The organism is Streptomyces sichuanensis (assembly GCF_020328095.1).
Lineage (GTDB): Bacteria > Actinomycetota > Actinomycetes > Streptomycetales > Streptomycetaceae > Streptomyces > Streptomyces cinnamoneus.
On the sequence record NZ_JAIXMK010000015.1, the window covers coordinates 55,824 to 113,494 of the forward strand.

Below are 57,671 nucleotides of genomic sequence, written 5' to 3' on the forward strand. Positions count from 1 at the left end.
GCAGCAACCGGACGGCGTCGGTCAGGTCGGGCTCGGCCAGTCCGTAGCCGCGCAGCATGCCGTAGGTCAGCTCGATCGCGCGCCGTGGTCCGGGCGCATCTGCGGCCAGCCCGGGGTCGATCCGAATCGGGGTCTGCGTGGCCGTGTAGCGGCCGGGATGCCGGTGGGCGTACTCCCGCCAGGCGTTCGCGTACGCGACCAGCGCGTCCTTGCCCGCCCGTCCGGCGGTCGCCTCCGCGATGCGGAGCGTCTTTTCGTCCGCCGCCAGCAACGCGATCCGCCCGCGCAGGTCCTCCAGGTTGCGGACGTGCGTGTAGAGGCTCGCGTCCTTCACGCCGAGTCGCCGCGCCACCCGCGCCATGGTCACCTGGTCGAGCCCGGCCTCGTCCGCCAACTCGGCGGCCGCGATCGTCACCCGCTCCGCGGTCAGTCCTGCCCGTGCCATGCGTCTGCCCTCCAGCTCTCCTAGGGTCCCTAGGGTAAACCTAGGGACCCTAGGTTCGCAAGGTGATGTACGACGGGTGGTGGATCATGTGGGCGACATGATCCCGACAGAATGGGGGAGCGGAGAGTGGACGCCGCGGAGATAGACCAGGTCCCGTGGGATGCCGCCGAGGTCTGGGGGCGGGCCGGCGACGCGGCCCGGCTCACGGAGTTCGGTGACGCGCTGGTGCGGGAGCGCGCAGTGCTGCACAAGCGGCTCCGCAACCTGGACCACCGCCTGACGCAGGTCTTGCGGGCCCTGGCGCTCACGCCGGGCCGGCAGTTCGTCAAGCAGCTGCTGCACGTGTACCGCGAGGCAGGGGCAACAGACGCCGGCACGCAGTCGGGGCCGCGCTTCCTGGCCTCCCTGCTCGCCGAGGCGCAGACCCTGGAGGACCTGCTGCCCGTCCTGTCCGACGACGGCGGCGCCCTGTGGGACGAGCTGCGTGCCTGCCTGTTCCACGAACTGCTGCTGCGCGGCGTGGACGCGGACGAGATCCGCCGGCGCTCGCACAACATCCACTTCTGTGCCCCGTGGGGTGGCCTGGCCTGGCTGCCCGACAAGCTCGCCGACATGGAACACGGCGCCCCCTTCCCCAGCCGCAGCTACAACGGCGGAGCCGGTATCGGCTGCCCGAGGATGTCCTCGCCCGTTGCACTCGATGCCGCCGCCCGTGGCGCAGGGGCCGCCCACCCGGTGGCCGACGTCACGACCGTGCGCCTGGCCGAGGCGATCACAGGGCCCCCGGAGCAGGGCAACTGGGGTGCTCACGACGTGGGCGTCTTCACCACCGAGCGGCCCGTCACCCCGGAGGAACTGCCGGGTGTCGTGGCGTCACTGCCGATGGAGTGCCTCGAGGGCCTGGGGGCGGAGCACCGTTTCGTCTTCGCACCGTGTTCCCTCGGGGAGGTGTGGCGCGTGCTCTTCGCCACCGCCTCGGGCGCAGGGGTGTACGGACCGGGGGTGTACGGCGCCTACGGCCGGCTGTCCGCGTGGTGGTCCCTCGCGGGGCTCGCCGGCGCGCAGCCCGGCGCAGGCCCCGCCGAGGTCGAGGAACAGGCGTCGGCCTGTACGTGGATGCGCTTCGAGGCGGACTCCGAGTGGTTCCACAACGAGATCAACGACTACGGCATCGTGGCGCTCGCCCCGGACGGCCGCCGCATCGCCGTACTGGCCGCCACCGACACCGACTGAACCGGGCCTTTTCGTCTACCGCGGTGGTTCCTGTGCGACCCCGGCGATGACCGCGGTCACGATCTTGTGGACGGCCCCGGCGTCCGGCCGGGTGCCGTCCCGGTCGGCGAACAGCAGGTGCGTGGCGCCGATCAGGGTGGGGGCGAGCGTGTCGACGTCGGCGTCCGCTGCGATACGGCCCAGCTCGCGTTCCGCGGTGAGGTAGGAGGCGAGCGCGCCCGAAGCCTCCGTCAGCATCGGAACGCCGGTCGGCGTGGTCCGGCGCAGCCGGGTGCGCAGCTCGTCCCGGGAGGTGATGAGCGCGACGATCGCCACGGCGACCGACCCGAACAGCCCGGTCAGCGCGCCGGTGAGGTTGCCGGCGACGGTGCCGGTGCCGGCGGCGTCGCGCAGGGCGGTGGCCCGGGCGTCGATCCCTGCGATGTGCTCCCGCACGAGCTCGGCGAGGAAGGCGTCGAAGTCGGCGAAGTGCCGGTGCAGGACGCCCTTGGCGCAGCCCGCCTCCGTGGTGACGGCCCGGCTGGTGAGCGCGTTCGGCCCGTCCCGGAGCAGGACGCGCTCGGCGGCCTGGAACAACTGCGCGCGTGCGTCGCGGATGGCTACCCCTGTGGGCACCGCGGGTCCTCCCTCGATTCCACCGGCCCGCCCGTTGACGAGTGGGCATGCGCCCACTAATAGTGGGCGCATGCCCACCATACCGCCGGAACCGCCACGGCTCTCCGAGCGCCAGCCCCATCAACACCGCGAGACGGCCCAGTCGTTCGGCACGGACGCCGAACGCTACGACCGCGCCCGGCCCCGGTACCCCGACTCGTTGATCGACCGGATCGTCGCCGGCCGCCCCGGCCTGGACGTCCTCGACGTCGGCTCCGGGACCGGAATCGCCGCCCGCCAGTTCCAGGCGGCCGGTTGCCGCGTGCTCGGCGTCGAGCCCGACGCGCGGATGGCCGGCCTGGCACAGCAGTCCGGCGGCGAGGTCGACGTCGCGACGTTCGAGGACTGGGAACCGGACGGCCGTGCATTCGACGCGGTCGTCGCCGGGCAGGCGTGGCACTGGATCGACCCGGTTGCCGGAGCGGTCAAGGCCGCGCGGGTGCTGCGCCCCGGCGGCCTGCTGGCACCGTTCTGGAACGCCTTCCGGTTGCCGCCCGGCCTGGCGCAGTCCGTCGCCGACGTGTGCCGACGGGCCCTGCCCGAGGCGCCGTTCGACTTCGAGGCGATCATGAAGGAAACCCTGAGCGGATATCAGGCGCTGTTCGCGAAGGCCGCCGACGGCATCCGGGCGGCGGGCGGATACGGCGAACCGGAGCAGTGGCGGTTCGACTGGGAACGGTCCTGCACGCGGGACGCGTGGCTGGAGCAGATGCCCACCCAGGCGATCTTCACCCGGCTCCCGCCCGACAAGCTGCAGGAGGTGCTGCAGGGCGTCGGGGCCGCCATCGACGCGATGGGCGGCAGCTTCACGATGGGCTACACGACGGTGGCCGTCACCGCCGTACGAACCGGCGCCTCCTGACCCGGCCCGAGAGACGCCCTCCTCCGGCCGTACGACCGTGATGGCGGGCAGCAAGTGCAACAGCGGCCCGCAGAGCTCGCCGCCGATCCGGTACCCGGCGGTGATCAGCAGATCCGATCCGCCGCCGGCCGTCGTCTCGTCGACCGTGCGGCCCGCCAGTCGCCAGTGAGGCCGCCACGGGCGTATGGACCCCGTGATCCACGTCACCCCACGCGAACCCCGCCCATCGGTCACATGTCCCCGGCGCGATCCGTCAGGGGAGTGACAGCAACGGAAAGCACGAAGGGACACGACGATGGAAACGCGTTCGATCACTGCGGAGGTTCCGACGGGTCCGCGGATGTCCGAGGACCCGCTGGAGCTCGTGCCCGAGCTGGCGGAGGTGTCGGCGGCGCTGTTCAAGGCCACCGGCAACCGCTCGGTGCCGCGGACCACGATCAGTCTGGTGCAGCTGCGGGCCGGCCAGATCGTCGGCAACACCTACCTGACCGTCCTGCACACCGGATTCCTGCGCAAGGCCGGGGAGTCGGAGGAGCGGATCACCGCGGTGGCGTCCTGGCAGGACGCGCCGTACTTCACCGCCGCCGAGCGCGCGGCGCTGGCCCTGGTGGAAGCCGTGCTCCAGCCCTCCGCGCACGGCGAGAGGGTGTCCGACGAGCTGTACGCCCAGGTGTCCGAGCACTACGACCCCAAGGCGCTGGCCACGCTGACGATCGCGATCGGGCAGGTCAACTTCTTCATTGCCATAGCCCTCATCGCCAAGCCGGTCCCCGGCCGGTCGTTCAACGAACCGTGGAAGTAGGGCCACGAGGGTAAGGGCCGGTGTCCGGGTCCCCGGCCGGGGACCCGGACGTGCCTCCTCATGACCGGGGCAGGCCGGCCGGGGTGGTGGTGAGTGCCGTGTCGGCGGCGTCGAGGATCTTTCCGAAGACGTGGCCGATGACGGGCTTGGCGACCACGCGGGTGAGGGCCGCGCCGAAGGGGAGCGGGACCTGGAAGGTGGTCGTCCACTCGACGAGCGTGCCTTCGGCGACTTCCGTGAAGGTCATGCGGCCGAGCTCGTGCCGGGCCGGCGGGAAGCTGCGGTCGACGGTGTAGTCGAAGTCGTACGGCGGGTTGTAGGCCGTGATCCGTTCCCGGAACCAGCCGATCACCCATGTGTGCACCCGGACGGCACCCACCCCGTAGGGTGCGCCCGCACCCGGCCGGGCCAACCGCGCCTTGAGGACGAAAGGGGAGCGGGTGTAGTTGGTGGTCGTGGAGCACCACGCGAAGACGTCGGCGACCGGCGCTGCGATGACACGTCGCACCGTCAGGGTTTCCATGTCTCGTCCCTCCTGGCCAAGGGGCGCGGATCGACGGCCGCGCCCAGCTTGTCGGGGTTGCGTACGGCGTACAGGCGGTGGATCAGGGAGCCGGTGATCTCGAAGACCAGCACGTGGTCGAGCCGGTCGCCCGAACGGACCAGCAGCGCGGGCAGGGCGTTGTAGCTGGCGAACTCCGCCTGGGCGCCGAGCCCGCTGGTCCTGGCGACCCCGGCGACGAACCGTGCCACGTGCTCGCGCCCCCGGACCGGGCGGCGGGCGGCACTGACCCGGCCCCCGCCGTCGGAGACGTGGACCACGCCCGGCGCCATCAGGTTCATCAGTGCCGTGACGTCGCCGCTGCCGGCCGCGCGCAGGAACCGGCCGACGATCTCCTCCGCCGTGCGCGGGTCGTGGGTGAAGCGCCTGCGCCGCGCCCGCACGTGCTCGCGTGCGCGGTGTGCGATCTGGCGTGCCGTGGTCTCGGTCTTGCCGACCAGGTCGGCGACCTCACGATGCGAGTAGCCGAACACCTCGCGCAGCACGAACACCGCGCGCTCGTCCGGGCTCAGCGTCTCCAGGACCAGCAGCATCGCCATGGACACCGACTCCGCCAGCACGACGTCCTCGCTCACGTCCGGCCCGGTGCGGACCGGCTCGGGAAGCCAGGGCCCGACGTAGTCCTCCCGGCGCCGCTGTGCCGAGCGCAGGTGGTTCAGCGCCTGCCGCGTGACCGTGCGCACCAGATAGGCGCGCGGATGCCCGACGTCCTTGTCCTTCGTCCCGTGCCACCGGAGGTAGCTGTCCTGCACCACGTCCTCGGCGTCGGCGGCGCTCCCGAGGATCTCGTAGGCGATCGTGAACAGCAGCGGCCGGCACTCGGCGAAGACCTCTCCCTCGCTCACCCTCCACCTCGCATGCCCGTCTCCCTCCTCCGCGAATCAGGCTCACCGTGTAGACACCGCGCAACCCGGAACCGTGACGCCCTGGCCAGTGACGTGCATCACCCCACAGGCGCCGAGGCGTTGAGGCACCGAGGTACCGAAGCCTCGAAGGGGCCGGGGCTCAGCTTCCGCCCGCCGTGGCAGGCGTGGCCGTCGCCGCTTCCGCCGCGGCGGCCGGAGGACGTCCCAGCCGGTCCCGTACCAGGCGGTGCTGGATCAGGCAGGTGGCGGCGATGACGGTGCCGAAGGCCGCCCAGCCGAGGGGGCCGGCGGCGATGGCCGCGGTCACCACCATCGGGCCCGCCGCGCGCTGGGTCGCCTGGGCGAGGCCGTGCACGCCGAGGTACGCGCCCTGGGCGGTCTCGGGAGCCAGGGCCACGGAGAGCTCCCAGGAGACTGTGGCGTGGAGCATTTCGGCGAGGGTGAAACCGATCGCCCCGAGGATGAGGAAGACCGCGGCGAAGACGGCGCCGTGCGCGGCGGAGGCCGCCATGGCGATGCCGGCCGCGGCGAAGGCGACGCAGAGGGGGACGAGGAGGGCGCGGGCCTTGGCGGTCGTCGCGCCGAACCGTGCGAGGGGGACCTGCAGCCCGACGACCAGCACGCTGTTGAGGACGAGCAGCAGGGGGACGAGGCCGTGCGGGGCGTCGGTGGCGCGGACGGCCCACAGCGGCAGACCGACCCGGAAGACGGCGTCGTCGAAGAACAGCACGCATTCGGTGACCACGTACGCCAGGTAGGTGCGGTCGCGCCAAGGGCCGGCCTGCGCCTCGGTGGGCCTGGGGGCCGCGCCGGTGGTGACGGTGCGGGCGGGTGCGGAGGCTTCCGCGCAGCGCAGGGTGATGAGGGCGGCAGCGACGAAGGAGAGGCCGTCGCCGACGAGCAGGTACCGGTAGACGGAGGTCGTGCCGATGCCGAGGGCGGCCGCCGCGCCGAGGCCGCCGACGGCCCAGCCGACGTTGGCGACGGTCCGGTTGACGGCCTGGTAGCGGACCCGCTCGGGCCCGGCGATGCGCGCGCCGTAGAGCTTGGTGAGGACGCTCGCGGCACGGTCGCCGAAGCCGCCGGCCGCCGAACAGAGCAGCAGCGCCGCGTAGTCGCTCGTGACGAGGAGGCCCACGGCGGTGGCCGCGCGCAGGAGCTGGAAGGCGGCGAGGACGCGGGTGGGCGGCAGACGGTCGGCCAGACGGCCGCCGATCGGGGCCCCCGCGATGCCGGCGATGCCCGCGGTGGCGACCAGGGTGCCGACCTCGGCCACGCCGAGGTGACAGACGTAGGTGAAGTACAGGACCGAGGTGGCGGCCCAGAGGCCGTTGCCGACCCTGTCGACCAGGGCCACCCCCAGCATCCGGCGCCCGTCCCGGCCCCCTGGTACGCGTGCGCTGACGGTGGTGCCCCATGTGCGAGCCGACTTCACGGTCCCGTTCCCCCGGTTTCCCTTGCCAACCGATATGTATCAATACATAATTGACTACGTGGCAACACAATATGGGATCGCAGGTACGACAGCCAAGACCATTTCCGCGTCGGTCGAACGGGCCGTGCGGGAGGGTGCCTTGGAGTCAGGGGCGGCGCTGCCGCCCGTCCGCAGGCTCGCCGAGGAGCTCGGGGTCAGCCCCGGCACCGTCGCGACGGCCTACCAGGAGTTGCGGCGGCGCGGCATCGTGAACACGCGCGGCCGCGGCGGAACGGTCGTGGCGCCCGCCCCCGCCGTGGCGTCCCGCCGCCCGCCCAAGGTCCCCGACGGCCTGTGCGACCTGGCCGGCGGCCACCCCGATCCGGCGTTCCTGCCGGACCTGCTGCCGCCCGCCGGCCTGTCGCCCGGCGCCCGCTCCCACCGCTCGTCGCCCCGGCTGCCGCGCCTGGAGGAGGCCGTACGGCAGTGGCTGGGCGGAGAGGGCGTGCCGGTGGAGCACGTGACGTTCGCGCACGGGGCGCTGGACCTGATCGGACGGCTGCTCTCCATCGAGCTGGGCCCCGGCGACGCGGTCGCCACGGAGGACCCCGGCTACCACCATCTGCTCGATCTCATCACGGCGTTGGGGCTGCGCACCGTAGCGGTCGAGGTCGACGACGAGGGCATGCGTCCCGAGGCGTTGCGCGCCGCGCTGCGGGCGGGAGTGCGGGCCGTCGTCTGCAGCCCGCGGGCGCAGAACCCCTACGGCGGATGCTTCTCCGCCGCCCGCCGTGACGCGCTCGTCGAGGTCCTGCGCGAGGCCCCCGACGTGCTGGTGATCGAGAACGACCACGCCGGACGCATCGCCGCGGCCCCTCTCCACTCCCTCACGCAGGGCAGCGGGAGCGGTGGCGGGGACGGGCTCACACGCTGGGCGCACGTCGCGACCGTGACGAAATACCTGGGCCCGGACCTGCGATGGGCGGCGGCCGCGTGCGACGCGACGACGCTGGCCCGGCACGACGGGCGCATGCTGCTCACCTCCGGCTGGGTGAGCCACCTGCTGCAGGAGACGGTGCTGGGCCTGCTGACGGACACGGGCGTGCAGGCGCTGGTCCGGCGGGCGCAGGAGGCGTACGACGAGCGGCGCCGGGCCCTGGCCGGCGAGCTCGGCCGGCGCGGCATTCCTGCGCACGGGGCGAGCGGCATGAACGTCTGGGTGCCCGTACGGGACGAGTCGGCCGTGGTGAACGGACTGCGGACGCACGGCTGGTGGGTCGCGGCCGGAGCGCGCTTCCGCATCGGGACCGCACCGGGGGTGAGGATCTCCACGGCCGGGCTGCCGCCCGCCGACGCGTGCCGGCTGGCCGCCGACTTCGCGGGCGTCCTGGGCGATTCCCAGGCGCTGTACGGCGGGTGAGGGCGGCCTGCGGCCCGGTGGGTCAGCGCCGTTCGAGCTCCGTCCGGAGGACGGCTGCGGCGCTGATGTCGCAGTCCTTGGTGGCGGTCAGGAGCGTGAGGGGACGGCGTTCCGCGACGGAGCGAAGATGGAGCAGGGCCTCCGCGTGCACGGCGTCGTCGTGCAGCTCGGCACGGTAGCGACGGCTGAACTCGGGGAACTTCTCCGGGTCGTGGCCGTACCACCTGCGCAACTCGGTCGAGGGCGCGACGTCCTTGCACCACTCGTCGAGGGCGGCGGATTCCTTGCTCAGCCCGCGCGGCCAGATGCGGTCGACCAGCACGCGGCAGCCCTCCGCGGTCCCGGCCGGCTCGTAGACCCTGCCCACGCGCACGTCGTGCGCCCGCTTCGCCGCCACGTCCACCTCCAGGTCCACGCCCCCGTCCGGGTTCCATGGTCCGCCCGGCCCGCCGGGCCTGCACCCGGGGGCCGCACCCGCCTGTCTCCGGGTGCAGAGCGGTCACCGTGCGGACGCCGTCGGCCTCCGGTCCCCACGGGAAGGGACCGGAGGCCGACGGCGCACATCAGGGACCGGACGCGCAGCCGGGTCCGGCGTCAGACGTGGATTCAGCCGAGCTTCTTCATCTGGGCGTCGATCACGGCCTTCGGCTGCTCCGCCTTGCCGGCCAGGCTCTGGGAGTAGAAGGTGGCGACCGTGGTGCCCTTGCGGACGGCCACCATGTGCGCCGTGCCCGACTGACCCTCCAGGTCCACGGTCAGGGTGAAGGCGACGGCCTCGTCGCCCGCGGTGTAGGAGGCGGGCTCGACCTTGGTGATCTTCGTCTTCTCGCCGCCCGCCGTCAGGGTGAAGCCGCCGGCGCAGGCGGTGCCGGCCTTCTTCAGGCCCGCGACGGCCTCCGTGGCGCCCTGGCCGTCGTGCGTGCCCAGGGTGTCGGCCGTGACGGTCGCGCTCAGGGCGCCGAGGCCGGCCTTCATCTTCTCCTCGGCCGAAGCGTCCGCGGCCGGAGCCTGGGGGACCGCCGCGATCTTGCGCGTCGCGGTCGCGGCGGGCGTGCCGGCACCGTGCATCATCATGGCGTCGACGAGCGGCTTGCACTCGGCCTTGTCGCTGCTGACGCTCTTGGTGGCGGCGAGGTCCGCCTCGGTCGCCTCGGCGACCTTGTGGCCCTGGAGGTCGGCCTGGGTCAGCACGAGCTTGTCCAGCTCGGCCTTCGACAGCGCCTTCCCGTCGGCGGCGGGCGCGGCCGACGACGCCTTGGCCTTCGGCTGGTCCTTCGCCGACGAGTCTTCCTTCTTGGAACCACAGGCGCTGACGAGCAGAGCCAGCGAGACCGCGGTCGCGGCGACGGCGGTACGGCGGAGAGTGGTGCGGCGCATGGAACAGCCTTCTTCTGGGACGAGGACGACGTTTCCCGCGGGGGAGTTCCACCCATGGGTGGTCACGGGAAAATCGTCGTGTGCAGATCAATGGTGGTGCGGAAGCAACTATGCCGTGCGTTGACCGAAAGATCGACGTTTTTTTGCCATTGGCTGGATCGTGATGCCGACGCAATCACTCCTCTATTCGATCGAGATATCTGACGGTGCAACCTTTCGGCTATTGCCCGGATTCGGCTGTTCCGGGTCATTGGTGACGGTCGGGGGAGGGGGCGCCGCTTCCGTGTGGACCGCCGCTGCTCCCGGGCCGCCGCCTCCGGGTCGCTGCCGTCGGGCCACTGCCTCCGGAGGGGGCCGGCCCGGCCCGCCGGCACGGATCGCCGCTCGCTCGGCCACGTCATGGCTGTACGCCCGCTCCGCCCGTACGGGCGCGGTCGGCCACTGTCGCGACCCGACCTCGGGCCACGATCGCGAAGCCGGGGAGTCGGGGTGTCAACTCGGCACCGTGCAACGAAGCGAGCGCGCTCGCCGTACTCAGTCTCCGTGAACATCAAGGGAATTCTGCGAGTGGCCGGCGAATTACTCGGCAGTAGCGTGCATTTACCGGCGAGTAGGGTTTTCGGTGTGTGGAGTTCACCCCGCGACCAGCCGCGGATTGTGCCTCTGACCTCGGCGTTTCAGATGCACAATCCGTGTGGTCATGGTCACATTGCGCGAAGTGGTGTGCCTGCTAGGTTGATTGCGACTTCAGGGCGACAGAGGGGGCTCGTAAGCCGTTGTCACACAGTTCTTGTTGCAGAAACAATTGCGTACCGTGCGCCGTGATTTGCTGTAGCCGGTCACTCACCGAGTAGGAACAGCCGCACGCGCTACCGGACACGCCGCGACGCCGATATCCCGGCGTGTTCACCCGCTCGTACCCGCGTTGCTTTCCACCCGTTACCCCGTCCTGGGAAAGCGCGCGTTGCGATGCCCGATTTTTCGACATTCCCCATCAGTACCCGCACCACCACACCGACGGCCGGGCGATCCCCGGTCGCGTCGGCACGCGCTCGTACGGCGCGTGACGGGAAAGGTCCTTCCGCATGATCACGGCGTCTTCGCCGCACCATCGACACCATCCCCTGATCGAAGACCTCTTCAAGGAACAGGCCGAACGCCGCCCCGACGCCCTCGCGGTGGTCGACGGCGGCATCCGGCTGACCTACCGCGAACTCCACGAACGTGCGGGCCGGCTGGCGGCCGGGCTCGTCGCGCGGGGCGTGGGCCGGGAGACGCCGGTGGCCATGGCCTTCCCGCGTTCGGCCGACGCGATCGTGTGCACCCTGGCCATCGTGCTGGCCGGTGGCGCCTATCTGCCCGTGAACCCGGAGTTCCCGGGCGAGCGCCTGGCCCACATGCTCGGCGACAGCGGCGCCTCCCTGCTGGTGTGCGCACCCGGCCTGGAGGAGGCGCTCGCCCCCGCACTGCCCGCCGGGACGTGCCTCGTCACGCCCGACGCCCTCGTCGCCGAGGGGGCCCGAGCCGCCGCCGGGTCCCCGGCCGGACCCGCCCCCGCCCCCGCCCCCGGTCCTGCAGCCGCTGCAGGGGCCGAGGAGTGGCGATCGCCTCTCGCCTACGTCATGTTCACCTCCGGTTCCACCGGGCGGCCCAAGGGCGTGCTGGTGGAGCAGGCCGGCATTGTCCGGCTGGTCAAGGACAACGGCTTCTTCCGCTTCTCCGAGCGCGAACGCCTCCTGCTCACCGGGGCCCTGGAGTTCGACGCGGCCACCTTCGAGATCTGGGGCTGCCTGCTCAACGGCGCGACGCTGTACGTGACCGACAAGGAGACGCTGCTCGTCCCCTCGGCACTGAAGAAGGTCCTGCACGACAACGCCATCACCGTCATGTGGATGACCGCCCCGCTGTTCAGCCAGACCGTCGACGCCGACCCCGACGTCTTCGCCCGGCTGGGCGCCGTCGTGGTCGGCGGTGACGTGCTGTCGGCCCGCCACGTGCGCACCCTGCGGGCGGCGCACCCCGCGCTGCGCGTCATCAACGGCTACGGGCCGACCGAGAACACCACCTTCACCACCACCCATGAGGTCCGGCCCGACGAACCGGGCGCCATCCCGATCGGCCGCCCGCTCGCGGGCACGACCGTCCTCGTCCTCGACGAGCAGCGCGAGCCGGTGCCCGTCGGCGAGCCAGGCGAGCTGTACACCGGCGGCAGCGGGCTGGCCCGCGGCTACCTCGGCAATCCGCAGCTGACGGAGGAGCGCTTCGTCACGATCGACGGAGAGCGCTACTACCGCACCGGCGACCGCGTCAGCCTGGACGCCGAAGGGCTGGTCCACTTCCACGGCAGGATCGACGACCAGGTCAAGATCCGCGGTCACCGCGTCGAGGTCAAGGAGGTCGAGGCGGTCCTGATGGCCTGCCCCGGCGTCCTCGACGCCTGCGTGGTCGTCGCCTCCGACGAGGCGGGCAAGCACCTGCTCGGCTACGCCGTGCTCGCCGACGGCGTCCGGGCGCACGACGTCGACGCCGCCCTCGCCGAGCGGCTGCCCGACTACCTGCGGCCAGAGCGACTCGTCGTGCTGGAGCGCCTGCCGCTCAACGCCAACGGAAAGGTCGACAAGGCGGCACTGCCCGCACCCGGCCCCGCCGGCCCGGCCTCCGCCGACGCCCCGGACCGGGACCACCTCCCCGCCGGCCAGCGGGAACTCGCCGGCCTCTGGGACGCGGTGCTCCGCCTGAAGGGCCGTGGCCTCGGCCCCGACGACGACTTCTTCGCCCTCGGCGGCAACTCCCTGGCCGTCGGCGCGCTGATCGGACGGCTGGCCGTACGCGACGGGGTCCAGCTCTCCTTCTCCGAGGTGTTCGAGCACCGCACCCTGGCGGCCATGGCGGACGCCGTGCGACGGGCGGCCCAGGCCGCCCCCGCCCGCAGCCTCCCGCACGTCACCCCGGTGCCCGCCGGCGTGCCCTCGGCCCTGCACCCGCAGCAGCACGGCCTGCACACCCACGCCCAGGTCGCCGCAGCATCGGTCGCCTACAACATCCCCCTCCGCCTCGACGTCCACGGTCCGCTGAGCGCCACGGCGGTCCGCGGCGCCCTGGCCGAGCTGGTGCGCCGCCACGACGCCCTGCGCACCCGCTTCGTCACCACACCCGAGGGCGTGCGGCAGCAGCCGGCCCCCGGCGCGACGGTGCAGCTCACCACGTCGGACGCCCTCGCCCACGGCGACGACCGGGCCGTACTGGAGACGTTCGTACGCCCCTTCGACCTGGAGCGCGCCCCCTTGCTGCGCGCCCTGCTCGTGCGCGTCGACGACACGCACCACCGGCTCTACCTCGACGTCCACCACATCGTCTTCGACGGGGTGTCCCTGCGGATCGTCGCGGAAGAGCTGACCGAACTGCTCTCCGGCACCCCGCTGCCGGAGACCAAGTGGGGGTACGCCGACGCCTCGCAGTGGTTCGCCGACCGGCTCGCGGACGGCTCCTTCGAGGCGGACGAGCGCTACTGGCTGACCACCCTCGCCGACCCGCCCCGCCTGGAACTGCCCACCGACCATCCCCGCCCGGCCGTCCGCGCCGAAACGGGTGCCGTGCTGCGGCTCGCCCTGACACCCGAGCGGAACGCCGCGGTCGGCCGGATCGCGGACCGCGAGGGCACCACCCCGTTCACCGTCCTCCTCAGCGCGTACAGCGCCGCCCTGATGCAGCTCTCCGGGCAGCACGACGTCGTCGTCGGCAGTCCCATGAGCGGCCGCGTCCACCCCGACCTCGAACCGGTCGTGGGCATGTTCGTCAACACCGCGGCCCTGCGCCTGACCGTCGCGGAACCGGCGACCCTCGCCGACCTGCTGGCCGTCACACACCGGGGGCACCAGGAAGCCCTGGAACACCAGGCATGTCCCTTCGAGCGGGTCGTCGGACGGCTGGGACTGCCCCGGGACACCTCCCGGCTCCCGCTGCTGGACGCCTTCTTCGCCCTGCAGAACATCGACTTCCACACCTTCGCCCGCGACGGCCTGCGGGTCGACGTCCATCTCCTGCACGCCGGTTCCTGCCGGTTCGACCTGAACCTCCAGGCATACCAGCGCCCCGACGGGACGGTGCTCGAACTCGAATACAGCACCGCCCTGTTCGCCGCATCCTCGGCGGAATATCTGCTCCACCGTGTGGCCGAGCTGATCGACGACCTCGACGCCTCCCCGCACACCCCCTTGTTCGGCCCTTCGGCGTCCCAGGACGCGGTCACCCCCGCTTACGCCGATTTCTCTTTCTAGAAGGACCCGATGACTAGCGCACTGCAGGCCCAGCAGGCACTCCGCAACCACCCGGCCCAGCAGGAATTCTGGGACGCCCGCCGGCAGACCTGGACCGAGCCGGTCCAGGTCATCCGCGACCACCTGCGCCCCGACGCCGGCGACCACCGCGTGAGCGGCACCGACCTCGACCCGGCCACCACGGCCGCGCTCGCCCGCATCACCTCCGGCGACCCGGTGCTCCTGCGCACCGTCGCCGCCACCGTGCTGGCGCTGCTTGCGGCCCGGACCACCGACCGCGACGACGTCGTGGTCTTCCTGCCCGCCCCGCCGCCGGCCTTCGGCTCACCCAACCGGGCGATCCCCGTCGAGGTGGCCGTCCCGGCCGGCGCCCAGGCCAAGCAGCTCCTCGGCACCGTCCGCGCGGGCTACGTCCAGGCGGCGGCCCACCTCGACGTGCCCGTGTGGTTCGTCCTGGACCGCGCCGACTGCCGGCCGACCGACTTCATGGTCGCCGTCGACGGCGACCTCGGCCCCGAGGACGCGGACCGCGCCGGCACGCCCCTGCTGTTCTCGCTCACCACCGGGCCCACCGCCCGCCTCGCACTGCGCTACGACCCGACGCTGTTCACCGACGCCACCGCGCACCGGCTCCTCGACGCCTACCGCACCCTGCTGCACACCGTCACCACCGACCCGGCCACGACGACGGACGCACTGCGCGCCCCCAGCGCCGCCGAACTCGACCTGATCACCGGCGCGTTCAACGACACGGCAGCCGAGTTCCCCGACGGCCGGCTGCTGCACTCCTTCCTGGAGGAGCGGGCCCGCGAGCACGGCGACCGCATCGCGGTCGCCGACGGGCAGGGCACGACCTACGCCCGGCTCAACGCGGACGCCAACCGGCTCGCCCGCACCCTGCGCGAGCGCGGCGTGACCGCCGGCAGCATCGTCGGCGTCTGCATCCCCCGCTCCGCGGCCATGCTCACCGCCATCTACGCCGTGCTCAAGGCGGGCGGCGCCTACCTGCCGATCGACCCCACGCTGCCCGACAACCGCATCGAGTACCTCCTCGACCACAGCGGCACCCAGCTGGTGCTCGCCACCGCCCGGACCGCGCCCGTCCTCGGCTCCCGCACGACGCTCGACGTGGACGACCCCGCCAACCTGTCCGACGAGGACGGCGACCTCGACCCCGTCACCGGCCCCGACGACGCCTGCTACGTCATCTACACCTCCGGCTCCACCGGCCGCCCCAAGGGCGTGGTCGTCGAGCACCGCGCCATCGTCAACCGGCTGTGGTGGATGCAGCGCGGCTACCCCCTCGGCGCGGACGACGTCATCCTGCACAAGACGCCCTTCACCTTCGACGTGTCGGTGTGGGAGATCTTCTGGTGGTCCCTGGCCGGCGCGTCCGTCGCCACCCTGCCCAACGGGGCCGAGAAGGACCCCGAGCGGATCGCCGAGCGGGTGGCGGACAGCGGCGCCACCACCATGCACTTCGTCCCCAGCATGCTGCACGCCTTCCTCACCTACACCCAGGCGTCCGGCACGGCCGGCAAGCTCGGCTCGCTGCGCCGGGTGTTCGCCAGCGGCGAGGCCCTGGCCGTCAGCCACGTCGAGCTCTTCCACACCTCCCTGCCGAAGGCCCTGCTCGTCAACCTCTACGGGCCCACCGAAGCGGCCGTGGACGTCAGCTACTTCGACTGCGACGCCGTGGACTCCACCCGCTCGGTGCCCATCGGCCGCCCCATCGACAACATCAAGCTGATCGTCCGCACCCGCGGCGGCGACCTCGCCCCCCTCGGCGTGCCCGGCGAGCTGTGCATCGCCGGCGTCGGCCTGGCCCGCGGCTACCTGCACGCCCCCGAACTCACGGCCGAACGGTTCGTGGCCGGCCCCGAGGGCTTCGGCCGCATCTACCGCACCGGAGACCTGGCCCGCTGGCTCCCCGGCGGCGTCATCGAATACCTCGGCCGCCTCGACACCCAGGTGAAGATCCGCGGCTACCGCATCGAACTGGGCGAGATCGAGCACCTCGCCGGCGGCTTCACCGGCGTCGTCGAGTGCGCCGTGGCCGCCGTCGCCGGTGACCGCGGCGAGAAGGCCCTGTGCGCCTACGTGGTGGCCGGCCCGGACTTCGACGAGCACGCCCTGCGCGCCGCGCTGGCCGCCGAGCTGCCCTCGTACATGGTCCCCCAGTTCGTCATCACCGTCCCCGCCATCCCCACCAACCACAACGGCAAGCGCGACGTGTCCGCGCTGCCGCGGCCGGAGAAGCAGGACGACGGACAGGAACACGTCGAGCCCGCCACCGACGTCGAGCGCCTGCTCGCCGCCGTGTGGCAGGACGCCCTCGGGGTGACGCGGGTCGGCGCCCACGACAGCTTCTTCGCCCTCGGCGGCGACTCCATCATCGGCATCCGCGTCGTGGCCGCACTGCGCCAGGCCGGATACGAGGTCACCGTCGGCGACGTCTTCGCCCACCAGCGGCTGACCGACCTGGCGGCCGTGGTGCGCCGCGCCGACAACCCGCCGGCCGCCGCGCCCCCGGCGGACGACGCCCGCTCCTGGCCCGCCTCCGCCCTGCAGCAGGGCATGATCTACCACAGCAGCGTCGACACCGACGTGCCCGTCTACCACGACATCTTCCGCTACCACGTGGACGTCCCCCGCGCCGAGCCCGACGCCCTGATCGCGGCCTGGCGGCAGCTGGCCGAGCGACACCCCGTCCTGCGCGCACGCTTCGACATCGCCTCCTTCGAACAGCCCCACATGGTCGTCGAGGACGCCCCGCCGCTGCCCGTGGAGGTCGTCGACCTGCTCGCCGCGCCCGACCCGGCGGCCGTCGTCGACGCCTGGGCCGAGCAGGAGAAGCACACCCCCGTCGACCCGGCCACCGCCCCCGCCTACCGCCTGCGGTTCTTCATCACCGGCCCCCGGCGCGTCGTCCTCGGCCTGAGCTTCCACCACGCCATCCTCGACGGCTGGAGCGTGGCCACCCTCGTCGAGGAGTGGGTCCGCGCCTACGGCGACCACCTGCACGGCCGCACCCCCGCCACCGGCCCCGTCGTCCCCCTCCAGAAGCTCTACGCCGACCTGGAGCGCGCCGCCGAGGAGGACCCGCAGCAGCGGGCGTTCTGGGCGGCCGAACTGGACGGCGCCCAGATCACCGAAGTCCCCCGGCTCGGCACCGGCACCCGCGGCCACGCGGTGGGCGCCGAGGTCGTGGTCAGCGCCCGCGAGCTGGACCCGCAGCTGCTGGAGACCCTGCGCCGCCGGTCCCAGGAATGGTCCGTCCCCCTCAAGAGCGTCTTCCTCGCCGCCCACCTGCGCGTCCAGTCCCTGATCGCCAACCAGCGCGACGTGACCACCGGACTCGTCGCCAACGGCCGGCCCGAGGTGGACGGCGCCGAACACGCCCTGGGCATGTTCCTCAACACCCTGCCCTTCCGGCTGGAGCTGGACACCGGGCAGAGCTGGCGGCGGCTCGCCGAGCGCTGCTTCGAGCTCGAACAGCGGCTCCAGCCCCACCGCTGGTACCCGCTGCCCGCCATCCAGAAGCTGCACGGCGGCCCCGCCTTCGACGTCCTGTTCAACTTCACCAACTTCCACGTCCACCAGCAGGGCGGCGCCCGGCAGGACGAGCCGGCCGTCGGCGCCGTGGAGTACTTCGAGCAGACCAACGCCCCCCTCGTCGTCTACGTGGGCTCCAACGCCTACGCCGGCGGCTGGGAATACCGCATCGGCTACGACCCCGGCCAGTTCACCGCCGACCAGATCGACCGCTACCTCGGCTACTACCTCGCCTGCTTCCACGCACTCGCCGACACGGGCGAACAGCCCTGGGCGGACACCGACCCCCTGTCGGCCGGCGAACGCGCCGAACTGCTGCCCGCCGTCGCCCGCCTCACCGCGCCCGACCTCGACGGCAGCCGCAACCTCGTCGACCGCTTCGAGGCCATGGCCCACAAGCACGGCGACGCCACCGCCGTCTCCTGCGACGGCCGGCGATTGACCTACCGCGAGCTCGACCGCCGCGCCAACGCCCTCGCCCACCACCTCGCCGCCACCGGCATCCGCCCCGGAGACCTTGTCGCCCTCGCCCTGGAGCGCGAGGTGGAGATGGTCGTCAGCATCCTCGCCACCCTCAAGGCCGGCGCCGTCTACGTACCGATCGACCCCGGCTACCCCGAGGACCGCATCCGCACCACCGTCGAGGACGCCGGCGTCCGGCTGGTCATCGCCACCGCCGAGGTGTGCGCCCTCTTCCCCGAGCGGGAGACCCTCACCGGCACCCCGGCCGCACTCGACGCCCTCACCGGCGACGGCGCCGACCACGGCCCGGGCCACGGCCTGACCGCCGACTCCCCGGCCTACGTCATCTACACCTCCGGCTCCACCGGCAAGCCCAAGGGCGTGCTGGTGACCCACGGCAACGTGCTGCGCCTGTTCGGCGAGACCGAGCACTGGTACGGCTTCTCCGACCAGGACACCTGGACCCTCTTCCACTCCTTCGCCTTCGACTTCTCCGTCTGGGAGCTGTGGGGCGCGCTGCTGTACGGCGGCCACCTCGTCGTCGTCCCGTACTGGGTCAGCCGCTCCGTCGAGGACTTCGCCGACCTGGTCGTCGCCGAACGCGTCACCGTGCTCAACCAGACGCCGTCCGCCTTCGGCCAGATCAAGCAGGCCCTGATGGACCGCACGGGCCCCGACGACGTCTCCCTGCGCTACGTCGTCTTCGGCGGCGAGGCCCTGGACTTCGCCTCCCTGGCCGACTGGTTCGACCACTTCGGCGACCGGCGCCCCGAGCTGGTCAACATGTACGGCATCACCGAGACCACCGTGCACGTCACCTACCGTCCCGTGCGCGCCGCCGACACCCGCGCCCCGGGCAGCATGATCGGCGAGCCCATCCCGGACCTCGGCCTGTACCTCGTCGACGACCTCGGCCGCCCCGTGCCGCTCGGCACCCCCGGCGAGATCGCGGTCACCGGCGGCGGCGTCGCCCTCGGCTACCTCAACCGGCCCGAGGAGAACGCCAAGCGGTTCGTCGAACTCGACCTGGGCCACGGCACGACCCGCGCCTACCGCTCCGGCGACCTGGCCCGGCGACTGCCCGGCGGCGAGGTGGAGTACCTCGGCCGCGGCGACGCCCAGGTCAAGATCCAGGGCTACCGCATCGAGACCGGCGACATCGAATCCGCCCTGGCCGCACACCCGCAGGTCGACTCCGCGCTCGTCGTCGCCTTCACCCGGCGCACCGGCGGAAAGGCACTGGTCGGCTACTACGTGCCCCAGCCCGGCGAGCAGATCGACGGCACGCTCCTGCGCGCCCACCTCGCCGACCGGCTGCCCGGCTACATGGTGCCCAGCTTCCTCGTCGAGGTCGAACGCTGGCCCCTGACGATCAACGGAAAGACCGACCGCCGGGCCCTGCCCGACCCCGAGGACCGGCCGGGCGGCACCGACCGCGCGTACACCGCACCCCGCGACGCCACCGAGGCCCGGCTGGCCGCCGTCTGGCAGGAGGTGCTGGGCGTCGAACGGGTCGGCATCGACGACCCCTACTACGACCTGGGCGGCGACTCCCTCCAGGGCATCCGGCTCGTCGGCGCGCTGCGCCGCAACGGCTTCGAGGTGCCCCTGCACGAACTGTTCCGGGTGCAGACCATCCGCGCCCTGGCCGACCAGGGGCTGGTGGCCACCGCCGAGGACCGCACGGCGGTCGCCGGCGAGCCGTTCGACCTGCTGGACGCCGAGGACCGCGCACTGCTGCCGGCGGACGTCGTCGACGCCTACCCCGCCACCCAGCTGCAGCTCGGCATGGTCTTCCACACCGACGCCGACCCCGCCCAGGCCGTCTTCCACGACCTCATCCGCTACCGCATCGACCTCCCCCTCGACCAGGACGTCCTGACCGGCCTGCTCACGGACATGGTCGACGCGGACGGCCACGAGATCCTCCGGACCTCCTTCGCACTGGGCGGCTACAGCCGGCCGCTGCAGCTGGTCCACGCCCGCGGCCGGGTCGACCTCAAGGTGCACGACATCTCGCACCTCGGCGAGACACAGCGGACCGCCCTGGTCGACGAGTGGTTCGAGGCGGAGAAGAGCACCGGCTTCCAGTGGAGCGCACCCACCCAGATGCGCTTCTTCGCCCACCGGGCGGGCCAGGACTCCTTCTACCTCTCGGTCAGCTTCCACCACGCGATCATCGACGGCTGGAGCTTCTCCGGCCTCATGGCCCGCCTGCTGGAGGACTACCGCCGCACCCTGGCCGGCGAGCCGCGCACCGAGCCCGCCCCGGCCCCGCTCGCCTACCGCGACTACGTACGCCTCGACCTGGCGGCACAGCAGGACACCGCGTCCCGTGACTACTGGACGGCCCTGCTGGCGGGCGCCGGGTACACCAAGCTGCCCCGGCTGCCCGAACCGGCGAGCCGCTGGGCGGAGGCGGAGCTGCTGCTGGAGGAGGAGCGCTACGACCGCCTGACCGAGATCGCCGCGCGCCACGGGGTGTCGGTCAAGCACCTGTGCCTCGCCGCGCACTTCCGGGCCCTGTCGCTCATCACCCGCACCTCCGACGTGACGACCGGCGTCTTCGGCCACGGCCGCCCGGAGCACCTGGAGGCCGACCGCATGGTGGGCCTGTTCCTGAACATCGTGCCGCTGCGCGCCACGGCCGACGGCGCCTGGGACGAACTGATCGGCGCGGTCAACCGGGCCGGTCACGAGCACCTGCCGCACCGCCGCTACTCCTACGCCTCCATCCAGGAGGCCACGGGCGGGCGGCGGCTGGTGGAGACGGCGTTCAACTTCGTCAACTTCACCGCCTACTCCGACCAGCTGGGGGACGGCGGCGGACAGGTGATCGGCGACCTGAAGTGGTTCGAGCACGCCGACTTCGCCCTGCTCGTGACCTTCAACGCCGACCTGTTCACCCGCCGGATGCGCGTCAACTTCAACGCCGCCGCGCACGTGCTCGGCCACGACGCCGTCCGCACGGTCTCCGAGATCTACCGGGCGGTCCTCGCCGACCTCCTGGGGGAGCGCTGGGACGGCCCCGGCATGGCGGAGCTGCTGGACCGGCTGCCCCCGGCGGCCGACCGGGAGCCGGACGGCTACGACCGCGGCAACCCGCGCCCGGCGCGCGTCGAGGGGATCGAGCGGATCGACGCGGCGGCCCTGCGCGGCCTGGTCGCGGGGATCCTGGCCGATGCATCGGCGGGTGCCGGCCCGGACGGCGCGGACGATGCGGACCCGCTGGGCGGCGACGCCGCCGCGGTCCACCTCGATTCGCTGACAGCGCTGCGGATCGCCCACGCCGTCCGTGACCGCTTCGGCGTGAGCGTCCCCCTCCCGGCGCTGCTCGCCGACGGCCTCACCACCCTGGGGCTGTGACATGCGAGCGATCTTCTCGACGATCCTGCTCAGTTCACTCGGGTCGACGGTCCTGTGGCTGCTGCTCGTCCCCAGCTTCTCGGCGCAGACGCAGTCCGACGGACTGGTGGGCCTGCTGGGCATGGAGCGGCAGGTGCTCGGCGTGGTGGGTGCACTGCTCGTCGGCGTCTGGGCCGACCGGGGCCGCATCGGCCGCAAGTTCGCGCTGCTGCAGGGCGCGCAGCTGGCGCTGGCGGTGGTGTTCCTGCTGATGACGTGGCTCGGCACGGCCGGTCCCGACTTCGTCCTGGTGTGGACGGCACTGCGGTTCGCGCTCGTGGGCGCGAGCTCGGTGCTGGCCTACCGGCTGCTCGCCGACGCCTCCGGGTCCAGCGCCCAGGGCGCGGTGCTGCAGATGGTGACCTCGCCGCAGGGAGCCATGGTGTTCGCCGCCGTCATCTGCGCGGCGGTGCCGGCGTGGACGTCGCACACCCTCGTCGTGGCGCTGCTGTTCGACATCGTCACCGCGATCGTGGTGATCGCGCTGCTGATGGCCAGGCCGGAGGAGGGCGAGGGCGAGTTCGGCTTCGAATGGCGCAACGTCCTCGGCCGCGGCGTCGACGCCGTGCGCAGCTACTGGCTGCCCGAGCTGTGGCCGTGGAACCTCATCCAGATCGCGTTCCTGGTGAGCCTGTCCGGCATGATGGTCTACGCCAGCGTGATCGCCGAGGCCCAGGACCTGGTGCCGACCGGGATGGCCTTCTCCGGGGCGTGGTTCTTCTACGGGCTCGCCTTCTGGCTGACGGCCCCGCTGCTGCGCAACCGCGAGCGGGCGACGCGCTGGGCGCTCGTCTTCGCCGGGGTGCTGACGGCCTCCGGCGTGGCCGGCGTGCTGGCCGGGCACGGGTCCTTCCCCGTGCACATGGCCCTCTACGTGGTGCTGACCTTCGTCAACGCCTACTGGATCCACTTCACCAACGCACGGATCCTCGAACCGGCGCCCGCCGCACGGCTCGGCCAGATCAGGGCCAGTATGATCTTCTACCTCGGTCTGGTGTTCGGCGTCGGTGAGCAGCTCGTCGGCCTCCTGCTGGAGCTGAAGCCCGGCCTGCTGCTGCTCGGCCTGGCCCATGTCGTGGGCGGCATCGCGCTGGCCGGCTCGCTGCTCGTCATCCGCACACGTACCCGCCGCACGCTCGTGCCGGCCGGGTGAGGAAAGGAGTTCCCCATGTCTCCGGAGGAGATCGTCGACGGCCAGCTCGCGGCCTACAACGCGGGCGACCTTGAGAAGTTCCTCGGCTACTACGTCGACGACGTACCCGTCCACGCCTTCCCCTCGGGCGAGGTCCTCACTGACCGCTCGGGCCCTGCCTTCCGCGAGCGCTACGGCAAGCTCTTCGCCTCCAGCCCGGACCTGCACGCCGAACTGGTCTCGCGCGTCACGCACGGCCGCATCGTCATCGACCAGGAGCGGGTGACCGGCTTCATGGGCGACGAGGTGCGCACCGCCGTGGCCCTCTACGAGGTGGGCGAGGAGCGCATCGAGCGGGTCTGGTTCGCGGTCTGACGACGAGCCGGGCGTCCGGTCGGTCGGCTGACCGCCGACCGGCCCCACCCACCGGCCCCGTGGCCCCGGCATCGCCGGGCGTCGCGGGGCCGTTCGCGTGCCACCGGCTCAGACCTCCGGGACGGGCCGTCCGATCTGGTCCAGCAGCGCGAAGCGCCGTACGAACGAGGCGAAGCCGTGCGGGAGCGAGCGGGCGAGCTCGGCCCGGCGGCGCCAGGCGTCGCGCTGTTCGAGCATGACCAGGGCCTCGCGGATGTGGTCCGGGTATTCCAGGGCGTGGAGGCGCACCATCTCCAGGATCATCGATTCGGGGAGGTGGGCGGTCCCGAAGCGCAGGCAGTTGTGGACCATGGCGGTGCGGGCCGTGGCGAGGAACGCGGTGCACTCCGCCTCCGGTTTGAAGCGGTGCGTGACCTCGACCGTGGTGGTGTGCACGATCTCCGCGCCGGCCCGCCACGCCCGGACGCTGAACTCCGGCTCGAAGCCCCCGTAGTGCACCATGCCCTCGTCGTAGCCGCCGAGACGCTCGAACAGCGCGCGCAGGAGGACCGTTCCGGCCGAGGAGGCGATCTGGACGTGGGCGGGGGCGCCGGCCGCCGGGGGAGCGGTGTTCCAGCGCGTGCCCATGTGCGGGACGACGAGGCGGCAGCCGTGACCCCGCCAGGCCGACGCCCGGTCCCGGACGGTGACGGACAGGATGCGGGCCGGGGCGACGAGCCGCCGCACTTCGTGGTCCCAGCCGTCGGAGAAGCGCGTGTGCGCATCGGTGATGAACAGGATGCGGCCGTGGGCGTGCCGGGCGGCCAGGTTGCGCGCTGCGCCCACGCCGAGGTGCTGCTCCGAGCGGACGATCCGGGTCCGGCGCCGGTCCGCACCGGCGGCGACCCTCGGCCGGCCGTCGGCCGACGAACAGTCGTCCACGACGACCGTCTCGATGCCGTCGGGCTCGGCGGCCGCGCCGAGGGCCGAGGCGACGGTCGCCCCGACCCTCTCGCCCTCGTCACGCGCGGGCAGCACCACGCTGATCGCGGGCGCGGCCGTCCTCACAGGCCATGGCCTGCGGTGATGGTGATGGTGTGCAGTGTGATGGTGATGTACTCGCCGCGCGCATCGCGCGGCACCAGGTGCTCCGCGCCGGCCAGCCGCTCCCGTACGTCGCCGGAGAGGCCGAAGCGATCGGCCAGGGCGGCGGGGTCGTCACGCAGTGCGTGCAGGGCGGCCGGGTCCGCGGCCGCGGTCAGCATGACCTGGTGCAGTGTCTCGCTCATGGCCTTTTCCTTTGTCGGGTGGGTTCCGCACGCCGGCGGCTGCCGGTGGCGTGGACGTGGCGGTGGACGCCGGCACCGGCACCGGCGGCGGCCGCCAGCGGACGGTCGGCGGGAGGCTGCCGGCGTGGTCCGCGATCCGGTCGGCGTACGGCAGCAGGTCGCGGAGGAGGCGCTGCAGTTCGTCCTCGATGGGCGCGGAGGGACGGAAGCCCAGTGCGGGCAACTTCTCGTGGTCCGGGTGGTAGTGGTGCTGCTCCGCCTCGGCCCGCGGATTGTCGACGGCCCTCACGTGTGCCTCGATGCCCAGGCGGTGCGCGGCGCCTCGTACGAGCTCGGCGAGCCGCCCCACGGACAGGACCTCGCGCAGCTGGTTGAAGACGCGGTACTCCCCGGCGGCGGGCGGGTTCTCCAGCGCCAGGGTGAGGCACTGCAGCGCGTCGGCCAGGGACAGCAGGCCACGGCGCTGGGCTCCGGAGCCGTAGGGCGTGATCGGGCGGCCGGTTACCGCCTGGCAGCAGAAACGGTGCACCGCGGTGCCGAACGCCTCGTCGAAGTCGAGCCGGCTGTTGAGCCGAGGGTCCTCGGGGCACCAGCTGCCGTAGACGACCCCTTGCATCACGTCGGTGGCCCGCAGCCCCCACAACCGGCAGGCGAACGCGACGTTCTGCGAGTCGAAGACCTTGCTCCAGTGGTACCAGGAGCCCGCCTGCCGCGGGAACGGCATCACGTCGCGACGGCCGCGGAACTCCACCTCGAAGAAGCCCTCGGGGATGTCCACGTCGGGCGTGCCGTACTCGCCCATGCTGCCGAGCTTGACCAGGTGCGCGTCGGGGCAGTGCTCGCGCATCGCGAACAACAGGCTCAAGGTCCCCGAGACATTGTTGCCCTGCACGAAGTCCGCGTGCCGGAAATCGATCATCGAGTACGGCGCGGACGGACACTCGGCCAGATGCACCACGACGTCCGGCGCGAAGTCCCGCAGCAGCCGGCCCACGGCGGTGTGGTCCCGCACGTTCACGGCGGAGAAGGGCAACGGCACGCCGAAGTGGTCGCGGAACGCCGTGCGCCGTTCGTCGACGGAAGCGATGGGAACGGCGCTGTCCGAGCCCATCTCGGCGACCCACGCCCGCCGCAACAGGGCGTCGGCCCCGGCCGGCTCGTGCCCCCGCGCGGCGAGGTGCTGAGCCAGCGGCCAGCCGAGATATCCGTCGATCCCCGCGATGAACACCCGCATCGGACCGGCACCCCCCTTCCTCCCGGAAGCGGGCCACGTCCCCGTGGCTTCCTTCCAGAAGAGCACACGAAGGACGTTCAACCGCCAGATTTCACTCGAAGGTGTGCATCAAGCGATATGACCGGTTCGTTCCCGAAGGTCACTCCTGGCGGCCGAGGTTGTTCTCGATTCTGCCCAGCAGCTTGGCGACGGCGGCCCGCTCCGGCTCGTCGAGGCCGTGCAGGGTGAGGTCCTCCAACTGCTGCCAAGCCTGGACGACCTGCTCGTGCAGTGCTTGCGCGGCGGCGGTGGGTTCGACGACGACCGCGCGGCGGTCGTCGTCGCTGCGGCGTCGGCGGACGAAGCCCGCCTGCTCCAGCCGCTGGACCATGCGCGTCACGGTCGACGCGTCCAGCCCGAGCAGGTCGATCAACTGGCTCTGCGGCTGCGGGCCGTGGTCCCACAGCTGCATCATCAGCAGCTCCTGTCCCGGGTGCAGGCCCAGGCGGCGCAGTAGCTGCCCGGCGGCGGCGCGGTGCAGGCGGGCGACGCGGGCCAGGGCGTGGCTGACGGTGTCATGAGTGGCGGACATGCAGTCATTGTAGGCGCAAGGATTCTTCCATCAGAACCGTCATCTACCAGCTGAGGCTTGCGGTGATGGGGCATCAGGCATTTAATTGGCCGTACAAGTAATCGGTGTTCCAGGAGGAAGCCATGCGAACCATCGCTGCGACCGTTCCCGTCAACGACCCCGGCCGGACGGACCAGGTGCGCCTGGACCGCGACGACGTGTGGGCCGGACTGCTGCGCAAGGCACAGAACGCCGTGCCGTTCGTGCCCGCCATAGAGGAGTGCACCGTCGTGGAGCGCACGCCCGGCGGACTGGTGCGGGACGTGGTCATGCACGGCGAGCGGGTGCGGGAGGAGGTGGTCTTCCACCCGAAGTGGCGGGTCAGTTTTTCCCGCCACGACGAGCGCGCCACCTGGCTGATCCACAACGACATCGGTGAGGACGAGACCGGCCTCACCCTCACCTTCAGCGCCGCCGTCGACCTCGACGAGAGCGAGGAGGGCGAGCTGCAGGCCGAGCGCATGCGCGCCGGCTACCTGGTGGCGCTGCAGAACACCCTGGCGCTCACCCGCGAGAGCGTTGCCGCCGGCCACACGCCCGCCACGCACTGAGTCCGGCCCGCACCGACGCACCCCCGTCGGCATCGACCGCGGCCGACACCCCGTGGCCCGGCGTCCCGTCGCTCGCCCCCCTCCCGGGGCTCAGCCCCGCAGGTGCCCCAGCACGGAACGCATCGCGTGCTGCACGGCGTCGCGCACGTGCTCGGGCGGGTCCATCGTCTCGAACCCGTGGTGGGCCAGCGGCGCGTCGATCACCTCGACGGCGGCCTGGCACTCCTCGGCGGCCGCCACGAACTCCTCGACCGTCGCCGCGAGTGCCGGCTGCTCCAGCCCCACCCGGGTCAGCACGATCGGCAACCGGCCCGCCGTGCGCACCGCGACCGCCGGGCGGAACCGGGGCCCCACCACGCCCCAGCCCGGCAGCGGCGCGAGGACGGGATAGGTCGCCGCCACGCACCGCAGCCACCCCGGGGGCTCCGCGAGCCAGTCCGCCGACAACGGGCCGCCGCCGGAGAAGAACCACAGCGCGATGCGATCCCCGTCGACGCGCGGATCGGCCCGTACGAGCTCGATCGCCGCGGCGACGTCCTCGGCGGCGGTCGGGTAGTCGGCGAGGTCGTGCAGGCGGTGGTCCACCGTCACGCCGACCGCGCCCAAGGAGGCCGCGTACCGTCCGTAGCCGAGGAAGGCCGGCCAGTCCCGGGGCGTGGGCTCCACACCGGCGGGAACCGGCCCGCCGTGGACGAACACCACCGCGGGACGCGGCTCGTCGGCATCGGGCAGATAGAGGTCGACCCGTCCCACCCGCTCGCGAGGCCGTTCCGGTACGTCGACGGGGAACGGCTGTGCGGGCGGCCTGTCCTCCTTGGCGGTGAGCCGGTGGCCCTCTCCCGCGGCGGCCCGGAGCAGCACCGCGGCCAGCTCGTCGGGGCAGGAGAGCATCGGCCAGTGCCCGGCGTCGAGTTCGAAGAACGTCACCCGGGGGTCGACGAGGGACTGCAGACGGGGATCACCGAAGCCCACCAGGGACTCGACCAGGGCGATGCTCGCACCGTTGGCGGTGCACAGGACACCGGTCGTCGGCAGACCGGCGACCGCGCCCGACAGCCGGAGCGGCTGGGTGAGCGTGGCCCTCGGTTGTGGTGCGGCAAGGCTGGTCAGCCGCTCCAGCGCGTCGGCGGACAGGTCGGCGACGCCGCCCCACCGCTGCCACTCGTCGGGCGCCGGCGAGGGGAGCAGCCAGTCGTCGCCGGCCTCTCCCCGCCCGCCTTCCGGCTTCAGCAGCAGGTCGCGGACCACTTGGTCCGTCACCGACTTGAGGGCCGGGTCGCCGTCCTCGGGCATGCCCGCGTTCAGGTAGACGATCCGGGAAATCCGCTCCGGGCGCCGGTCGGCGGCGCCGAGCACCGGGTGGATGCCGTAGCAGTGACCGACGATCACCACATCCGGAGCCTCGACGTGGTCGATCAGCTGCACCACGTCCTGGACGTGCGTCTCCAGGTCCGTACCGGGCCCCGCCAGGTGACGGCGGTCGCCCATGCCGGTGAGCGTCACCGAGTGCACCTCGGCCCCCGACTCCTGCAGACGGGCGGCCACTTCCCGCCACACCCAGCCCCCGGTGTAGGTGCCCGACACCAGCACGAATGCCGTCATGAAGCTCTCCTCCCCATTCCTCACCCGCGGGACCCGGCCGTCCGGGCCGCCCGCGTTCGCCGGTACGGTAAGAACTCCCGTAGGGGGAGGTTCAAGCTGTGTCACCCGACACCACGTGGAGCATCGGAGAACTCGCCGAGCACGCCGGCGCCACGGTCAAGACCGTGCGCTACTACTCGGACCGCGGCCTGCTGCCCGAAGCCGGACGCAGCGGCGGCGGTCACCGCCGCTACGGTCCCGAGGCACTCGACCGGCTCCGCCTCATCCGCTCGCTGCGCACCCTCGACCTGCCGGTCCCCGAGGTGGGCCGCGTCCTCGACCGGGAGGACGCGCTGGAGGACGTCATCGCCGGGCAGTTGCGGGAAGTCGGCTCGCAACTGGCCGCCCTGCGCTGGCGGGAGGCCGCCCTCCACGTCATCCAGGACTGCACCCCCGGCGAACGGGCCGAGCGGCTGCGCCTGATCGGCGCGGTGCCGGCCCCACCCAGCACGGCCGTGTTCGCGAGGTTCTGGCGCTGCTGGCTGCCCCCGCGGCTCCCGGCCCGGCTGGTCTCCGCGATCCTCGAACGGGCGGTTCCGCAGCCTCCCGCGGATCCGGCCCCGGCCCAGGTGCTGGCGTTCGCCCGGCTGCACGCCTTCGTCTCCGGCCCGTGCTTCAGCACCGACCGCTGCCAGGCCGCGGTGCACCGGGCCGACACGGGCTACCGCCCGGCCGTGCTCTACGAGGGCCTCGTCGAGGCGTTCGCGACGGCGGCGCCGGACCTGCTGGCGATGCGGCCGCCGGGCGAGGGCGAGGCACTCGACTGCTTCGTCGACGCCCATGCCCGCGCCTGCGGCATGCGCGACACCCCCGACTTCCGCCGGCAGCTCAGCGGCCGCCTCGCCGGCGAGCCCCGCATCGACCACTACTGGCAGCTCGTCGCCGAGCTGACCGACCCGTCGCAACCCACCCCCGGCGCTTCCCACGACTGGCTCCACGCCGCCCTGGACCACCAGCTGACCCAAGAGGCTGCCTGAACCGCCGGGGGAAGAGGGCATCTGGAGTTTCGGCCGTCGGTCTCTCCCAGGAACTCTTCCTCCGCAGGCTGCCCGGGGGTAGTGTGCGGGCCCGTCTTCCGTCGGAAGGGTGGGCCCATGGGCGTCGCCGGCAGCTACGACCCCGTCGCCGAGCACGAGAAGACCCGCGCCGCGTTCCGTGCCGTCGTCCCGCGTCTGGTCCGTCTGCTCCGCAGCGTTCCCGACATGGATGCGGGCTCCGGTGTCCCCGTCTGGACCGTGGGCGACGTCGGCGCGCACCTCTGTGCGGCGTACCTGGCGTACTGCTCCGCGTTCACCGGGGAGTTCGAGGACTGGGACACCGTCCTGCCGCCGGGCGACGGCCCGCTCAACGAGCGGATCACGGCCGTGAACGCGAAGGCGATCGGCCTCTTCGGCGGGGACGAACGCCCGCACCTCGGCGAGTTCCTCGCCGAACACGGCGAGACGTTCCTGCGCGCCACCGAGGGCCTGGCGCCGGACACTCCCGTCCCCACCCCCTGGTACGGGGAGCAGGCCGTACTGACGCTGGCGACCGCGACCGGACTCATGCTCAGCGAGAGCCTCCTGCACGGCCTCGACATCGCGCGCGGTGCCCGGCTCCCGTGGACGATCGGACCGGACGAGGCCCGGCTGGTGATCGGCCAGTCGATGCCCACGATGATGCCGCTCGCCCTGGACAGGGCGAAGGCGCAAGGGGTCGGCATCGCGTTCGACCTCGTGGTCGAGGGAGGTCCCCGGCTGGCGGTCGTCATCGACGCCGGGACGGCAACGGTGACCCGCGACGCGCCGCCGCGCACGTACGACTGCCGGATCACGGCGGCGCCGGCCGCGTTCCTGCTCGTCTCCTTCCGGCGCACACCCCTCTGGAAGACGATCGTGCGCGGCCAGATGCGAGCGACCGGCCGCAAACCCTGGCTCGCCCCACGCCTGAGCCGGCTCATCGCCAGCCCCTGAAACGGCGCTTCGCCCCCCGAACGGAAAATCAAGGGGTAATCCGGGGTGAAAACAAAAGGGGTTGATTCCGCTAGGGTGGGGCCCGAGGAGGTGGCTCATGCCTACCGAGGGAGAACTGTTCGCGCTGGTCGACGAGCTGCTCGTGGGGGCGCCGACCCTGCCGCCGCCCGCCGAGCGGGCCCGGCTGCGGGAGGCCGCCGGCGCCACGCAGGCCGACGTGGCCCGTGCCCTGCAGACCACGCTCAAGACGGTCAAGAACTGGGAGGCCGGCCGCAGCCACCCCCGGCCGCCGCGTCTGCAGGCGTACATCCGGCTGCTGGACGGCTGGGCCGCCAAGTACCCCGCCTCGGAGGAGTCGGAGCAGCCGGCGACGTCAGGGGCAGGGGAGCCGGAGGTGGCGCATGCGCCGGTCCCGGTAGTGGCCGCCCGCGCCGCGGACGCTCGTGCCGCAGACGCTCGTGCCGTGGGCCACCCCGGCGCACTCCAGGCGCCGGAGATCCCCGCCCCGACACCTCCCGCTCCCGCAGCGGAAGCACTGCCCCCGCTGCCGGCACCGACCGCAGGGCCCGTGCCGAGCCAGGTCGCTGGCGCCCATGTCCCGCCGGTGCCTGCCGGAGGTTCTGCGGCACCGGTGACCACGACGCCCGTACCGCCCGTACTCTCTGCGCCGGCGCCTGTTCCGGCCGCGCCCTCCACCCCCCGGCGCCCGGCCGCCCGGACGGCCGCGCCGTCGAAGCCGGCCGCGGTCGACCCGCGGTTTCCCAACGGCCCGCTCGCCGTGCTGGACGGCGACGGCACCGCCTACTGCGTGGGCGGCATCGTGCTCGACTGCCCGGCGACGACCATCCCGCAGCTGGTCGACTGGACGCTGGGGGAGTCCGGGATCGGCGCACCCCGCCTGCACCGCAACGGCAAGGACTCCGATCCACTGATCGCGCTGACCGCAGCGGCGGCCGTACGGTTCGGGCTGCCGGAACGACTGGAGGGCTTCGAGGCCCGCCGCTCGCTGCGCCTGCCGGACGACCATCCGGTCGTCAAACAGATCACCCGGGCGAGGTGGAAGCTGACCCAGCGTGGCTTCGGCCCCTGGGCCCGCGTCTACCGCCCCGCCAAGGCCGGGCAACGCCAGTGCGTGCAACTGGCCGTCCTCTCCTGGGACGCCCTGGACCCCCGCGCCTGGGGCGCCGCCGCCGGCCTCGCACCCGCCGAACTCGCCCGCACCCTCGGCCTGTACGCCACCCGCGTCATCACCCCGCGCGGCTCCACGGCCGTCTCCGGCCTGGAGCTGATGACCGCCATGCGCCCGCCGACGCGCGCCGTCAGGGACAACGCCACCGGCGAGTGGGTCCAGGGCCACAACCCCGGCTCCCTGGGCACCCGGCCCGTGGACCCCGCCCCGCCGGAGGCGCCGGCCGAACACCCCGTCGCCCAGGGCTGGAACGGAGGCTTCCTGGACGAAGAGGCATACCAGTGGGTCCGCGACCCGAAGCTGCTCTCCGACGCCGAGTGCCTGCTGCCGTGGGCGGTCGGCATCGACATCAACACCGCGTTCCTGGCGGCCGCGGCCCGGCTGACCGTCGGCCTGGGCGAGCCGGTCCGCGTCGAGCGCCCGGCGTTCGACAAGAAGCGCCCGGGCTCCTGGTTCGTGGACCTGTCCCACGTCGAACTCGACCCGCGGCTCCCGTCGCCGTTCACACCGTCCGGCGAACGCCCCAACGGGCCGGCCTGGTACGCCACGGCGACCGTGGCCTACGCGGCGGAGCTCGGCTACGACGTCCACCCCGTCGAGGCGTATGTGCGCGAGGAGACCGGCGCGTACCTGGACCCGTGGCACGACCGGCTCAAGGACGCCTACGTGGCGACCATGGCGGACCTGGGCGTCACCAAGGACCTGGACGAGCACGCGTTCCTCGCCGCGATGGAGCGGCACAAGAGCCTCGACCCGGGCCTGGCCGCCGTGCTGTCGGCGATCAAGAGCACGGTCAAGGGCGGCATCGGCAAACTGCGCGAGCGCCCCCAGGGCCGTCACTACCGCGACGGCGAGCGCTGGCCGGCCCTGGAACGCCCGACGTGGCGCCCGGACATCCGGGCGGCGGTCATCTCCAAGGCCCGGGTCAACATGCACCGCAAGATGCTCAACACCGCGAAGGCGACGGGCCGGTACCCGCTCGCCGTCCTCTCCGACTGCGTCGTCTACGCCTCGTCCGGCCCCTCCCCGCTGGACTTCCTGCCCCGCACCGAGGACGGCACGCCGGTGCCCGGCACGTTCCGCCTCGGCCCGGGCCCGGGACTGGCCAAGCACGAGGGCACCCAGACCATGGCGTGGGCCGTGGACCTGATGGAGCAGGGCCACAACCCCGCCCGCCACATCAAGGGCGGCGACGCCGTCATGGACGAAGGGGAGTGAACCGTTGGGCGACATCGACGACGCCCTGGAGCGCGCGGACCGCGAGGCGTTCACCCGCGAGCCGCCCAAATCGGTCCAGGCCCGCGTGAACTTCCTGATGAGTAAGCTCAAGACCACCAAGGCCGTCGCCGAGGTGCTCGGGGTGACGCAACGCTCGGTGGAGCGCTACCGCAAGGGCGAACGGAAGCACCCGCCGAAGCCCATCGCCGACCGGATCGACGCGGAAGTCCGCAGCCGCTGGCAGCCGCAGGTGCGCAAGCGCCGCCGCCGGCAGGCCGCCACCAGCACCGGCATCACCGTGGAGACGCGGGCCCGGTTCGGCTACACCGCGCCGATCGGCACCACCGACGACCCCCGGATGCGGCGGCTGACCGTGCACCTGCCGCCGCAGTACGCCGACCGGCTCTTCCGGGCACAGCAGCAGGGCGTCGACGACCGTCAGCTGCGCGGGATCGTCGCCGAAGGACTCCAGGAGATCTACTTCAAGGACAACGGACGGCGCGCCGACGACCTCGAAGTGGAGATCAGCGACATCGACTACTTCGACGTGTCGTTCTGACGTCGCGCTCCGGCGGGGTGGGCGCCGGTCAGCGGCTGCGGCCCCCGGCGGAGGCCATGCCCAGCCAGGTGTGCGGGTTGCCTTCCCAGCACCAGCCCAGCTTGGGGGCACCCTTGCTGATCCACAGGGCGGGGACCCGGCGGTCGCCCAGGCGGGTGCCGCCGAGGGAGAAGCACTTGTTCTTGGCCAGCGTCCGGGGGTGCTGCGTGATGAGCGCTATGCCCTCCTCCATGGTGAGCGGCGTGCGGTCCCGCTCCGCGATGGCCGCCAGCGCGTCCAGGGGGACGGCGTTGCAGAACTCCTCGCCCCGGTCGACGTCGAAGGCGACGTACACCTCCCCCTCCGGGAGGGCCAGCTCCTTGAGTGAGACGAACCTTTCCAGCTCGCCCGGGGCGTAGAAACGCTCGATGACGCCGGGGCGGCTCTTTCCGGCGAGTGTGGTGAGGGGGATCGATTCCTCGATGGGGACGAGCGCCCGGGTGACGACCAGCAGGAACGGCACCCGGCCCTCGGTCGGCGGCTCCAGCGTGGCCGCCCGAGCGAGCACGGGCTCGCGCAGCGGCTCGACGAGGGCGCGGAACGCGGATTCCGTCATGCCGGCGAGGGCCGGATATCCCAGGTCGACCAGCGTCCGGACCTGGCGCTCGAACTCCGTGCGGGCGTCGGAATCAGTCATGCGAAGCCTTCCTGGGAGGGGCGGCGAGCAAGAGAAATCTTGCCACCGACGTAAAATTAACCCGAGGCTGCCTTGTGGGTCAAGGGTAAAGTTACGTCGCATGTAAGATTCCCTCATGGGTAGCGAACCGCTGGGGCTTCGAGAGTCCAAGAAGCAGGAAACCAGGCAGCTCATCTCCGACCACGCGACCAGGCTGTTCATCGAGAACGGCTTCGAGGCGACGACGATCGCCGACATCGCCGTGGCCGCCCGGGTGGCCAAGAAAACGGTCACCAACTACTTCGCGCGCAAGGAGGACCTGGCCTTCGACCGCCAGGAGGAGTTCGTCGGGGGCCTCGCCCGCATCGTCAGGGACCGGGCCGAGGGGGAGTCGGCGCTCGCAGCGCTGCGCCGTGCGTTCCTCGCCGGGGTGGAACGGCACGATCCGGTGATCGGCTTCTCCGGAGAGGTCTTCGCCCGCATGATCGCGGACAGCCCCACGCTGCTGGCCCGCCTGCGCGAGATGCAGGACCAGCGCGAGGACGCGCTCGCCGGGCTCCTGGCCGCCGAGACCGGCGCCGCCCCCGACGACATCACGCCCAGGGCGGCCGCGGCCCAGCTGGGCGGCGCCCACCGGGTGCTGTTCCAGCAGATCCTGGAGCTGACCCTTGAGGGCCACAGCAACGAGCGGATCGCCGATACGGTGACCGGCTCGGCAGACCGCGTCTTCGGACTGCTGGCGGGCCCGCTAGCCGGCTACGCCGTGAAGGGCTGACGGTCGTCACACATGCCGAGACCGCCCGAGGCGTCGTCGTCCTGGGCGGTCGGTAAGGGAGACTCCGTAGGCCGGAGTGGGGGTGGTCAAGCCTTGCGGACCACGCTGGACTTGAGCTGCATGGGACCGAAACCGTCGATCTTGCAGTCGATGTCGTGGCCGTCCACGCCCTCCACGAGGCGGATGTTCCGCACCTTCGTGCCGGCCTTGATGCCGCTCGCGCTGCCCTTGACCTTCAGGCCCTTGATCACCGTCACGGTGTCACCGTCGGCGAGCACATTGCCGACCGAATCCTTGACGACCCTGCTCCCGGCGGCATCGCCCTGGGGCTCGGGGGAGGCGGGCGACCACTCGTGCCCGCATTCGGGGCAGACCAGGAGCGCGCCCATCTCGTAGGTGTACGTGCCGGAGCACTCGGGGCACGGGGGAAGGGTCTCGTTCACCGGGAAAGTGTAGTTCAGCCACCGATGTCCTCGGCCCGCAAGATCACCCATCGTCTGCGGCGGGCCGATCGGGCGGCGCGCGAACCTGCGTCGACCCTACGATCGGCGCATGTCCAAGCATGCTGCGAACTCACCGTTGTCCCTCTGGTCACGGGACTCCGTACTGTCCATCGGATCCGTGGGCTCGGTGCTCTCGATCGGCTCGGTCGGATCGGTCCTGTCCGTCGGTTCGGTCGGCAGTGCCCTGTCGGTCGGCTCGATCGGTTCGGCTCTCTCCGCCGTGTCGGCCGGCTCTTGGCTGAGCACCGGTTCCGTCCTTTCCGCCCAGTCGCGGTGGTCGGTGCTGTCCTGGCGATCCAGCCGGGGCTTCCTGGCCGCCGGCGTGGTGGCGGCAGTGGCCTGCGCGGCCCTGGCAGGTGACCGCCGCCACCCGGCCCCCTGACCCGCCGGAAGCAGCAGCGGTATTCCACCGCCGTGGGAGGGCCCGTTAAAGGAACAAGGTCACGGGCACGGGACGAAGCCCTCCGAGACGTCCAGGGAGAAGGGCGGGCCCGGGCGATCCGGCGCCCACCCCCGGCTCAGCGCCATGCGGATGTGGCCCGCCACGTCGCCGGGCAACACCGGCGTGGCCGGCCGCCCGTACCAGTTGCCCGGGTGCGGAGCACCGGTCGTGACCACCAGCGTCGCCCCGCGACGACCGGCGCACTCGACGGCGTAGGTGCACGGGGACCAGCACAGCGCCTGGCTGTACGTCGGTCTGCGGCGCAGCCGCCACCGGTACGTCACCCCGTCCACGACGATGCGACGGGCCCCCTTCTTCCCCAACGCCACCGACCCGGCCTCCTCGTGTCCCCCGGAGGGTAGCGCGCTGCCCGACGGCCGCCGCCCGGAGCCCGGGCGGCATGTGCCGCGCACCCACCCGCGGCATCACGGATGCGTGCCCGCACCCCATCGAGCAACCGGTAGCGGCGTCCTAGGGTGCCGCCATGACCACCGCCCCCCTTCCGTCCCCCGGCACCCCTGGTCCTCCGCTCCCCGGTACGTCCCTTCGTCCGTCGCCCGGTACCTCCGAGCTCGCCGGGCGCACCGCCCTCGTCACCGGCGCGGCCGGCGGCATCGGTGCCGCCTGCGTCGTGCGGCTCGCCGCGGCCGGGGCGCGGGTCCGCGCCCTGGACAGGGACGCCGCCGGGCTCGCGGAGCTCGGCCGCACGGCGGAGGGGCTGAGCGGCAGCGTCGAGACCACGGTGCTCGACCTCGGCAACCTCGACGCGGCCGAACGCGCCGCCGCCGACACCGACATCCTCGTCAACAATGCCGGTGTCCAGCTCGTGCGCCCCATCGAGGACTTTCCGCCCGACGCCTTCCACCGGATCGTCACCGTCATGCTGGAGGCCCCCTTCCGGCTGCTGCGGGGCGCGCTGCCGCACATGTACCGGCAGGGCTGGGGCCGGATCGTCAACGTCTCCTCGGTTCACGGCCTCCGCGCCTCCCCCTACAAGTCCGCCTACGTCGCCGCCAAGCACGGACTCGAAGGACTGTCCAAAACGGCAGCCCTGGAGGGAGCGCCCCACGGGGTGACCTCCAACTGCGTGAGCCCCGGCTACGTCCGCACCCCCTTGGTCGAACAGCAGCTCGCCGACCAGGCGGCCGCCCACTCCCTGCCCGCCGAGCGCGTCCTGACGGAGGTCATGCTCGCCGGTCAGGCGCTCAAGCGGCTCGTCGAACCGGAGGAGGTCGCCGAGGCCGTCGCCTACCTCTGCGGGCCCTACGCTTCCGCCATCACCGGCACCACCCTCACCCTGGACGGTGGATGGACCGCCCGTTGAGGAACCACGCCTGTCAGCCTGTCCCCATGCCCGACGACCACAGAGAGAACGCTCGGCCCGGCAGCCCTGCGTCCGACAGCGCCCTGTCCGCCTACCTCGAACTGCTCGCGACCGGCGCACCGGCGGACGCGTACGAGCGGCCCCTCCTGCAGGTACGCGCCGACGGGGCACCGCCGGACCGGGTCGCCGCCGTCGAACGCGCCAGGCTCCTCGCGCTGCGCGTCCGTGCGGAACTGGAGGACCGGAAGAGACGCGAGGCCGAGCTGTCGGCCCTCTTCGCCACGGCACAGGACCTCGCGGGTCTGCGGGACATCGACGCGGTGCTGCAGGCCATCGTGCGGCGCGCCCGTTCCCTGCTGGGCACCGATGCCGCGTACCTCACCCTCAACGACGAGGCGGCCGGGGACACGTACATGCGGGTCACCGACGGTTCGGTGTCGGCCCGTTTCCAGGAACTGCGGCTGGGCATGGGGGAGGGGCTCGGCGGGCTCGTGGCCCAGACGGCTCGTCCGTACGTCACCGACCACTACATGGAAGACCCGCGCTTCCAGCACACCCCGCACATCGATTCAGGGGTGCGCGACGAGGGGCTCGTCGCCATCCTCGGCGTGCCGCTCCGGCTGGGCAGCGCCGTGATCGGGGTGCTCTTCGCCGCCGACCGGCGTTCGCGCGTCTTCGACCGGCAGCAGATCGCCCTGCTCGCCTCCTTCGCCGCCCATGCCGCGGTGGCCATCGAGACGGCCAACCTCCTCGCGGAGACCCGTTCCGCGGTGGCCGAGCTCGAAGCCGCCAATGCGATCGTGCGCGACCACAGCGCCGCCGTCGAACGCGCCGCCGACATCCACGACCGGCTCACCGAACTCGTCCTGCGCGGCGGCGGCGTCCATGACGTCGCCGCGGCGGTCGCCGAAGTGCTCGGCGGGCACGTCGAGTTCCTGGACGCCGGCGCGTACACGGACGTGGACCCGGCCGAGTCTGCGGACGTGGACCCCACCGAGTCTGCGGACGTGGACTCGACCGAGTCTGCGGACCCGGCCGAGTCTCTGGACCCCGGCCACGACCCCGCGTCCGCCGTCGAGCGTTCCCGCGCCGAAGGCCGCGCCGTACGTCACCGCGACGGCTGGATCGCCGCCGTCTCCGCGGGGGACGAGCTCCTGGGCGCCCTGCGCCTGCACGACCGTTGCGACCTCGGCCCCGTCGACCGGCGTGCCCTGGAGCGCGCCGCGATGGTCACGTCACTGCTGCAACTGGCGCGCCGCTCGGCGGGCGAGGCCGAACAGCGCGTACGCGGCGAGCTCCTGGACGACCTGCTCGACGCCCCCGACCGCGCCCCCCGCCTGCTGCGCACACGCGCCGCCCGCCTGCGCGCGGATCTGGACACGCCCCACCTCGTGCTCGCCGCCCGCATCGCGGACGAGGCGACCGACGCCCCGTCCGACCGGCAGCGCCTGTGGTCCGCCGCCGCGCACCTGGCCGCCACCGGTCACGGCCTGGCCGCCGCCCGCGACGGGGGCGCGGTGCTGCTCGTGCCCCACGGCCCGTACGACAGCGCCACGGCGACGGCGAGGAACACCGCACGCCGCCTGGGGGAGGCGGTCCACGCGCGCGTCACCGTCGGCGCCTCGGCGCCCGTGGCCGCACCGGCCGCCCACCCCGGCGACGTGGCCACCGCCTACGCGGAAGCCCGGCGCTGCCTGGACGTCCTGCACGCGCTCGGCCGGGGCGGCGAGGGCGCGGCAGCGGAGGACTTCGGCTTCCTGGGCCTGCTGCTGACCGGAACGGACGGCGGCGCCCACGTCCGGGAGTTCATCACCCGGACGATAGGGCCGGTCGTCGACTACGACACCCGGCGCGGCACCGCGCTCGTGAACACCCTCGACGCCTACTTCACCTGCGGCATGAGCCCGGTGCGCACCAAGGACGCGCTGCACGTGCACGTCAACACCGTCGCGCAGCGGCTGGACCGGGTCGGGCACCTCCTCGGCGCCGACTGGCAGTCTCCGGCCCGCACCCTGGAGATCCAGCTCGCCCTGCGCCTGCACGGACTCTCACCGGCTCTCGGCCGCCACTGACCGCTCGGACCGTGCCCCAGGCCCAGGGCACTCCGCTCGCTCGTCATCCGCCAGGTCACGGTGCCGGGTCTCCCGGGCACAACCGACCGCGACGAGCGTGAGCGCCGCGGCGGCGCTCACGTACAGGGCGACGGGCGTGCCGCTGTCGTGCTCGGCGAGGAGCGCCGTGGCGATGAGCGGGGCGGGCGCGCCGGCGGCCACGGACGAGAACTGGGCCCCGATCGACGCGCCCGAATACCGCACCCGGGTCGCGAACATCTCGGAGAAGAAGGCGGCCTGGGGCGCATACATCGCGCCGTGACAGACCAGCCCCACCGTCACGGCGAGGACCAGGGCCCCGGGCGTCCCCCTGTCGACGAGCGCGAAGAAAGGAAACGCCCACGCCCCGACGCCCGCCGCCCCCAGCAGATAGACGGGCCGTCGCCCGATCCGGTCCGACAGGGCGCCCCAGGCGGGGATGACCGCGAAGTGCACGGCCGAGCCGATCAGCACGGCGTTGAGCGCCGTCTGCTTGGACAACTGCGTCTGTTCGGTGGCGTAGACGAGGACGAAGGCGGTGATGACGTAGTAGCTGATGTTCTCCGCCATGCGTGCGCCCATGGCCACGAGGACGTCACGCCACTGATCGCGCATGACCGCCACGAGCGGCATCCGCTCGGCGGCCCCGCCCTCCCGGGCGTGCGACTCCGCCCGGGCCAGCGCGGCCTTGAACACGGGCGACTCGTCGACCGAGAGCCGAATCCACAGCCCCACCATCACCAGCAGGCCCGACAGCAGGAACGGCACCCGCCAGCCCCACGAGACGAACGCCTCGTCCGACAGCGAAGCCGTCAGGACGGACAGCACCCCCGTCGCCAGCAACTGCCCGGCCGGCGCCCCCGTCTGCGGCCACGCCGCCCAGAACCCCCGCCGCCGGGCATCACCGTGCTCCGACACGAGCAACACCGCACCACCCCACTCACCCCCGAGCGCGAACCCCTGCACGAGCCGCAGCACGGTGAGCAACACGGCCGCGAGCGACCCGACGACGGCATGAGTGGGCAACACCCCAATGGCACAGGTGGCCCCACCCATCATCAACAGGCTCACCACCAGCAGCTTCTTACGCCCCAGCCGGTCACCGTAATGCCCGAACACCAAAGCACCGACCGGCCGTGCGGCGAACCCGACGGCGTAGGTGAGGAAGGACAGCAGGGTGCCGACGAGCGGGTCGGATTCGGGGAAGAACAACCTGTTGAAGACCAGAGCGGCGGCGGATCCGTAGAGGAAGAAGTCGTACCACTCGATAGTGGTCCCGATGAGGCTCGCGACGACGATTCTGGGGAGCGAGTTGGGAGTTGGGGTGGGTGGGGGAGGGGTGGCCATGGTCATCACTTCCGGGTGGGCTAGGGGCGTGTCAGTGCGTCGCCACACGGTAGGAAGTGGCAGGTCAGGGGCCTATGTGGCGGGATGCCACACTTCGGGGGTGGAGTGTGAGGGCAGCACCCATGAGGGGGTGCTGAGGGCCCGGCGTGTCGCTCAACTCAATTTAGGAATTCGGTGCGAAGTAATGTCGCGATTGGGATGATCTGGCACCCGGGTGCTGACTCCCGTGCTGACTTGGTGCTGACTAAAATCCCACGTCAGCACCCCTGGTCACCTCTCCCGTGCTGACTTGGTGCTGACTACGGAGCGTTGAACTAGGGCATTCAGTGCGCATCGCCTGGGTCTGCAACGGCATTGTGCCTAGATCCGTTCTGGCGACCGATCCGCCCTGCAGGTGGCCGTCGGCCCTACGACGGGCTCCCGGAGCCTGCTGCGGGGTCAATCCGTCACGACATTGAGTCCCCTCTCCCCGCTTGAGTCGACTCAGAGTCCCTCATGCGACGTCGTGGCGTCCGGGATCACGCTGCGCCATGGAATGACCGCGAGGGCGGCCGTCAGGGTGACGGTCCCTGCGGTCAGGGCGGTCGCTGTGAGGCCGTCGACGAACGCCTGTCGTGCGGCAGGGAGTGGTGGAAGTACGGCGGTCGGCGTGGCCGCCGAGACCATGGGGCCCAGGCGGTCGGTGACGACGGTGCTGAGCACGGAGCCCTGGACGGCGACGCCGAGGGAGGCTCCGACCTGGCGGGTGGCGTCGTTCACTGCAGATCCCAGTCCGGCGTGGGACGGCGGGATCGCCCCCATGACGGATTCCGTGCCGGCGGCCGCGACCAGGCCGGCGCCCAGGCCGGCGATGACTTCGAAGAGCAGTAGGTGTCCGTAGCCGGAGTCGGCCCGGGTGCCGGTCAGGACGGCGAACGCGACGGTGACGAGGAGGAGTCCGGCCGCGATCGGCATTCGTTCACCGTGACGGGCCAGCAGTCTTGGCGCTGCGAGTGAGCCCGTGGCGAGGGCCGCCGCCAATGGCAGCGTGCGCACGCCGGCCTGCCAGGGGGTGAAGCCCAGGACTCCTTGGAGGTAGAGAGTGATGACGAAAAGTGCTCCGTACATCGCGAAGGACAGCAGCGTCAGAGATGTGGCGCCGCGCGCCACGCCGGGCAGACGCAGCAGGGGGAGGGGCAGCATCGCGTGGTCGGCGCGGCGCTTCTGATGCGCGATGAACGCGGACAGCATGGCGGTGGCCAGGGCGAATCCGGTCAGCACGGGTGTGCTTGTCCACCCCCGCACGGGGCTTTCGATCACTGCCCAGACGAGTGTGAGCAGTCCGCACGCCGACATCATCGCCACCGGGAGGTCGGCCCGCTCACCGCTGCGGCTTGCGGGACGGTGGGATCCGCTGTTAGGTACGACGAGCATGGTGAGGAGCAGGGCCACCGCCACGATCGGGACATTCACCCAGAATCCGGCACGCCAGGAGAAGCCCTCGACGAGGGCGCCACCGAGGACGGGTCCTGTCATACCGCCCAAGCCGAGGGTGGCGGCCCACAGGGCGATCGCCCGGCGGCGTGGGGCGGGGTCGGTGAAGAGGTTGGTGATGATCGACAGGGTGGCCGGCATGAGCAGGGCAGCCCCGGCACCCATGCCGCAGCGCGCGGCGATGAGCCAGTCCGGATTCCCGGCCAGGGCTCCGAGCGCGGATGTGGTGCCGCAGATGGTCAGGCCGATCATGAAGGCGCGGCGCCGGCCGATCCGGTCGGTGAGGGCTCCGGCGGTCAGGACGATGCCGCCAAGGACCAAGGCGTAGCCGTCGACGATCCACTGGACCTGGGCCATGGACGGTTTCAGGTCGCGGTCCAGGTCGGGTACAGCGACGTTGAGGACGGTCAGGTCCATGCCGAGCAGGAACACGCCGAGGCAGATGACAACTGAGGCTACCCAGCCCTCACGGTCACGGATCAACGGATTGCCTTGTGCAGGTCCTTGGTGAGCTGCTGTACCAGGACGGTGGCCTGGCACAGCGGGTAGGTATGGCGCCCGGCGAAGAGGTGGGGCGTCGTGGGGGTGGTGAACAGGTCGTTCCAACTCTCCAGACATTCCGGCGGAACCAAGGGGTCCGCGTCGCCTCCGTACAGGGCCAGGGATGCCTGCAGGGGTGGTTCGTCGTGGTGGCGGTGGTGCAGGGCGAGAACCAGATCGGCGAGGTGCGGCGTGCACAGGCGGGCCACGGTCACCGGGTCTTCGAGGAGTTCGGCGGGCAGCGGCCCTACCAAGTCGGTAAACGCGTCGAGGCCCGACGTCAGCAGGGTGGCCAGGAGTCGGTCGAAGTCCCGCTGGTGGGGTGCGGGAAAGGCGGAGAGGGCGACGAGTGCGGGCTCGTGCCGAGCGGTGCGGCGCAGGCGTCGCGCGGTCTCGTAGGCGAGCAGCGCGCCGAAGCTGTGTCCGAACAGGGCTGAGGGCCGTGCGTCGGAGGCGTCGTCGGTGAGGGAGGTGAGTGCGGCGGCGAGTGCACTCGGGTCGGTCAGCGATGGCTCGTCGCGGCGGCTGCCTCGGCCGGGCAGGACAAAGGTGTACAGCTCGACGGTGGCCGGTAGCAGGTCAGCCCAGGGCTGGTAGAACTCCGGGCCGGAACCACCAGGCGGCAGGCAGTACAGGCGTACGGCTGCCGCCGGACGGTGGGTGAGACGGACAAGTGTGGGCACGGAATCGGTCCTCATCGGGCTTGTCAGCGGGTGGCGTTGAGGAGGCCGAGTACGCGCTGGGCGAGCGCGGCGAGGTTCGGCAGTCCGGCGATTTCCATGGTGGGCAGCTCGCAGCCGAGCCGCTGCTGCAGCAGGGTCGCGAGTTCGGCGGCCAGCAGGGAGTCCATGCCCAGCTGGTCCAGGCGCCGGGTCCGGTCGATGCGGTCGGGTGTGGTCTGCAGGACGTGGGCGAGCAGGTCGGCCAGGACGTCCTCGACGAGTGCGGCGGCATCGTCGGGTACGGCCTGCTCCAGCACTTGGCGCAGCTGCTCCGCCCCGTCGGTGTGCTCGGCCGGGGGCAGCAATGCGGCCGTACGCGGTGCGGCGAGGCTGTGCAGGAAGCGGTGCATCCTTCCCCAGCTGAGGTGCCCCACGGTGATCGCCGTGGCGTTGGGGTCTGCGAGCAGCCGCTCGAGGGCGGCGAACGCGTCCGCGGTGGAGAGTCCTCCGAGGCCCAGCGCCGTCATTTCGCCGTCGCGTTCGGTGCGATGCACATACCCGACACCGGCGATCGCTCCCCATTGAACGGCAAGGGCGGGGAGCCCGGATGCGCACCGGTCGCGTACGAGGGCTTCGAGGGCGAGGTTGGCGGCCGCGTACGAGGACTGTCCAAGATTGCCGACGACGGCGGCAACTGAGCTGTAGACGACGAAGAAGTCGAGCGGGCGGTCGCGGGTCAGCTCGTCCAGCACAAGCCCGGCAGCCATCTTGGGAGCCAGAACGGCCCGTACCCGCTCGTCGTCCAGTTCTTGCAGTGGAGCGTCGTCGAGCACCATGGCGGCATGGACGACTCCGGCCAGACGCCGCCCTTCGGCGTCGAGGTCGTCGAGGATGCGGTGCATGGCGTCCAGGTCGGCCGCGTCGGCGGCACAGGCATTGACCCGCACGCCGAGCGCGGTGAGATCTGCGGTCAGTTCGGCGACGCCGGGCGTGTGCGCACCGCGCCGGCCGATCAGAGTCAGATGGCGGGCCCCGCGGGCGGCCAGGTGGCGGGCGGTGGCTGCGCCGAAGCCGCCCAGTCCGCCGGTGACCAGATAGCTCGCCTCCGGATCAAGGACGAGGGGAGCGACAGGGGGACAGACGGGCACGGGGTCCTCGGGGTCGAAGGTGACAACGACCTTCCCGATGTGCCGGGAGTGCTGCATGACCGCGAACGCCTCGCGGATCCTGGTGGCCGGGTAGACGCGATAGGGCAGCGGGCGGTAGGTACCCGCGTGGACGGCCCGGGTGATCGCCGCCAGGTGAGCGTCGGCCAGTGGGGAGGCGTCGGTGAGCAGGGCGGCTACGTCCACGCCGTAGAAGGAGAGGTTGTCGCGGAAGGGCGCCAGGGCAAGGGAGTTGTCGGCGAGGAAGTCGCGTTTGCCGAGCTCCACGAACCGGCCGTGCGGTGCGAGGGCGCGCAGACCGCGCGCCATGGCGTCGCCCGCCAGGGAGTTGAGGACGACATCCACGCCCCGGCCGTTGGTGATCGTGTCGATCTCATCGGCGAAGCGCAGGGTGCGCGAGTCGAGAACGTGATCGATGCCGAGCAGCCGCAGCAGGTCACGCTTGCCGGCGGTCCCGGCGGTGGCGATGACCTGGGCGCCGATGTGCTGGGCGTACTGCAGGGCGGCGAGGCCCACGCCTCCAGCCGCGCCGTGCACGAGCACTGATTCGCCTGGACGTAGGCGGGCCAGGTGGCCCAGGGTGTGCTGGACCGTCAAGAAGACCGTCGGGAGTGTTGCGGCCTCGGTGAAGTCCATCCCGTCCGGGAGCGGAATCGCCCGGTCCGCGCGAGTCCGCGCGTGTGAGCCGTAGCAGCCGATGGCCAGGCAAGCGACCCTGTCGCCGACGCTGATGTGTTCGACACCGGCGCCGACGGCGACGACCGTGCCGGCACACTCCAGGCCGATCGGTTCCGCGTCGAGTCCGTGCGGCGCCTCAGGCGGCGGTACGAGGCCGGTCGCGGTCATGATGTCGCGGTAGTTGAGCGCTGCGGCCGCGACCTCGACCACGATCTCGCCCGCTGCTGGACGAGGCATGTGGACCTGACGCCAGCCCAGCCGGTAGCGCAGACCGGCATCGTTCAGCGTCAGCGTGTATGAGGCGGCACTTCCTGCCATCCCTGTCGCCGGAGCCGGCACCCCATGCGACGCGTAGGGACGCAGCCGCGTCACGAATCGTCCATGGCGGGTCAGCAGCACCTCGTCGTCGGCCGGGCGGGCCGTCAGCTCCTCGGCGAGCCTGTCCTCGGCGCCGGCTGCCAGGGCGATGCGCCGCACGATCAGCCGCGGTTGCTCGTTGGCCAGGCTGCGGGCCGCTCCCCAGACGGCCGCGGCGGCGGTCGGTGGGATGTCCCGGGCTCCGCAGACCACGAGCCACACAGTGACCTCACGGTCCTCGGGCAACTGCCGGGTGGCGGTGGCCAGGGCTCGCAGCACGGCCAAGTGACGGACGGCAGTCTCTGTCGCGGATGCCGCGCCGACTCCACCCGGCTCGGCCAGCAGGACCACGTCGTCGGTGTCCCTGAGGAGCTCGGACCATCGCTGCGGGGTCTCACTCGCAGGCTGCGCATCGACACTCAGGGCTGCGGCGGCTGCCAGGGCGAGCGGCCCGCCAGTCAGGTCGGCCACCACGGGAGGGCGTGCGAAGCGCGGTTCCGGCGCTGCGGTCACCGCTGGGGGACGCGGGGCCCGGGCGGTGAGGATGACGGAGTGGTCGTGATACGCGGGCTGTGCGGCATCGCCGGGTTGGACGGTGCCGGTGTATCCGCACTCTTCCAACAGCCCGGGCCATTGCTCCCGTGCCAGCAGCGGTCCGTTCGGCCGCAGATCGGTGTCCTCGACGTTCCAGAAGGAGTCCAGAAGCCCGAACACCGGTGTGAGCGTGGCCAGATCGTGGCTCTCCAGAGCGAGCAGCTGTCCGCCGTCGGCCAGCAGGTCGCCGATCCGGTGAAGGGTGCGCCGCAGATCCCGGGTGGCGTGCAGCACGTTCGCGGCGATGACGAGGTCGTACGCAGCAAGGGTGAAGCCTTGGTCGGCAGGGTCGGCGTCGAGGTCGAGGCAGCGGTAGTGGACGAAGTCGTGGTCGACGAAACGCTCCTGGGCTGCGGGGAAGAACGCCGAGGACACATCCGTGTAGGTGTAGTGCGTGCGCTCTGGCGGCAGATGAGGCAGGAGCGCAGCTGTCAGGCCGCCGGTGCCGGCGCCGACCTCCAGCACGCGCAGCGGTCGGCTCTCGGGCCAGGCCGCGACAGCTGCTTGAAGCAGGAGCCGGGCGGTGCGGTACTGGTAGTGCATCACGGGCGTGCTGTCGTAGCAGCGCGCGGCGAGGGCGTCCGGCTCGGCGAACATCAGCGCGAGCGGATCGGTGCGCCCGCGCAGCACCTCCGCCAGGTGCAGACCGCAGACGCCGTAGATCTGCGCGGAAGTGGCCTCGGCCGGAAAGGCCAGGAGCGCTTCCCTGAAGAGCCGGTGCAGCTGCGTCTTCTCGGCCACGTGCCACCGGCCGTTCTCGTGGGCAGTGAGGACGCCCTGTTCCACGGCGTTCTGGAACAGGGAGGTCAGCAGCCTGCGATGCCGGGCCTGCACGCCGGCCGCGAGCAGGTCGTCAATGCTGAACTCCGCTGCTTCTGGCAGAAGTTCGCGTACGGCTGTTGCGGTCAGGTGCGCGGTCAGGTGCAGGACGCGGGCGCGGGCGTACGGGTGTGCCCGCCACTTTTGGACGGCCCGCGACAGCCCTCCCGCGCAGGCGGCGAGGGTCACTGCGGGCATGGGCCACGGCGACGTGGCGGAGGGAGTGGGCAGCGGGGCGGCGCGCAGAACCTCTGTGAGTTGCTGGGCCGCTTGGGCGCGCGCCGCATCGAAGCGGCGCAGTCGGCAGCCGAGCGCTTCCAGGGCTACGGTGCCGTCGTCAGCCATGACGGTCATGTCCCAGACGGCCTCGCGAGTGGTGCGGGCACGCAGGCGCACATGGATCAGGCCGGTCCGGGGCAGCGGCTGCCAGCAGCGCACGGTGTCGATCCCGACGGGCAGGAAGGCGGCCGGTGCGTTGCCGGGGTCGGTCGGTCGGTCGGTGGCCGCTGCGAGCAGCGGCAGGCCCGCCTGGAGTGCGCCGTCGAGGAGGGTCGGGTGCGCGATGGGCGCGTCGGCGAGGTCGACGGCGGCCGCGTAGGAGGCGAGCACCTCGCGGCCGTCACCGGCGTCGGTGCGCAGGACGGTCAGCGTACGGAACGCGGGGCCGTAGGGCAGTCCGGCGTGCACGCAGAGCGCGTAGTGCTCGGCTGCGCTCATCTCGTGGGGCAGACGGGCGCGCAGCGCATGCGGGTCGGTGCCGGACGGGCACGCTCGCAGCAGCTCACGCACTCTGCCGCGGGCGTGCTCGATCCACGTACCGCCATGTCCGTCACGGCTGGAGACGGTGAAGGCGCCGTCTCGCTCCAGCGCGGTGTGGACGGACACGGTTCGGTCCTCGTCGTCTCCCGGCAGGCTCAGCGCACGGCTGATCGAGATGTCGTGTACCTCGACAGGTGCGTCGTGTACGGCCTGCCCAAGGGCCAGCGCCATGTCCACGTAGCCTGCCGCCGGTACGACCACGGTCTCGCCGACCAGGTGGTCGGCCATCCAGCCCAGGGCTCCGGAAGAGAGCTCCTGTTGCCAAGCGGGTCGAGCCCCGGGCAGCCGTGCGCCGAGCAGTGCGTGGGATGGCTGCGTCGGCTCGCCGTCCTCCTCGGTCGGGGTCTCCAGCCACCATCCGGGAGCGCCGTTCCAGTGGCGTTCGCGCCGCCATGGGTAGGCGGGCAGGTCGACCACCTGTCCGAGACGCGGGAACGGGATGCTCCAGTCGGTCTCGGCTCCGCACGCCAGTAGTTGGGCCACGGTGGAGTCGAGTCCGCCAGGGCTTGAGGCAGTGCGTGTGAGCGTGGGGATCACGGCGATGGGACGACCGGCATCCGTCGTGGCACGCCGCAGATAGGTGCCGAGCACGGGGTGCGGGCCGATCTCCACCATCACATCGCAGCCGGCCTCGCTGACGAGTGCGTCCACCGCTTCCGCGAACCGGACGGGTTCACGGACATTGCGCCACCAGTAGACGGCGTCGAGTGCCTCGTCACCGGTGAGCCGCCCGCTGACCGTGGAGGCCAGGGGGATGCGGGCGGGCCGGGTCGGGAGCCTTGACAGTGTGGCTGCGAGGGGCCCGCGCAACTCGTCCATGGCCGGGCTGTGGAAGGCGTAATCCAGCCCGAGGTCGCGGAAGAACACATTGCGCTCGCCGAGCACTTCTCCGAGTTTGGCCAGCGCATCGGCATCCCCGGCGACCGTCGCGTCACGAACGCTGTTGCTCCCGGCGACGACCAGCCGCTTCGCCTGACCGATCTCGAAGATCAGCTTCTCGGCGTCCGAGGAGCTGAGCCCGACGGCCGCCATCCTGCCGCACCCGGCGGTCGTGCCCTGGGCCCGGCTGCGCGCGGCGATCACCCGGCAGGCGGCCGTACGGTCCAGGGCTCCCGCGCAGTAGGCGGCCGCGACCTCGCCCACGCTGTGCCCGCACACTGCGGCGGGAACGAAGCCGCGTGCCGCGAGAGCCGCGACCAGCCCGGCCTGCAGGGCGAACAACATCGGCTGGGCGATCTCGGTGCGCTGCCACACCTCCCGCCCGCGGGGTGCGGCCATCTCTTCCCTGACCGACCAGCCGAGCAGAGGGCGCAACACCTCATCCACCGCATTCACCTCGGCTGCGAAGGAGGCGTCGGTACCGAGGAGTTCCGCTCCCATCCCAGCCCACTGGGAGCCGTTGCCACTGAAGACGAACCCGATACGACCGCGCTCCACACCGATCCCGCGAGCTGCAGCCGGCGCGGGCTCACCCTGTGCCGCCCGCCGCAACGACCGTGCCGCCGCTGACGGATCGTCGGCCAGCAAGGCGATGCGATGCTCGTACCGGGCCTGACGACGGCACGCCGTGTAGGCCGTGTCGTAGAAAGCATCCGGTACCACTCCCTCCAGGTGCTCGGCCCATTGGACGGCGGCTGCCTCCAGCGCCTCCGGTGTACGGGCTGACACCACCAGCGGCAACGGGCCTCCACGACCAGGACGTGACCGGTCGTACGGAAGGCCGTCGACGCTGTCCGAGCCGGACCGATCGCACGTCTGCGGCGCCGCGGTCAGCACCACGTGGGCGTTGGCCCCGCCGAAGCCGAAAGAGTTCACTCCGACCACGAGCCGCTTTCCCGACAGGTCACGGGGTTCGGCCACCGGATCCAGGCCCAGGCTCGCAAAGTCGATCCGCGAACTCAGAGGAGCCGTGTGCAGTGTCGCGGGAATCCGCTGTTCCCTCAGCACCAGCAGCGCCTTGAGCAGGCCGGGTACTCCGGCCGCCGCCTCCAGGTGTCCCAGGTTCGATTTCACCGATCCGATCGGCAGCGGCGTACCAGAGGCACGTCGCCGCCCGAGCACCTCACCCAGTGCCGCGCATTCGACCGGGTCGCCTGCCTGGGTACCGGTGCCGTGTGCCTCGACGTACGCCACCTCGGCTGCACTGATGCCCGCCTCGGCGTACACCCGCTCCAGCAGCGCGGCCTGGCTGCGCGCGCTCGGCAGCGCCAGCCCGACTGTACGGCCGTCCGCGTTGACACCGCTGCCGCGGATCACCCCGTGGATCCGGTCGCCGTCCGCCAGCGCCGCCGTCAGCAGCTTGAGCACGAGCACGCCGGCACCCTCGGAGCGCACAAAGCCGTCCGCGTGCTCGGAGAACACGTGGCACCGCCCGGTGGGCGAGAGCATCGACGCTTGTGCGAACCCGACGCTCTCCCACGGGTTGAGCAGCACGTTGACGCCGCCCGTGAGCGCGAGTGCACTACGCCTGGACCGCACCTCCTCGCATGCCTGATGCACGGCGGTCAGCGTCGACGAGCACGCCGTGTCGACCGCGAACGAAGCGCCGCGCAGGTCGAAGAAGTACGACACCCGGTTCGCGGTGTTGCAGGACGCCATACCGATCATGGAGTAGGCGTTGGTCGTCCGCGGCCGCCGCTGCTGCAGATCGCCGTACCCGTGCGACGACACGCCCATGATCACCGCTGTGTCGCTGCCGGCCAGCGCCACCGGGTCGATGCCCGCATCGCCGAACGCCTCGACGGCGCACTCCAGAATCAGCCGCTGCTGCGGGTCCATCACGGATGCCTCTTTAGGCGAGATGCCGAAGAACTCCGCGTCGAAATCGGCTACGTCATCAAGAAATCCGCCCGCGGCCGTGTACGTGCGGCCGGAGCGTGGACGTCCGTCGGCCGACACGAACCGCGTCACGTCGAACCGATCGCCCGGCACCTCTCCGACCAGGTCCCGCCCCTCGGCCAGCGCCGCCCACAACCCGTCCAGCGACCGGATCGCCCCAGGCAGCCGGATCCCCACACCCACCACCGCGACGTCTCTGTCAGCCTCCGCGCGCCCGGGCGGGGTGGGGCCGGCCAGGTGCACGGAGGCTGCTGCAGAAGCGTCGGACATCGGATGAGTGTGATCATTCGCCTGGGTCACGTCTCCAACAACTTGCCGCGCCTACCTGGGGTTACTGCCCGCGGCAGACCGTGGGGCGACACGTTGGGGCGTTGCGTGCTGACTGAGCGTTTTGTCCTGGGATTCGTGTCTGGTTCGGAGTCCAGGTGTCGCGCCAGTTCGGGGAGGATTCGCTGATGAGCCGTCGCCTCACCGGCGAAGCCACTCCGAACTGGCGCGACACCTGAGTCAGGAACCAAACACGAATCACCAGACCAAACGCTCAGTAAGGCGTGTCCGATGAGTCGCGTGACCGAGCCGTGCCGTGGTAGCTCCGGCCGGCGTGGGGCGAGGCGATCTATCGGATCGGGAGTGGGCCCGGCCTGAGCCGCACTTGCCGAAGAACACGGGACGGGGCGGGCGGTGGGCGTGTCACCGCAAGGTGATCAACGGGATCTCGTTCCGGCTGCGGACCGGTGTCCCGTGGCGGGACCTGCCGGCGCACAGTTCCCGCCGCAACCGCCGTTACCTGCGGCGACGGCAGATGCGGCACATGATCCCCGAACGCCGGGACCAGCGGGCCGACCGCCAACGCAGTGGAAGCCGCGGCGGCCGGCCTACCGGCTTCGACCAGGCACGGTACGCCCGCAGGAATGAAGTCGAGCGCACCGTGGACGGGCTCAAGGGCTTCCGCGCCGTGGCGACCCGATATGACAAGAGAGCGTACGTATTTCACGGTATGGTCACTCTTGCCGAGATCCGGTCGTGGCTGCGGGGGTGACCTGCCGGACAATCCCGAGATGCCGTCCGGGCTTCTAGGGCGTGTCCGATGGGTCGGTGATGGGGCGGAGGTCGGGCGATCCGCGCTCGGCGAGCCGCCTGCTGGGGTCCAGGGCGCGTGCATGGCCGCGGTCATGCAGCGGGGAAAGCCGGGCGTCTCACCGCATCGGCAGGACGTTGCTGCAGGTGGCCCGTACATGTGTGGACAGGCCCTCGGGCTCGGGCAGGGCGGGCGGGTAGCGGGTGACGTGCGCCTGGAGCCCGTCGCAGAGTCTTCGGCCTCGGCGAGCGAGCGGTACAGCGAGGCGACCGAAGGGGTTCTTGCCCGCGTTCTTCCCCGTCTTGATGCCCGGCTTCTTCGCGTTCTCCGGGGCGGGGACACCCTTGTTCTTCTGACCGATGGTTCGAGCGAAGGGCCAGGCCACTGGTGGCCTGGCCTTCGCCAGAGGATCACGGCCCTGCCATCCACCGCTGTCTGTCACCACGGCGTCCTTGGAGGGGTCCTGGTCTGCGGCGGTGAGGGATCGGCGGGCACGGTGATGGCTAGTGCAGGGCTCGGTAGACGATGTTCAGGTCGTTGCCGGAGGCGGCCATGGCGGGGCTGGAGAGGCTTTTCCCGGCCGTAGTGACCGGAGCGAAGGTGGTCCAGCCGGTGGCGGTGGTGTAGCAGAGATGGATGCGGTCGTCTCCGCCGCGCACCGCGCAGTGCAGGGCGGTACCGCGCACGGCGAGGGTGGGAGCGTTGGGTGTCGATCCCGGCAGCAGGATGGGGGCGGGCCAGCGGTTGTCGGAGTTGAACCGGTCGTCGCGTACCGTAACGCAGATCTTGTCGCCGGGATTGCGGTAGGCCAGGTGGAGCTTGCCGTTGAAGACGGCCAGGGCCGGGGCGCTGTAGGACTCGTGGGCCGGCCATTCCACTGCCGTCTGCCAGGTGCCTCCGGTGTCCATACTGCCGACCATGAGGCTGCGGTAGTTCTTGCCATGGAACGTGGCGAGCCACAGCCGGTTGTTGTGGACGGCCAGGGCGGGGCCGGTCTCGCACCAGCCGGCGGAGGAGGAGGTGGTCCAGCTGTCGCCCCGGACGGAGGACATGACCCATGCCCTGTTGTTCGTCGTGTCGCTGGCGGAGCGTCTGACGGCCAGATAGAGCTGGCCGTTGAAGGAGGCCAGAGCCGGGGGGTACAGGGTGCTGACGCCGGGAACCTGGCCGAAGCCGGTCCACCGTCCGTCGGTCTCTCGCCGGCTGACGTAGACCTGGTTGCCCAGACCGCGGACCGCGCAGTACAGGTTGCCGTTGTGCATGGCCAGCGCGGGGGCATCGGGCGTCTTGGAGCCAGGCCACGGAAGTGTCGGGGCACCCCAGCCGGCACTGTGGGTGAGGAGAGTGACACTGTTGCTGCTGGGCTGGGAGTACCTGCCGCGGATGTCGAGGGAGAAGTGCCCTTCCGCTTGGCCGGGACCCTGGAACCACCAGGTGGTGTCGGGGTTGGGAAAGACCGGGTCGGCCCAGACGTCCATGGCTGCGCGGTCGAAGGCGATGGTGCGGTGGCTGAGCAGGTCGTCTGCGAGCCAGCCGATGATCTCCGGGTTAGGTGGCCGATGTTGCCGAGCATTGCGACGAAGTCGGTTACCAGCTCCCACTTTGTGCCGGCCGGCAGGGCGCTCATGATGTCGGCGGTGTCCTGCAGCGCGGTCGCGATCTCCTTGATCGTTTCCGCCAGCGCGGGGTCGACCTTCTCGTCTTCCTCCCAGCATTCGATGTGGACGAGGAGGACCTTGCTGACCTGCCCACGGAACAGGACGGTGTTCGCGTCCATGTTGTGGGTCTCGCCCTCGTCCACATCGCCGTAGGTGCGGGTGATGCTTTCCTGCTTGAGGCCCTCGTCGGCGCCGGCGGCCAGGGCCCAGTAGATCTCGTTCGACCCGCTGAGCTCATGGGACTCCACGCGGCAGTAGAACCTGGGCAGCGTCATGTCGACCTGCAGCGGCGGCCTGTCCTGCGCGACCGACTGGTGCTCGGAGGCGGTCACCAGCGTCGCCCCGTACCCGTAGGCGGCCATCCCCTGCTGGAACTCCTCGGAGTCCGGCGCGGCAGGGGCACTGTCCTCCCCTGCAGGAGGGAGAGAGTCGAGGTCGACCGTGTTCACGTTCGCCTGCGCCGCGATCTCCTCGCGCAACGCGGGCAGATCCCGGATGAGGTCCTCGATGGAGTACCCCTCGGAGACCGGGCGTGCGGCGAGGGTGTCCGGGAGCAGCTGGGAACGGGTGGCGGCCTCTTCCTGGTACACCCGGCCGAAGTCGCACACCTCCTCCTCCGACAGCAACTGGGCCACCGGCCGAACCAGCCGCGCTTCGAGATCGGTGAGTTCCAGCCCGGCCTGGAGGCGGGCGGCGCCGTGCAGCATCACCCCGTACAGCAGGCGCGCCCCCTTCGAAGCCTCCACCCGCCCTTCGAAGGTGGTGGCGGGCATTCCGCCCTGCAGCCGCTGACGCAGCCGCTTCAGACGCTCATCCCGTGAAACCGACAGATCAGGCGACATAGACGGTCCCATCGTGAGAAGGAGGGCGCGCAGTCAGCGCGGATCGACTCTCCCATACGTGTCACCATACGAATCAGATTCTTTACGGACAGTGATTGTCGGTGATTCGGCCGCTCTGAAAGCCGAAGGGCCGAGCGCGGCGGCCGAGTCGACTGGCTTTGACCCTGCACGCCCGACTTCCATTTCGGCGTGAAGAAGATCTTCGTCCTTGGGGACCAGGACACCTCTGGTATCAGCGTCGACGGCTTCAAGGTGGAGCCGGGTCAAGAATGCCGAGTACAACGACCCCCGCAGGCTCCAGCTCGACACCGAAGACCTGGATGTGTACCCGGTCTGCGTGCGCTTCGAGCCTTCGGGCGGCGGCCGTCCCGACTGGTGCCTGGAACGAATCCGCGTCTCCGCCCAAGCCGCCGACGGCTCCACCCACAAGTTCGACAACCTGCGATTGGACAAGGTCGTCGAGAACCGCCGCCTCTGGTTCGACCAGAAGTACTGCAAGCAGATGCATCTGCGGCGGTCCACCCCTGACCCCGAGGCACTGTCCGGCAGGTTCTCACCCGAGCCATAGCCGGATCGCGGCGAGGGTGACGGTGCCCTGGAAGACGTACGCTCTGTTGTCGTACCTGGTTGCTACGGCGCGGAATGCCTTGAGGGCGTTGATGGTTCGTTCGACTTCGTTCCGGCGGGCGTAGCGAGTCCGGTCGAAGCCGGTGGGTCGGCCGCCGCGGTTTCCACGGCGTTGGCGGTTGGCCCGCTGGTCCCGGCGTTCGGGGATCGTGTGCCGGATCTGCCGCCGCCGCAGGTAACGGCGGTTGCGGCGGGAACTATAGGCTTTGTCCCCGCAGACGTGGTCCGGGCGGGTCCTCGGGTGCCCGCCGCCCGGGCGCGGGATACGGATACGGTCCAGGATCGGGATCATCTGCGGGGCGTCACCCCACTGCCCGGGGGTGACCAGAACGACGAGTGGACGGCAGCCGCCGTCGCTCGCCAGGTGGATCTTGGTGGTGAGCCCGCCGCATGAGCGGCCGATCGCCTCGTCCGTTCCGGTGGTGGGCGGGTCACCTGCGTCGGCCTGGTATCCGTGCCGGGCGGTGGTGGGCCCCGGCCCTGTCCCGTGTTCTTCGGCAAGTGCGGCTCAAGCCGGGCCCACTCCCGATCCGACAGATCCCCTCGCCCCACGTCGACCAGAACGACGCCAGCACGACTCGGTCACGCGACCCGTCGGACACGCCTTAGACCGTGTCCTACATGGTGAGCTTGAGGAGCCGTTTGTAGCAGCAGAGCGCGGCCGCGAGGCCGAGGAAGGCCAGGCAGTTGGGGGGTTGGCGTTCGTATCGGATGGTGAGCCGGCGGTAGCCGGTCAGCCAGGACATCGTGCGCTCGATCACCCAGCGCCGCCGCCCCAGTCGTTCGCTGGAGTCGATGCCCTTGCGGGCGATACGGACGCCGATACGCTTGCCCCGCAGCCATCTCCGCAGGTGAGGGACGTCGTAGGCTTTGTCGGCGTGGAGCCTTTGCGGCTTGGAGTCCCCCGCGTGGGATTCGTGTCCCATGTGGAAGTGGGACAGCATCGGTTTCAGGGCAAGGCTGTCGTGGGTGTTGGCCGCGGAGAGTCCGACGCGGAGGGGCAGCCCTGCAGCATCGGACAGGATGTGCATCTTGAAGCCCGGCTTGCCCCTGTCCACGGGCGACGGACCTGTGAGTTCGCCCCTTTTTTGGCGCGGATGTGGGCGGAGTCCAGCACCGTGCGCGAGAGGTCGACCAGTCCCCTGCCGTCCAGGAGCTCGAGGACCTTTTGATGCAGCCGGCCCCAGACTCCCGCCCGTGACCAGATCAGGAACCGGCGGTGGACCGTGGACTTCGAGGCCCCGAAACACGGAGGCAGTGCCCGCCAGGCACAGCCGCTGACCAGCACGTAGACGATCGCGGCGAAGACCGCCTCGTCATCGATGTTCGCCACCCCACCGCCCTGCGGACGCACCCGCGCCGCAGGCAGCAACGGCTTCGCCAGCCGCCGCAAACCATCCGGAACAATCCAGCCCCACCGCCCACTCCCCATGACCAGACCAACCACCAACCCACCATGTAGGACACGGTCTAAGTCGGTCCTCAAGGACGGAGCCGCCCACTCGTGGCAGGTCCGGGCCGACGACGGCAACAGCGTCTCCTCGTGGGCCCCGAACGCCCCCTGCCGTTTCACTGTCGACAAGTCGCGGCCCAGCGCCATGCCGGACGTCTCCTCGTCCGACTACCCTGATGGCGGCGACGGCTGGCCCGCCGTGACCGGTATCGCCCGCACGCCCGGCCGTTTCACTCTCGGCTCGGGCGGCGTCAAGGATGTTGTCAAGTACGAGTACTGGACCGATTGGGATGGGAAGGCCCGGACCACCGCCCCGCCCTCCGCGGGCGGAAAGGCCACCATCAGCCTCACCCCGCTGGCCGTCGGCGCTCACAAGGTTTTCGCTCGCAGCTTCGACCGGGCTGGCAACCCCTCCGATACGCAAACCTATTTCTTCTACGCCAATAGCCCCAAGACCACCGACAGGCCCGGTGATCTCAATGGAGACGGAAACCCCGACCTCTACGGTGTGCGAACCAATGGCGATCTACGCTTGTACAGCGGTACCGGAAAGGGCGGCGTCGGACCAGCCACGGTCGTCAGTGCCGAGAACTTCACCAACGCTTTGATCACTCATCGTGGCGACTGGACCGGAGACGGCTACGAGGACCTCGTCTCCGCCCGTCTCCAGCCCGACGGTACGAGACGACTTTTCGTCCACCCCAACAACGGTGTCGGCTATGCCTGTAGTGACATGGCAGAGGAGGTCGACGGCCAACCGCAAGGCTGCTCGATGGGAAGTCAGGAGCTGCGCGCTTACGATCCTGCGAACAACCACTGGGCACACGCCCAGCAGATTATCGCCATCGGAGACGTTGACGGCCCCAACGATGCTGACAACGACGGCCAGTCCGATGTTCCCTCCTTCCCTGACCTCCTGGTAAAGGAAGGTAAACACCTCTGGCTCTACCTCGGGTCCAGCAGTTGGTATCTCGACGAGACCGAACCGATCCTCATCGGTGACGGTGGCTGGGACGGCTTCGACCTCACGGCACCGGGTGACGTCAACGGTGACGGTCACGTGGACCTCCTGGCCCGCCAGCGCGACACCGGACAGTTGTACGTATACCCAGGAACGGGACCTGCCGGCGAAGGGCTCGCCGACATGAGCAAACGGCACCAGATCGCCAGCGGCTGGACGGCCGCCGAGAGACCCCTGATCGCCTCCGGCAGTGATGGCGACAACGATGGCGCCGCCGACTTGTGGGCGACGACCCATGACAGTGAAGCCGGACTGCTGTTCTACCCGAAGGTCACTATCAAGGGCCTCGACAGCCCGTTCCCTGTGGGCACAGCAGGGTGGGACCGGTTCATCGCGCTCAGTTAGCAGGCCGGTCGGGGGCTCACGTCAGCGAGGCTGAGCCCCGGCTGCACCCGAAGCCGGCATTAGTCAGCGCGCCTGAGCCGGTCAGGGAGTGAGGCGCACCGCCGTTCTGCGGTGTGTGCTTCGCTCAACAGGCCGAGGAACGCCGGCACCAGGCGCTCGATGCCCGCGACCACAGTGGTGTCCGCGCGCACCGCGCCCGCGAGCAGCCAGCGCCGCATGTCGCGGGCGAATTTGGGCGTGCGGTGCGGTGGTCGCCGGCGAGGAAGCCGCGCAGTGTGCAGCCGTGACGCCCCGGACAGGCGGGTGGGCTGGCCCGCGAGGGAGCCCACCGCGCCGGTGGCCGACGAGACGGGGACGACGTCGCCCGGCTGCACCCGGGCGATGTCCCGGACACCGACGTAGGCGGGGAGCCCGGTGGACCAGGGGGTCGACGCGCGTTCCCGCCCGCTCCGCGCCCAGGTCGGGCAGTTGGCCTGCCACGACCTCCCCGACGGCTCCGCCG

The 57,671-nt window shown here is 71.5% G+C and carries 43 protein-coding genes and 1 pseudogene (1 of these 44 only partly in view); 21 read left to right on the forward strand and 23 right to left on the reverse strand.

Annotated elements, in window-relative coordinates; genetic code table 11:
• Positions 1-445: the 5' portion of a TetR/AcrR family transcriptional regulator gene (locus tag LE181_RS07550; RefSeq protein ID WP_225660398.1), read on the reverse strand. It extends 149 nt beyond the left edge of the window; 445 of the gene's 594 nt are visible here — the first part of the coding sequence; its start codon is at positions 443-445; its stop codon lies beyond the left edge, outside the window.
• A gap of 111 nt (positions 446-556) precedes the next feature.
• Between LE181_RS07550 and LE181_RS07555 the strand changes: the two genes are divergently transcribed.
• Positions 557-1,678, forward strand: a complete 1,122-nt coding sequence (locus tag LE181_RS07555; RefSeq protein WP_225660399.1) for a DUF6183 family protein — start codon at positions 557-559, stop codon at positions 1,676-1,678.
• Between the two features lie 15 nt (positions 1,679-1,693).
• Here LE181_RS07555 and LE181_RS07560 read toward each other — a convergent pair whose 3' ends face one another.
• The gene (locus LE181_RS07560) at positions 1,694-2,293 is read right to left on the reverse strand and encodes a TetR/AcrR family transcriptional regulator (RefSeq protein WP_225660400.1); all 600 of its coding nucleotides are present in this window, start codon (positions 2,291-2,293) and stop codon (positions 1,694-1,696) included.
• A gap of 70 nt (positions 2,294-2,363) precedes the next feature.
• Between LE181_RS07560 and LE181_RS07565 the strand changes: the two genes are divergently transcribed.
• Together LE181_RS07565 and LE181_RS07570 are read left to right on the forward strand one after the other, a co-directional pair.
• Positions 2,364-3,194 (forward strand): class I SAM-dependent methyltransferase, encoded by an 831-nt coding sequence (locus LE181_RS07565; RefSeq protein ID WP_225660402.1) that lies wholly within the window; start codon positions 2,364-2,366, stop codon positions 3,192-3,194.
• A 295-nt stretch (positions 3,195-3,489) separates the two neighbouring features.
• On the forward strand, positions 3,490-3,996 hold the full coding sequence (locus LE181_RS07570) for a carboxymuconolactone decarboxylase family protein (RefSeq protein ID WP_225660403.1): 507 nt from the start codon (positions 3,490-3,492) through the stop codon (positions 3,994-3,996).
• Between the two features lie 58 nt (positions 3,997-4,054).
• Here the strand turns inward: LE181_RS07570 and LE181_RS07575 are convergent, their stop codons facing one another.
• The 3 genes from LE181_RS07575 to LE181_RS07585 all read right to left on the reverse strand — a co-directional run bounded on the left by LE181_RS07575 (position 4,055) and on the right by LE181_RS07585 (position 6,859).
• Positions 4,055-4,519, reverse strand: a complete 465-nt coding sequence (locus LE181_RS07575; RefSeq protein ID WP_225660404.1) for an SRPBCC family protein — start codon at positions 4,517-4,519, stop codon at positions 4,055-4,057.
• Entirely contained in the window at positions 4,507-5,403 is an 897-nt protein-coding gene (locus LE181_RS07580) for an RNA polymerase sigma-70 factor (protein WP_225660405.1), read from the reverse strand. Before LE181_RS07580 ends, LE181_RS07575 begins: the two co-directional genes overlap by 13 nt.
• Positions 5,404-5,563: 160 nt before the next feature.
• A complete protein-coding gene (locus LE181_RS07585) occupies positions 5,564-6,859 on the reverse strand; it encodes an MFS transporter (RefSeq protein ID WP_308103103.1) in 1,296 nt (431 codons plus the stop codon).
• 58 nt (positions 6,860-6,917) lie between these two features.
• Here LE181_RS07585 and LE181_RS07590 point away from each other — a divergent pair, with 58 nt between their 5' ends.
• Positions 6,918-8,258 (forward strand): aminotransferase class I/II-fold pyridoxal phosphate-dependent enzyme, encoded by a 1,341-nt coding sequence (locus LE181_RS07590; protein ID WP_225660406.1) that lies wholly within the window; start codon positions 6,918-6,920, stop codon positions 8,256-8,258.
• Between the two features lie 22 nt (positions 8,259-8,280).
• On the opposite strand, the gene LE181_RS07595 is transcribed toward LE181_RS07590, so the two are convergent.
• Entirely contained in the window at positions 8,281-8,673 is a 393-nt protein-coding gene (locus tag LE181_RS07595) for a DUF488 domain-containing protein (protein WP_372458280.1), read from the reverse strand.
• 191 nt (positions 8,674-8,864) lie between these two features.
• A complete protein-coding gene (locus LE181_RS07600) occupies positions 8,865-9,635 on the reverse strand; it encodes a hypothetical protein (protein WP_225660407.1) in 771 nt (256 codons plus the stop codon).
• Between the two features lie 1,085 nt (positions 9,636-10,720).
• Between LE181_RS07600 and LE181_RS07605 the strand changes: the two genes are divergently transcribed.
• Genes LE181_RS07605 through LE181_RS07620 form a run of 4 tightly spaced genes read left to right on the forward strand, consistent with a single transcriptional unit; the run spans position 10,721 to position 22,841 of the window.
• Positions 10,721-13,912 (forward strand): non-ribosomal peptide synthetase, encoded by a 3,192-nt coding sequence (locus LE181_RS07605; RefSeq protein WP_225660408.1) that lies wholly within the window; start codon positions 10,721-10,723, stop codon positions 13,910-13,912.
• A gap of 9 nt (positions 13,913-13,921) precedes the next feature.
• Positions 13,922-21,295, forward strand: a complete 7,374-nt coding sequence (locus LE181_RS07610) for a non-ribosomal peptide synthetase (RefSeq protein ID WP_225660410.1) — start codon at positions 13,922-13,924, stop codon at positions 21,293-21,295.
• A 1-nt stretch (position 21,296) separates the two neighbouring features.
• Positions 21,297-22,487 carry an MFS transporter gene (locus tag LE181_RS07615; RefSeq protein WP_225660411.1) on the forward strand — a complete coding sequence of 397 codons (1,191 nt, stop codon included), beginning with the start codon at positions 21,297-21,299 and terminating at the stop codon, positions 22,485-22,487.
• 15 nt (positions 22,488-22,502) lie between these two features.
• Entirely contained in the window at positions 22,503-22,841 is a 339-nt protein-coding gene (locus LE181_RS07620; RefSeq protein ID WP_225660412.1) for a nuclear transport factor 2 family protein, read from the forward strand.
• Between the two features lie 108 nt (positions 22,842-22,949).
• On the opposite strand, the gene LE181_RS07625 is transcribed toward LE181_RS07620, so the two are convergent.
• The 4 genes from LE181_RS07625 to LE181_RS07640 all read right to left on the reverse strand — a co-directional run bounded on the left by LE181_RS07625 (position 22,950) and on the right by LE181_RS07640 (position 25,914).
• Positions 22,950-23,888, reverse strand: a complete 939-nt coding sequence (locus tag LE181_RS07625; RefSeq protein ID WP_225660413.1) for a glycosyltransferase family 2 protein — start codon at positions 23,886-23,888, stop codon at positions 22,950-22,952.
• On the reverse strand, positions 23,885-24,109 hold the full coding sequence (locus LE181_RS07630; RefSeq protein WP_225660414.1) for a hypothetical protein: 225 nt from the start codon (positions 24,107-24,109) through the stop codon (positions 23,885-23,887). The genes LE181_RS07625 and LE181_RS07630 overlap by 4 nt, the downstream gene beginning before the upstream one ends.
• Positions 24,039-25,343 (reverse strand): NAD-dependent epimerase/dehydratase family protein, encoded by a 1,305-nt coding sequence (locus LE181_RS07635; RefSeq protein ID WP_225660415.1) that lies wholly within the window; start codon positions 25,341-25,343, stop codon positions 24,039-24,041. Before LE181_RS07635 ends, LE181_RS07630 begins: the two co-directional genes overlap by 71 nt.
• Positions 25,344-25,482: 139 nt before the next feature.
• The gene (locus LE181_RS07640; protein WP_225660416.1) at positions 25,483-25,914 is read right to left on the reverse strand and encodes a MarR family winged helix-turn-helix transcriptional regulator; all 432 of its coding nucleotides are present in this window, start codon (positions 25,912-25,914) and stop codon (positions 25,483-25,485) included.
• A gap of 122 nt (positions 25,915-26,036) precedes the next feature.
• On the opposite strand from LE181_RS07640, the gene LE181_RS07645 reads away from it, so the two are divergent.
• The gene (locus tag LE181_RS07645; protein ID WP_225660418.1) at positions 26,037-26,504 is read left to right on the forward strand and encodes an SRPBCC family protein; all 468 of its coding nucleotides are present in this window, start codon (positions 26,037-26,039) and stop codon (positions 26,502-26,504) included.
• Positions 26,505-26,594: 90 nt separating this feature from the next.
• Here LE181_RS07645 and LE181_RS07650 read toward each other — a convergent pair whose 3' ends face one another.
• Complete coding sequence (locus tag LE181_RS07650) at positions 26,595-28,106, reverse strand: alpha/beta fold hydrolase (protein WP_225660419.1); 1,512 nt, start codon at positions 28,104-28,106, stop codon at positions 26,595-26,597.
• A gap of 98 nt (positions 28,107-28,204) precedes the next feature.
• Here LE181_RS07650 and LE181_RS07655 point away from each other — a divergent pair, with 98 nt between their 5' ends.
• The 4 genes from LE181_RS07655 to tpg all read left to right on the forward strand — a co-directional run bounded on the left by LE181_RS07655 (position 28,205) and on the right by tpg (position 33,063).
• A complete protein-coding gene (locus LE181_RS07655; RefSeq protein WP_225660420.1) occupies positions 28,205-29,122 on the forward strand; it encodes a helix-turn-helix domain-containing protein in 918 nt (305 codons plus the stop codon).
• Between the two features lie 117 nt (positions 29,123-29,239).
• Positions 29,240-30,097, forward strand: coding sequence for a maleylpyruvate isomerase N-terminal domain-containing protein (locus LE181_RS07660; RefSeq protein ID WP_225660421.1), 858 nt, complete (start codon positions 29,240-29,242; stop codon positions 30,095-30,097).
• A 97-nt stretch (positions 30,098-30,194) separates the two neighbouring features.
• Entirely contained in the window at positions 30,195-32,504 is a 2,310-nt protein-coding gene (gene tap, locus LE181_RS07665; RefSeq protein WP_225660422.1) for a telomere-associated protein Tap, read from the forward strand.
• 4 nt (positions 32,505-32,508) lie between these two features.
• Positions 32,509-33,063, forward strand: a complete 555-nt coding sequence (gene tpg / locus LE181_RS07670; RefSeq protein ID WP_225660423.1) for a telomere-protecting terminal protein Tpg — start codon at positions 32,509-32,511, stop codon at positions 33,061-33,063.
• A gap of 28 nt (positions 33,064-33,091) precedes the next feature.
• Here tpg and LE181_RS07675 read toward each other — a convergent pair whose 3' ends face one another.
• Positions 33,092-33,739, reverse strand: coding sequence for a DUF5701 family protein (locus LE181_RS07675; RefSeq protein ID WP_225660425.1), 648 nt, complete (start codon positions 33,737-33,739; stop codon positions 33,092-33,094).
• A 115-nt stretch (positions 33,740-33,854) separates the two neighbouring features.
• Here LE181_RS07675 and LE181_RS07680 point away from each other — a divergent pair, with 115 nt between their 5' ends.
• Positions 33,855-34,493: a TetR/AcrR family transcriptional regulator gene (locus LE181_RS07680; protein ID WP_225660426.1), complete on the forward strand. Its 639-nt coding sequence runs from the start codon at positions 33,855-33,857 to the stop codon at positions 34,491-34,493.
• A gap of 86 nt (positions 34,494-34,579) precedes the next feature.
• Here the strand turns inward: LE181_RS07680 and LE181_RS07685 are convergent, their stop codons facing one another.
• Positions 34,580-34,936 (reverse strand): zinc ribbon domain-containing protein YjdM, encoded by a 357-nt coding sequence (locus tag LE181_RS07685; protein WP_225660427.1) that lies wholly within the window; start codon positions 34,934-34,936, stop codon positions 34,580-34,582.
• A 109-nt stretch (positions 34,937-35,045) separates the two neighbouring features.
• On the opposite strand from LE181_RS07685, the gene LE181_RS07690 reads away from it, so the two are divergent.
• Entirely contained in the window at positions 35,046-35,378 is a 333-nt protein-coding gene (locus tag LE181_RS07690; protein WP_225660428.1) for a hypothetical protein, read from the forward strand.
• Positions 35,379-35,437: 59 nt separating this feature from the next.
• Here LE181_RS07690 and LE181_RS07695 read toward each other — a convergent pair whose 3' ends face one another.
• Positions 35,438-35,767, reverse strand: a complete 330-nt coding sequence (locus LE181_RS07695; RefSeq protein WP_225660429.1) for a hypothetical protein — start codon at positions 35,765-35,767, stop codon at positions 35,438-35,440.
• 155 nt (positions 35,768-35,922) lie between these two features.
• Here LE181_RS07695 and LE181_RS07700 point away from each other — a divergent pair, with 155 nt between their 5' ends.
• Both LE181_RS07700 and LE181_RS07705 read left to right on the forward strand, forming a co-directional pair.
• Positions 35,923-36,762: a 3-hydroxybutyrate dehydrogenase gene (locus LE181_RS07700; RefSeq protein ID WP_225660430.1), complete on the forward strand. Its 840-nt coding sequence runs from the start codon at positions 35,923-35,925 to the stop codon at positions 36,760-36,762.
• A gap of 26 nt (positions 36,763-36,788) precedes the next feature.
• Positions 36,789-38,834, forward strand: a complete 2,046-nt coding sequence (locus LE181_RS07705) for a helix-turn-helix domain-containing protein (RefSeq protein ID WP_225660431.1) — start codon at positions 36,789-36,791, stop codon at positions 38,832-38,834.
• On the opposite strand, the gene LE181_RS07710 is transcribed toward LE181_RS07705, so the two are convergent.
• The 4 genes from LE181_RS07710 to LE181_RS07725 all read right to left on the reverse strand — a co-directional run bounded on the left by LE181_RS07710 (position 38,811) and on the right by LE181_RS07725 (position 50,415).
• Positions 38,811-40,199, reverse strand: coding sequence for an MFS transporter (locus LE181_RS07710; RefSeq protein WP_225660432.1), 1,389 nt, complete (start codon positions 40,197-40,199; stop codon positions 38,811-38,813). The two genes, LE181_RS07705 and LE181_RS07710, sit on opposite strands and share 24 nt — an antisense overlap.
• Positions 40,200-40,682: 483 nt before the next feature.
• Positions 40,683-42,104, reverse strand: a complete 1,422-nt coding sequence (locus tag LE181_RS07715) for an MFS transporter (RefSeq protein ID WP_225660434.1) — start codon at positions 42,102-42,104, stop codon at positions 40,683-40,685.
• A gap of 47 nt (positions 42,105-42,151) precedes the next feature.
• Complete coding sequence (locus tag LE181_RS07720) at positions 42,152-42,895, reverse strand: thioesterase II family protein (protein ID WP_225660436.1); 744 nt, start codon at positions 42,893-42,895, stop codon at positions 42,152-42,154.
• Between the two features lie 23 nt (positions 42,896-42,918).
• Positions 42,919-50,415 (reverse strand): type I polyketide synthase, encoded by a 7,497-nt coding sequence (locus LE181_RS07725; protein ID WP_225660438.1) that lies wholly within the window; start codon positions 50,413-50,415, stop codon positions 42,919-42,921.
• A 331-nt stretch (positions 50,416-50,746) separates the two neighbouring features.
• Between LE181_RS07725 and LE181_RS07730 the strand changes: the two genes are divergently transcribed.
• Positions 50,747-51,184, forward strand: a complete 438-nt coding sequence (locus tag LE181_RS07730) for a transposase (protein WP_225660439.1) — start codon at positions 50,747-50,749, stop codon at positions 51,182-51,184.
• A gap of 157 nt (positions 51,185-51,341) precedes the next feature.
• On the opposite strand, the gene LE181_RS07735 is transcribed toward LE181_RS07730, so the two are convergent.
• Positions 51,342-51,665, reverse strand: a complete 324-nt coding sequence (locus LE181_RS07735; protein WP_225660440.1) for a hypothetical protein — start codon at positions 51,663-51,665, stop codon at positions 51,342-51,344.
• A 61-nt stretch (positions 51,666-51,726) separates the two neighbouring features.
• Entirely contained in the window at positions 51,727-52,701 is a 975-nt protein-coding gene (locus LE181_RS07740) for a hypothetical protein (protein WP_225660441.1), read from the reverse strand.
• A 74-nt stretch (positions 52,702-52,775) separates the two neighbouring features.
• Here LE181_RS07740 and LE181_RS07745 point away from each other — a divergent pair, with 74 nt between their 5' ends.
• Positions 52,776-53,702: a hypothetical protein gene (locus LE181_RS07745; protein ID WP_225660442.1), complete on the forward strand. Its 927-nt coding sequence runs from the start codon at positions 52,776-52,778 to the stop codon at positions 53,700-53,702.
• A 358-nt stretch (positions 53,703-54,060) separates the two neighbouring features.
• Entirely contained in the window at positions 54,061-54,291 is a 231-nt protein-coding gene (locus tag LE181_RS07750) for a hypothetical protein (RefSeq protein WP_225660443.1), read from the forward strand.
• On the opposite strand, the pseudogene LE181_RS07755 reads toward LE181_RS07750, so the two are convergent.
• Positions 54,277-54,832: pseudogene (locus LE181_RS07755) on the reverse strand (IS5 family transposase); the annotation flags it as partial. The gene LE181_RS07750 and the pseudogene LE181_RS07755 overlap by 15 nt on opposite strands.
• 135 nt (positions 54,833-54,967) lie before the next feature.
• A protein-coding gene (locus LE181_RS07760; RefSeq protein WP_225660483.1) for an IS5 family transposase occupies positions 54,968-55,782 on the reverse strand; the annotation gives its coding sequence in 2 pieces (ribosomal slippage) (positions 54,968-55,434 and positions 55,434-55,782; 816 coding nt in all).
• Positions 55,783-55,948: 166 nt separating this feature from the next.
• On the opposite strand from LE181_RS07760, the gene LE181_RS07765 reads away from it, so the two are divergent.
• The gene (locus tag LE181_RS07765) at positions 55,949-57,169 is read left to right on the forward strand and encodes an FG-GAP repeat domain-containing protein (RefSeq protein WP_225660444.1); all 1,221 of its coding nucleotides are present in this window, start codon (positions 55,949-55,951) and stop codon (positions 57,167-57,169) included.
• Positions 57,170-57,671 lie beyond the last annotated feature (502 nt).

Coding starts and splice junctions, on each gene's coding strand:
- LE181_RS07555 (WP_225660399.1), top strand. CDS start 557: ATGGGGGAGCGGAGAGTGGACGCCGCGGAGATAGACCAGGTCCCGTGG.
- LE181_RS07565 (WP_225660402.1), top strand. CDS start 2,364: ATGCCCACCATACCGCCGGAACCGCCACGGCTCTCCGAGCGCCAGCCC.
- LE181_RS07570 (WP_225660403.1), top strand. CDS start 3,490: ATGGAAACGCGTTCGATCACTGCGGAGGTTCCGACGGGTCCGCGGATG.
- LE181_RS07575 (WP_225660404.1), bottom strand. CDS start 4,519: ATGGAAACCCTGACGGTGCGACGTGTCATCGCAGCGCCGGTCGCCGAC.
- LE181_RS07600 (WP_225660407.1), bottom strand. CDS start 9,635: ATGCGCCGCACCACTCTCCGCCGTACCGCCGTCGCCGCGACCGCGGTC.
- LE181_RS07605 (WP_225660408.1), top strand. CDS start 10,721: ATGATCACGGCGTCTTCGCCGCACCATCGACACCATCCCCTGATCGAA.
- LE181_RS07610 (WP_225660410.1), top strand. CDS start 13,922: ATGACTAGCGCACTGCAGGCCCAGCAGGCACTCCGCAACCACCCGGCC.
- LE181_RS07615 (WP_225660411.1), top strand. CDS start 21,297: ATGCGAGCGATCTTCTCGACGATCCTGCTCAGTTCACTCGGGTCGACG.
- LE181_RS07620 (WP_225660412.1), top strand. CDS start 22,503: ATGTCTCCGGAGGAGATCGTCGACGGCCAGCTCGCGGCCTACAACGCG.
- LE181_RS07630 (WP_225660414.1), bottom strand. CDS start 24,109: ATGAGCGAGACACTGCACCAGGTCATGCTGACCGCGGCCGCGGACCCG.
- LE181_RS07635 (WP_225660415.1), bottom strand. CDS start 25,343: ATGCGGGTGTTCATCGCGGGGATCGACGGATATCTCGGCTGGCCGCTG.
- LE181_RS07640 (WP_225660416.1), bottom strand. CDS start 25,914: ATGTCCGCCACTCATGACACCGTCAGCCACGCCCTGGCCCGCGTCGCC.
- LE181_RS07645 (WP_225660418.1), top strand. CDS start 26,037: ATGCGAACCATCGCTGCGACCGTTCCCGTCAACGACCCCGGCCGGACG.
- LE181_RS07650 (WP_225660419.1), bottom strand. CDS start 28,106: ATGACGGCATTCGTGCTGGTGTCGGGCACCTACACCGGGGGCTGGGTG.
- LE181_RS07660 (WP_225660421.1), top strand. CDS start 29,240: ATGGGCGTCGCCGGCAGCTACGACCCCGTCGCCGAGCACGAGAAGACC.
- tap (WP_225660422.1), top strand. CDS start 30,195: ATGCCTACCGAGGGAGAACTGTTCGCGCTGGTCGACGAGCTGCTCGTG.
- LE181_RS07675 (WP_225660425.1), bottom strand. CDS start 33,739: ATGACTGATTCCGACGCCCGCACGGAGTTCGAGCGCCAGGTCCGGACG.
- LE181_RS07680 (WP_225660426.1), top strand. CDS start 33,855: ATGGGTAGCGAACCGCTGGGGCTTCGAGAGTCCAAGAAGCAGGAAACC.
- LE181_RS07690 (WP_225660428.1), top strand. CDS start 35,046: ATGTCCAAGCATGCTGCGAACTCACCGTTGTCCCTCTGGTCACGGGAC.
- LE181_RS07700 (WP_225660430.1), top strand. CDS start 35,923: ATGACCACCGCCCCCCTTCCGTCCCCCGGCACCCCTGGTCCTCCGCTC.
- LE181_RS07705 (WP_225660431.1), top strand. CDS start 36,789: ATGCCCGACGACCACAGAGAGAACGCTCGGCCCGGCAGCCCTGCGTCC.
- LE181_RS07710 (WP_225660432.1), bottom strand. CDS start 40,199: ATGGCCACCCCTCCCCCACCCACCCCAACTCCCAACTCGCTCCCCAGA.
- LE181_RS07725 (WP_225660438.1), bottom strand. CDS start 50,415: ATGTCCGACGCTTCTGCAGCAGCCTCCGTGCACCTGGCCGGCCCCACC.
- LE181_RS07740 (WP_225660441.1), bottom strand. CDS start 52,701: ATGGACGTCTGGGCCGACCCGGTCTTTCCCAACCCCGACACCACCTGG.
- LE181_RS07765 (WP_225660444.1), top strand. CDS start 55,949: ATGCCGGACGTCTCCTCGTCCGACTACCCTGATGGCGGCGACGGCTGG.